A 56,517-nucleotide genomic window follows, 5' to 3' on the forward strand; every position below is an offset into this window, starting at 1 on the left:
AATAGGTATGAGTATTAATGATTGCTTCAGAAGAGATATTGGAGTTTTAAAAATTTTCTGAGCATTTAATACGCAATTTTCAGAGAAGCAAAGATGTAAATCTCTTGTCCTAACTATATCTACGCAGACAATTATCGCAGCGGTAATCATTGAGATGAAACACAATGTTACAATTATGATGATGGTATAGGAAATTATATCAGTTAAAGGCTTTTTAATTCTCATTCTTAGTTGGACCTATTTGTCTTAACCGTGCTCTAAACTCATTTGCTTCAACTGGATATAGTTTTTTTAATATATCTAAACGAAAAACAACTTGAAAATACCTACTTTTGTATCTTTCCGTATGACCAATGCTAACATGATCTTTCGACAAGTTTGATATAACACGATTAATTCTTTTTATTTCTTTATGCTCAGGAAGAGGATCGCAATGTTTTTTTAGAAGATTTTTAAGAACTGGATAATCAGGGCAATCTACACGCTTAAGTTTCGTTATTTTACCTTTCACAGAGAAATATTTCTTGTGATAACTTGGTTGCATTCGGATTTGATCTCGCCCATAACCGGTCCTTACAACTTGATGTACTTGCGTTTTTATGTTAGTTCTTTCAGTTTTAGTAAATCGTGGCGCATCATCCTCAATACATAATCCGTGAACTTTAAATGATTGTGGCGATTTAGCAGATAGAAGTTTTGTTTTCTCATTATTTACAGTCAATTCTTTTTGTTTAATAAAGTTAGAAATAACAGACTCAACAAACTTCCAATCTTCCTCTTTATTTAAACGGGATATTGTTATGTCATCAATCAAACGAGTATATCTGAATCCAAGTTTACGAAGATAACTGACTTTGCTTGGCTCACAATCATAAAAATATAAGTTGGCTAAATAAGTACTCGTTGGTGCGCCTTGAGGAACGAAACCCTCATATGTTGTTAAAGTTGTTAATATATTGGAAACTTCATCTGAAAATCTGAATAATTCTTTAAAAATTTGATAAACAAATTTTGACTTCATCGTTGGGAAAAAATTTTCTATATCCATTTTCACAAGGATTTTAGATTTGCAATGCTGTTGGGCACACAAGATATAATCGCGAGGATTTTCTTTGTCAGGAATGGAGCCATAAAGGTAATCTGGAAAATTAATTTGGCTGAAAATTTTATTGTTTATTTTTCTTAGAATCGATTTCAGCATTCGGTTTGGTGCGTAGACAATTCTATGACCACCGTTCTTTTTTTCAATTGGTGGCTTTATGTAGTAAGCTTTTTCTACACCATCGGAAATCAGCTTTTCAAATTTATCGATATCACTTATACCCAACAAGGCAAGTAAGCTTTCTTTCTTCTGAATGGGGGTGAAAGTGTTTTTGAAAGAGAAATCCTTTGCCATGTGATCCTTCTTAGATAAAAGTTAGCGTCCTCACGGCCAGGAAGGGCAGTTGAATCCGAGGGAAGCAACGCAAGAGTATAAAGTCCACCCCACCTTCACTAACTTTTTCCAACTGTGTACTGTACTCCGTGGTCTAGCTTTCGCATGGCTCGCCAGAGTGCACCCAGAAAGACCTCTCGGTCGTCCTAGACTTAAGGACAGATCTTCTTGCTTTAACGCTTCCATTTTCATCAAGTGAGGTATTCGTCCCACAGCTAATTTTTACCAGAAATCGGAATGATCTTAAAGTACTTTTTTACACATTATAAAATGTATGCCATATGTATGCTGAATTTTAATTAATTTTAAAATTAACATAAAATACAATGACTTAATTATTTAATTGCATACTGCTGCATCATCGTCGTGTGGGCGTCGAGATTGTCAATTGTGCTCATGGGGTGTTATCCAGATCCCTGATTTGAAATGGCTGCGATTTTGTTGTTTTCGTCGTTATCACATGGATGAGACATGATAACGGAGATGGGCAGGCGAGGGAAACTGACGAACGCGCGCGGCGCGATCCGGATTCCAGTTGCGCCGCGCGGGAGTTACGGCGCCAGATAGACCTGGGGGGCCGCGTTGTCCGGATGCTGGCCGAGACGGACATCCGCCCCGTACCAGCGATGGATAACCGACTGCTGGATCACCTCCTGCGGCGTCCCCTGGGCGACCAGGCGGCCCTGGTGAAGCAGCAGGATGCGGTCGGCCCACAGGGCGGCGAGGTTAAGGTCATGCAGCACCACGCACACGTGCAGTTGCCCGCCGGCGGTGAGCCGTTTGAGCAAGCGCAGCAGATGCTGTTGATAGTAAAGGTCCAGCGCCGAGGTGGGCTCATCGAGAAACAGCCAGCCCTGCGGCGCGCCGTCGCGCCACAGCTGCGCCAGACAGCGGGCGAGCTGCACCCGCTGCTGCTCGCCGCCGGAAAGGGCGGGATAGCGGCGGCCGGCAAGGTCATCGCAGCCGGTGACGGCCATTACCGCCGCCAGCTCCGCCGGGTCCGCGGTCGGGCCCCACGGCGAGCGCCCCATGGCGATGACCGTTTCCACCGTCCAGTCGGCCTGCAGGGCCGTGCGCTGTAGCATGACCGCCCGCCGGCGCGCCAGCGCCTCGGGTGACCACGCCTCCAGCGGCGTGCCCGCCAGATGGCGGGTGCCGCTATCCGGGGTCAGGTACCCGGTCAGCAGCCGCAGCAGGGTGGATTTGCCCGCGCCGTTCGGCCCGATAAGCGCCGTCATCTCGCCGCCGCGCAGCGCGACGGAGATGTTGTCGATAATCTGCCGCTGGCCGAGGCGAAGCGCCAGCCCCTGCGCGCAATATTCATTAGCCATGTTTGGGGTTCTCCCGACGAAAGACCAGCCACAGAAACCAGGGGGCGCCCAGCAGGCTGGTGAGCAGACCGACCGGCATCTCCGCCGGCGCCGCCACGGTGCGGGCCAGGGTGTCGGCCAGCAGAAGCAGGATCGCGCCGGCCAGCAGCGAGCCGGGGATCAGCCCGCGATGGTCCGGCCCCAGCCACAGGCGCATCAGGTGCGGCACCACCAGGCCAATAAAGCCGATGACGCCGCTGATGGCCACCGCCGCGGCCACCAGCACCGCGCTGCACAGCAGCAGCCAGCGCTGCAGCGCCCGCACGTTGACCCCAAGATAGTGCGCTTCTTCATCGCCGAGCTGCAGCAAATTCAGGCGGGAGGCCATCCACCACACCGCCAGCGCCGCCGGGATGATCAGGGTCGCAGCCACCAACAGGGTCGGCCACTCGGCCTGGCCCAGACTGCCCATGCCCCACAGCGACAGCTGTCGCAGCTGGGCGTCGTTACTCAGCCAGGCCAGCACGCCGACCAGCGCCCCGCACAGCGCGTTGATGGCGATCCCCACCAGCAGCAGGCGCGACAGCGACCCCTCCTCCGCCCGGCTGAGGATAAAAATCACCACCATCACCGCCAGGCTGCCGATAAACGCCGCCAGCATCGGCATATACAGAGCGATCAGCCCCGTTGCGGAGAGCGGGAGCACCAGCCAGCTGGCCACCGCCAGCGCGGCGCCGCTGCTGATGCCCAGCAGGCCCGGGTCGGCAAGCGGGTTGCGAAACACCCCCTGCATTACGCAGCCGGAGAGGGCCAGCGCCGCGCCTACCAGCAGGGCCAGCAGCACCCGCGGCAGACGGATGGTCAGCCAGATGTGGCGCAGCATCTCATCCCCGGCGGGCAGCAGGCTGGCCAGCGGCAAACGCATCGCGCCAAGGGTGGTGGCGAACAGCGTCAGCAGGATCAGCAGCAGCGTCATCAACAGCAAACGGCGGGCGAGGGCAGGGCGCATCAGGGCAGATGCTCCGCTTTTTCACGCAGCGCGATTATCGCCTGCGGGGTGCGCGGCCCGAAGCCGAGCAGGGCCATATCGTCGATCGTCAGCAGCTGTTTATGACGCCCCGCCGGGGTCTGCGCCAGGCCGGGCAGTTTCCACAGCCCGGCTTCGCCGCCCATCCCTTTGAGACCATCGGCGGAGATCACCACCAGATCCGCCTGGCTGGCGGCCACCCCCTCCTGCGACATCGCCCGATAGTGGTCGAAGCCCTGCATCGCGTTCTGCAGCCCGGCGGCGCGAATGGCGCCATCGGCCGCGGTGCGTTGCCCGGCTACCAGGGTATTCATTCCGCCGTGGCTGAGAATAAACAGCACCCGCTTAGCAACCGGCTGCGTTGGAATGGCGGCGATCTGTTGCTGAAGCTGCTGGCGCAGCGCGTCGCCCGCCGGGGTTTTGCCTAACGCTTCGGCAATGACGGCCACTTTGCTATCGATCGCGGCCAGGCTTTCGCCGCCCGGCACGTTAACCACCTTCACGCCGCTCGCCTGCACCTTGTGTAAAACCAGCGAGGGCTGTGCCTGGGCGCTCGCTAATACCAGCTGCGGGCGTAACGCGAGGATCCCCTCGGCGTTCAGCTGCCGCAGGTAGCCGACATCCGGCAGCTTTTGCGCCGCCGGGGGCCAGCTGCTGGTGCTGTCCCGGGCGACCAGGCTCTGTTGCGCGCCAAGGGCATAGACGATCTCAGTGACATCGCCGCCGAGGGTGACGAGCCGCTCCACGGCGGCGTGGCTCAGCAACGGGAAGGCGATGAGAAGCAGTAACCAGCGCATCATGCGGGCAGTCCTTCGCGGGTCAGACGATCCACCTGCTGGCGCCATTGCGCCTGCTCGGGGTGGCCCTCGCTGCGCTGGCCATAGAGCTGGGCGATCTGGGTGCCGTCTTTGGCGAACAGCTCGACGCTGGTGACGTGTCCGTCTGAGGTCGGCTTGCGGGTCACCCACACTTCATCGAGGCTCTCTTCACGCAGATGCAGAGTAAAGGTGGGATTGAAGATATTCAGCCAGCCGCGCATCGGCGCCAGCTTTTCCAGGGCGCCGGTGAAGATCTGCACGCAGCCGCGATTGCCGACGAAGATCATGATTTCATTGCCTTCCTGGCGCACCGTCTCCAGTAGCGCTGGCAGCGCATGGCGATCAACGCGGCAGGCGAGGTCGTCGCTCACCAGGCGGAAGGCCTGCTGGCGGGAAAGCTGATATTTACGCAGCAGACCGAAGAACTGGTGTACGTCGGTCATCGCGCGCCAGTCGTTCTCCAGGGCGGCGCCGTCGGCGCTCTCGGCATATTTCACCGGCTCCAGCGGGCGCAGGGCCAGCGGCGCCGGGGCCGCCACCCGATGTTCTGCGATCAGGGTATCCCAGGCCGCCATGTCGGTCTGCGTGGTCGCATAGACTTTCAGCAGCGCATCGCCGTGGTGGTCGAAAAACTGAATGCTCTGGCGACCGTTATCGTTCAGATGGAAGGCGCTGGCCCACTGGCTGAGGAACAGACGCAGGTCGAGCGCGCGCGGGTTGAGCACCAGCCCGGCGTGGCCGCTGAGGTGCTGGTGCGTGAACTGGCCGACCTGCTCATGCACGGCATACTCGTTGCGACAGATGCATTTGGTTTCACCGACGCGCTCAAGGGCGGCAATCAGCGCCCGGGCGTCATCGATCAGGCGCACGGCATCGTGACCGAGGCGGGCGGCGGTCAGCTCGGCTTCGCTGATCCCCATTTCCGCGGCGATATCGCGGGCATATTTCGCGGTGCTGGACGCTTTAGTGGCCTGGTAGCGCTGCCACAGATCGGGGTGGGCATTGGGCATAATCATATCCTTCTCAATGTTCAATATCCCCGGCCGGCGGGCCGGGGCAGGTGAGTTGTTCTTCGGGCAATCAGAAGTCGACGTTGACCCCAAGCTGCCAGGTGCGGCCCGGCATCACCGCCAGCGCTTTATCATTGGCGTCCTGGTTGGTGCCGGTCTCGATATTGCGGCTGCTCAGGTAATCCCAGTATTTACGATCGGTGAGGTTGTAGACCCCGCCATTGAGGCGCACGTTTTTCGCCACCTGCCAGTACGCGGTCCAGTCCAGCATGCCGTAGCCCGGCACGCGCATATAGTCGTTGCTGGCATCGGCGATGGCGGACCCGCTATTGCTGTAGCTTTCGCGGTTGGTGGCGGTCGCCTGTTTCCCCTTGACGAAGGTCGCCGTCAGGGCGGTGCCGTAGCGTTTCGCCGGATCGTCCCACGCCACGCCGACGATAGCTTTCATCGGCGCTACGCTGTCGAGGTCGACGTATTTATCGCCGCTGTAGCTGGATTTCGATTTCCCTTCGCTATAGCCGAAGGCGAGGGTGGCGCTCAGGCCGTTCACCTGCTCAAACCAGGTGCCAAAGTTAAATTTGGTGCTGATCTCACCGCCGTAGATATAGGCCTTATCGCGGTTTTCCGCCTGATAAATGGTGTAGATGTTCGACGGCACATTCGTGAACTGGCCCGGATTATTCGCCCGGGTATAGCGGGTATAGGCGATAAAGTTCTTATAGCTGTTGTAGAACAGCGCTGTGCGCAGGGTGATGCCTTCGGTAACTTCCCCCTTCAGCCCCCACTCGAGATTATCGCTGGTTTCCGTCTTCAGATCGGTATTGCCGATCAGGGCATACTGCTGGCTGCCGGCGTAGCTGGACCCAAGGTTCCAGGATCCATACAGCTGGCTGGCGTTGGGGAACTGCGCGCCGCGCTGGTACTGCAGGTAGGTCATCAGGCGCGGGGTGAGGTCGTACTGGAAGGTCAACGACGGCAGAACCTGGGTATCGCTGTTTTTACCGTACAGATTCGCCACCGACGATTCGGTCAGCGCGCTGCTGTTGGCGGCAAGGTCGGACAGATTTTCCGGCTTCGTCGATTGATGCACCACGCGCACGCCGGGAATGATGGCGAAGTTGTGGCTATCAAGGTCGAAGTTGATCTTATCCTGGACAAAGCCGCCGAGAGTGTAGCTGCGGCTGTCCGCCTCCGGCTGCATGATCTCGCTGTAAACGCTGGGGATCGGCGACTGGCTGAACGGCCGCTGGGTTTTGCTGGTGCTGGCGTTGAAACCGGCGCTCAGATCGTGGCGGCCCAGGGTTTTCGCCAGCGCGGTCTGCAGGCCCCAGGTGTCGGTGTCGTAGTTGGAGTTCACCGTCTGCATCCTGCGGGTGACGCTGTCCGGCATATACGTCCAGTCATGGGCTTCGGTATGCTGGTAATAGATTTTACTGGAGACGCTGTCGAGGTAGTCATTCATCGGCGTCCAGTCATCCTTCAGGCTCAGGCCCCAGCGTCGGGTCTGGCTGGTCTGGTTGGCGGTGCCGATGGTGCTGTTGCCGCTGGAATCCCAGGTATCGTAGTGGGTGTGGTTGGTTTTGTGGTAATAGTCGAAGGTGCTGGTTAGCTTGTGCTCGTCGTTGGGCTGCCAGATCCCGGAGGCCAGAAAGGCATCGGAGTGCCAGTTCGCCGGGTAGGCGTCGACGATGTCGCTGTTATTTTCGGTTTCCTGGCCGTCGCGGCGGCTGTAGACCAAAATGCCGCGCAGGAACTCATCGCCGCCGGCGACGGTCACCCCGTTGTGCCAGCTGCGATCCGCGGAGTCGTAGCCGCTGCGATAGCCGAAGGCGCTGGTTTTGCCCGGGCGCAGGTAATCATCCGCCGATTTCGGGCGGAAGGAGACATTCCCTCCGATGGCGCTGTTGGCCGTTTCCGTCGAGGTGGCGCCGGACTGGATATCCACGCTGCCGTACATATACGGGTCGATATAATCGCGGCCGATGCCGAAGGTATTGAGCCCCGAGCGGCCGACGTAGCCGCGGCCGGTGGCGTTGGGCTGGGCGATACCGTCCACGTCGATACCGACGCGGTTGCTCTCCATGCCGCGAATGTTGTAGCCGGTGTAGCCCCCGCGGTCGAAGCCGCTTTTGCCGTTGCCGGAGCCGCCGCTGGCCCCGGTGGCGCTGATGAGCGGTTCATAGCGCATGATCGAGCCGAAATCGTTAGCGCCTTTGTCCTCCAGCTCCCGGGCGCTGATGCTGTGCTCGTTACCGGCTTTTTGCGCCGGCGCGGGAGCGGTGACGGTCATTTGTTCCGAGGTGTCATCCACCGCCTCGCCGCCGATGGCGGAAGTGCCTGCTGCGACGGCAGAAGTTTGATAAATTGCTGCAAGCAAAGAGGTCACCAGCAGGCGTTTTTTACACCCTGCTGCTGACGGAGTCGATTTGTACATAGTCGCCACGCCTTGATCGTTATTAGTATCGGCTCACGCGTTACTTCCAGAGTTGCAGGTTGCTCCGTCTTTTCCGTTGCGGATAGGGTCTTACTCCATTTGTTGATTGCGAATGGTAATGATAGGTATTATCGTTTGCAACAAAATATTCATGTATTCCTCATTTAAACTGCACTTTGTTTACACTGTGCCCTTTCAGCCTGAGCGAGATGACGATGAATTCAAAAGCGGCTATCACCATCACCTATTGTTCCCAGTGCAACTGGATGCTGCGCGCCAGCTGGATGGCGCAGGAGCTGTTACACACCTTCAGCACCGATATCGCCTCGGTGACGCTGGTGCCGGGCACCGGCGGGATCTTCACTATCGATATCGACGGCCAGCAGATCTGGGAGCGCAAGCAGGATGGCGGCTTTCCGGATGCGGCAGAGCTGAAACGCCGGGTGCGCGATGTCTGCTTCCCGGAAAAAGCATTGGGGCATGTTGATAAACCCGCTAACCCGACCTAATCGTTAGGAAAGCGGCTGCGTGGCCCGTTTAAAAGGTGTATTATTCATGCATCTTTGTGTGGGGAGGAAAGTTGACGGTGGGCAAACGCATCGAACGTGAAAAGCAGACGATCGGTCGGATGATTGGGCTTTATCAGCGCCGCTGTCCGGATGCCCGCGACGACGGCGAACACTATCAGGCGCTGAACGCCTACGCCGACAAGCGGCTTGATAAGTGCGTGTTTGGCGACAATAAACCGGCCTGCAAGCAGTGTCCGGTACACTGCTATCAGCCGGCGAAGCGCGAAGAGATGAAGCAGATTATGCGCTGGGCCGGGCCACGAATGCTCTGGCGCCACCCGATCCTGACCCTTCGCCATCTGCTGGATGACAGGCGGCCAGTGCCGCCGCTGCCGGAAAAATATCGACCGAAAAAATAGCGGCCTTTCCCCGGCCTGGGCTGCGCGCAGCCGGGGGGCAAGCGTAGCCCCGGTAAGGCGTTAACCGCCACCGGGGATGGGTGATGAAGCCTTCTGTTTCTGACTATCCCGGATCGTGCTTGTCACAAAGGCGACCACAAACAGCGCGGTGAACAGCACCACGATAGTCGGCGCCGGCGCGCTATCGAGATAAAACGCCAGCCACACCCCTCCCGCCGAGCAGCAGACCGCTACCGCCACCGCCAGCAGCAGGGCGTGGATAAAGCGCCGTACCAGCAGGAGCGCAATCGCCCCGGGGGCAATCAGCAGCGAAATCGACAGAATAATCCCTACCGACTGCAGCGTCGCGACGATGGTCAGGGCGATCATGCACAGCATGCCGTAGTGCAGCAGTCCGCCGCGCAGGCCGCTGGCTTTGGCCTGCGTCGGATCGAAGGCGTGCAGCAAAAAATCCCGCCATTTCAGCCCGATAATCAGCGCAATCACCAGCGCGATAGCCGCCGTTTGTCCAATATCGCTGAGGGAGATCCCCAGCATGTCGCCGAACAGAATATGGTCGAGATGGACGTCGGACTGGATCGCTACGTACAGCACCAGCCCGGCGCCAAACATGCCGGAGAAGACGATTCCCATGATGGTATCGCGTTTGAGGCGGCTGTTGTCGTCGAGAAAACCGGTCGTCACGGCGCAGAGCAGCCCGGCGATAAACGCGCCGATGGCGAAGGGGATGCCGATAATGTAGGCCAGCACCACGCCGGGAAAGACCGCGTGGCTCATCGCGTCGCCCATCAGCGCCCAGCCTTTGAGCACCAGAAAGACTGACAGCAGCGCGCAGGGCACGGCAACGACCATCGATACTGTTATCGCGTTGACCATAAAAGGAAACTGGAACGGGGCCAGGATCAGATTCAGCATGCGGCCTCCCCGGCGCGGCGGCGGTTGGCCAACAGGCCATGCTTCGGCGCGAAGATAAAGGTGATGAGGAACAGCAGCGTTTGCGCCACCACGATAATGCCGCCGGTGGCGCCGTCGAGGTAGTAACTGAGCCAGGCGCCGAAGAAGCTGGTCAGGCTGCCGATGGCGACGGCGATGGCCAGCAGGCGCGGGAAGCGGTCGGTTAACAGCCAGGCGGTGGCGCCGGGGGTGACCACCAGGCAGATAACCAGAAAGGCGCCGACGGTCTGCAGCGCCGCTACGGTGCAGGCCGCCAGCAGGGTAAAGAACAGCAGCTTCAGGCCGCGGGTGTTCAGACCAATCGAGCGGGCGTGGTGCTCATCGAAGAAGGTCACCATCAGATCTTTCCACTTCAACAGCAGGATCGCCATCGAGATAAAGCCGATCGCCGCCAGCTGGATAATATCCTCCGGGGCGATGGCCAGAATATTGCCGAGGATAATAGTCTGGATATTCACCGACGTCGGGTTCAGCGACACCATAAACAGCCCGATCCCGAAGAAGGAGGAGAAGATCAGGCCGATAATCGCATCCTCTTTCAGCCGCGACCGCTGCTGCAAAAACAGCATACTGCCCGCCGCCAGGCCGCCGGAGAGAAACGCGCCGAGGGCAAACGGCAGACCGAGCATATAGGCCCCGGCGACGCCGGGCACAATCGAGTGGGAAAGGGCGTCGCCAATCAGCGACCAGCCCTTCAGCATCAGGTAGCAGGAGAGAAAGGCGCAGACGCCGCCCACCAGCGCCGCCACCCACATCGCATTGAGCATATAGTGATAGCCAAACGGCTCCAGCAGCCAGCTCATCGTGGGTCTCCCGCCGCGCGCCGGCTGATAAACGGCCGCTCGTCATCGGTGATAATCTGCGTTTCCGCACCGGTGAGCGAGACGTGGCGCAGTACGCCGCTGAAAGCCCGCTCCAGATTCTCGGCGGTGAAGGTGGTTTCTGTCGGGCCGCTGGCCAGCACGGTGCCTTTTACCATCACCGTGTAATCGCAAAATTCACTTACGGACCCGAGATTATGGGTGGAGACCAGCATGGTACAGCCCTCATCGCGGAGCTCGCGCAGCAGGCTGATGATCCGCGCTTCGGTTTGCACATCGACGCCGGTAAAAGGCTCATCCAGCAGGATCACCTGGCCCTGCTGAGCGATGGCGCGGGCAAGGAAGACGCGCTTTTTCTGCCCGCCGGAGAGCTCGCCAATTTGCCGATGGCGGTACTCGCTCATGCCCACGCGGGCCAGCGCGGCATCGACAATCTCGCGATCGCGCGGCTTTGCCCGCCGCAGCCAGCCCATATGGCCGTAGCGGCCCATCATCACCACATCCTCCACCAGCACCGGGAAGGACCAGTCCACCTCTTCCGACTGCGGGACATAGGCGACCAGGTTCTGGCGCAGCGCGCGGTTGACCGGCTGGCCGAGGATGGCGATCTCGCCGTGACCGACGCGCACAAAGCCCATCAGTGCTTTAAACAGTGTGGATTTACCCGAGCCGTTAACCCCCACCAGCGCGGCAATGGAGCCGCGCGGTACGCTGAACGAGGCGTCGCGCAGGGCGGTGTGGCCGTTGCGCCAGGTGACGGTGAGCTGGTCGACATACAGACCCGCTTGCGCAGTATTCATGGCTGTTTCCTCATCCCGTCCTGGATACCGTTGACGATGGTTTCGGTGGTGACGCGCAGCAGGTCGAGCCAGGTCGGCACCGGGCCGTCGGCGGCGCTCAGCGAATCGACATACAGCACGCCGCCGTAGTGGGCGCCGGCTTCGCGCGCCACCTGACGCGCCGGTTTATCGGAGATGGTGCTTTCGCTGAAGATGGTCGGGATCTGTTCTTTCTTCATGGTGTCGATAACCTTGCGCACCTGTTGCGGAGTGCCCTGCTGGTCGGCGTTAATCGGCCACAGATACAGTTCGCGCAGGCCATAGTCGCGGGCCAGATAGGAGAAGGCTCCCTCGCTGGTGACCAGCCAGCGCTTATCCGCCGGCAGCTGCGCCAGTCTGGCCTGCAGCGGCGCCATCGTCTGGCGGATCTTCTCTTTATAGGCCTCGGCGTTGCGGCGATAGGTGTCGGCGTGAGGCGGATCGTATTTCACCAGCGCATCGCGAATATTATCGACATAGATCAGGGCGTTATCTGCCGACATCCAGGCATGGGGATTGGGCTTTCCGCTATAGGGGCCTGCGCTGATGCCCATCGGCTGGATCCCCTCGCTGACCACCACCTCCGGGACGCCCTGCAGGTGCTGATAAAAGCGGGCAAACCACCGTTCGAGATTGAGACCGTTGCTGAGGATCAGCTGCGCCCCCTGCGCGCGTTTGATATCGCCGGGGGTAGGCTGGTAGTCGTGGATCTCCGCGCCCGGTTTGGTGATGGAGCTGACGACGGCGGCATCGCCGGCCACGTTCTGCGCCATATCGGCGATAACCGTGAAGGTGGTGATAACCCTGAATTTCTCCTGCGCCGAGGCCGGCGCCGCGGCCAGCAGGGCCAGCGCGCTGGCCAGCAGCAATGATTTCAGCGGTGTCAGGTGCAGCATAGGATCCCTCGCAATGATGTGGTTAATTTCCCAGCGTTTATAGCCAATGCTATGTTATATAGCACAAGCTATTTACAAATGAAAATAATTCTTATTTGCATGAGTGGGTAATAATGAGCCGGGAAACGAAAGCGATAAGAAAGTGGAGAGATAAGGCTGGCCCGGCGCGAACCGGGCGAAGATCAAGAGATATCGGCGACCGACTGGCGCGGGATCAGGCGGCCAGCCAGCGAGCGGCCCTCGGCGGTGAAGGTTGGCCGGTCGTCAATCAGGCTGCGGATACGCTGAATACAGTTATCCAGCAGCGCCTCCAGTGGCCAGGAGATGCAGGTCAGCGGTGGGTAGAGCAGCGAGGCGAGCGGGGAATCCTCAAGGCTCAGCAGGGAGACCTCCTGCGGGACGGCGATGGTGAATTCGCGCAGCAGGCGCATTGCCTCAGCCGCGTAGCGGTCACGTTTAACGATAATGACTGAGTATTTACTGAAGCTGTTAATTAAGGTCAGCAGCGCCTGTTCGACATCATCGTTGGCCGTCAGCACCAGCTGGCGGTTAAAAGGAATGGAGTAGTTCTGCAGAACGTTGCGGTAGCCTTCCATCATCTGGCGGCTGGCATCGTCGCTATCGCTGTCCACCAGCAGGGCGATGTTGCGGTGTCCCTTGCCAATCACATAGCGGCAGGCGCTTTCAGTGGCGAAGGCGAAGTCATAGCCCTGGCTGTTGCTCCCGGCGACGCCGAAACGGTCAAAGGCGATAACGTTGCGCGGCGCGTCGGCAGCAACGGCGCCCAGCACCACCACCGCCACGCACTGGCGCTGCAGATCGTCGATCGCCGCCGCCTGCTCTACCGGATCGCTGACATACTGGACCAGCAGGCTTTTATTCAGCCCTTTCAGCGCCTGCGAGAGGAGCGGCAGCAGACGCGCGCCGTTGCTCTCGTCCTGCGCGGAAATCACCAGACCAACGTGGCTGGATGTCTGACTGGCGAGGTTTTGCGCGGCAAAGCTCGGGCGATAGTTGAGTTCTTCAACGGCCCGCAGCACAGCTTCCCGGCTCTCTTCGCGCACGCCCCGGGTGCCGGTCAGCACGCGGGAAACCGTCGCTCTTGAGACATTCGCTAATCTTGAAACATCATCAATCGTTGGCATGGCTTTTTCTGTCTGGACATTTTCGCCTAGCTTAACATACCTGCTGAAAAAAGTGTCTACCGTGGCCCGTCCACGGCGCCGGGCAGACGGGGCAGCCAGGCCGCGCCGCGTACGCCGCTGGCGTCGCCGAAGCGGGCCGGTTTGATCTGCGTGCGGCAGCTGTCGGAGAAGATCCACGGCACGATGGCGGCAGGCAGATCGCGATAGATCTGGCTGACGTTGGACAGACCGCCGCCCAGCACAATCACCTGCGGGTCGAGAATATTGATCACCGACGCCAGGCTACGGGCAAAAGCATCGATAAAGTGTCGCCAGTGGGCCAGCGCGCGCGGATCGCCGTTTTGCGCCGCGGCGACAATGGCCTCCGCACGCGCTTGTTCCCCGTAGCGGCGGGCGAAGCCGGTGCCGGAGAGAAAGCTTTCGATGCAGTTCGTTTTGCCGCAGTAGCAGGGCTGCGGCGGGCCATCCCGCTCAGAAGTATAGCCCGGCAGCGGATTATGCCCCCACTCCCCGGCGATAGCGTTGGGACCGCTAAGCAGCTGTTGATGAACGGCGATCCCCCCGCCGCAGCCGGTACCGATAATCACCCCGAAGACGGTGGCGGCCCCGGCGCCGGCGCCATCCACCGCCTCCGAAAGGGTGAAGCAGTCGGCATCGTTTGCCATCCACACCGGCTGGCCAAGCTGCTGCATGATATCCCGGCGCAGATCGTGGCCGTTGAGCACCAGGCAGTTGCAGTTTTTAATGCGTCCGCTTTGCGGATCGATTGCCCCGGGCAGGCCGATCCCCAGAGTGAATGGCTGGGGGCTGACCGCGCGAATATCGGCAATCAGGGTCAGCAACTGACGCATAAAGGCGTCATAGCTATCTTTGTGGGTCGGCCGACGCAGGCGCTGGACGCATTCGCCTGCCGGGTCCAGCAGTACGGCTTCCATTTTGGTGCCGCCAATATCTATTCCAAGATGTAACATAGTGACCTCGGGGATTCAGACCCGGCCAGCACGTCTGGCCGGGCAAGGCGCTAGGCGTGAAGCGGTTGCGCGCGGTAAATCGCAATCAGTTCGGCAATCAGCTCTTTCGCCAGAATGGAGGTCATCAGGTGATCCTGAGCATGGACCATCACCAGCGTCATTTTGGTTTTTCCCTCGCCTTCGTCAGCTTCGATAAGCTGGGTCTGTACAAGGTGAGCTTCGCGGGAATAATGGGCCGCTTCCTGCATTTTGGCGTCGGCGGTGGCGAAATCACCCGCTTTAGCGGCGTGCAGCGCTTCGTAGCACAGGCTACGTGACTGGCCGGCGTTGATGATGATCCCCATCACCTGTTCTTCTAATTCCATGATTATCCTCTGAATCGTTAGCGTTAAGCGGTTTGCGCCGCGTTATCAGCCTGGCCGACGGCGTTTTCACGCTCCTGGGCCAGCAGCTGTTTTTCGTAAGCTTTGAGAAATGGCAGGTACATCACCATGGCGGTGGCCATACAAATGAGGCACAGGATCACTGGGCTAAAGCTCCAGTTCGCCGCCCACGAGGCGCCGATGGGCGCCGGCGTTGTCCACGGCGTCATCGATACTACGCGGCTGACCAGGTCCAGCTTCAGCGCAAAGTACGCCAGGGTCGCGTTGACCATCGGTACCAGCACGAACGGCAGGAAAAACAGCGGATTCATGATGATCGGTGCGCCGAAGAGGATCGGTTCGTTAATATTGAATACCCCCGGCACGACCCCCATCCGGCCAATCGTCCGCAGATGTACGGCCTTGCTGCGCAGCAGCATCAGCGCCAGCGGCAGGGTTGAGCCGACGCCGCCGATCAGCAGATAGTGATCCCAGAAGCCCTGGACATAGATGTGCGGGATAGCGGTGCCAGCGGCCATCGCCGCCTGATTGACCGACAGGTTGGCCATCCAGAAGGGGTTCATGATCCCGGTGACGATCAGCGCGCCGTGGATCCCGGCGAACCACAGCACCTGACAGACCAGCACTGACAACAGAATGGCCGGCAGCGTATCGGAAGCCGCGACCAGCGGTTTGACCAGCGACATGATCGCTTCCGGAATGATCATCCCCAGCTGAGCCTCGATAAACAGGTTCAGCGGATGCAGCGTCAGAATGATCGCCAGCACCGGGATCAGGATCTCGAACGAGCGCGCCACCCCGGCAGGCACTTCCGGCGGCAGACGAATGGTGATGTTATGCCGCTTGAGGAAGGCGTACAGCTCGGTGGAATAGATGGCCACCAGAATGGCGGTGAATATCCCCTGACCGGAGAAGTAGGCAGTAGAGATCTGGCCATCTTTCAGCGGCGCGGCTACCAGCAGAAACGACATCAGCGACAGCATCCCGGCGGTCAGCGAGTCCAGGTGATGGTGCTTGGCGAGGCTGGCGGCGATCCCGACGGCAATGAACAGGGTCATCACCCCCATGCTGAAGTTGAACGGCAGCATCAGCGCATCGCGATGATCGAGCGAAAATTGCAGCCAGGCGCGGGCAAAGCCCCACGTCGTATCCGGAGAAAACGGCGGAAAGATAAATACCAGCAAAAACGAGCCTACGATCATAAAGGGCAGGGCGGTAATAAAACCGTCGCGGATCGAGGTGACGTATTTTTGCTGGCCGATCGCCCCCGCCATAGGCGTGATCTGCCGTTCGATCACATCGATCAGTTTAGCGTACAGAGAGCTCATGTTCTTTCCTTAGTTCTTGTTTTCAATGAGGGAAAGGGCGAAATCGAGGACCGCGGCGCCTTTTTGCATGCCGTAGTCCATCATATTGATGGGTTCGACGCGGATACCGTATTTATCCGCCTGTTTTTGCAGATCCTGCTGCATGTATTTCACCTGCGGCCCCAGCAGCACCACCTGATAATGGCCAACCTGTTCGGCGAACTCCGCTACGCCATAGGCATTGATCTCTACCGGCAGGCCCCGCTGTTCGGCTTCGGCAATCATTTTTTTCATCAGCAGGCTGGTGGACATGCCTGCCGAACAACACAACATAATTTTTTTCATAAGTACCGCTCCTGATGAGATTGGATGTGCGGACTATAGTCAAAATGGATGCATTACGGAAAGCGCTTTCCATTTGTGGATTTATTAATTGTGACCATGATCACCTATGGCAGGCTTTCACTTTCCGGTGTTGTGGGCGATCATCCCGGCGAGACAACCATTCGCAAAGGTAGGAGTATGAACATTCAGTTAATGAATGTGGCCGTGGATATCATCGAGCAGCGGCTGGCGCCGCTGGCGAATGTTCTGACGCGCAACAACCACATTACGGCGATGCGCGATAGCTTTGCGCTGGCAATGCCCTTTGTGATTGTTGGCAGCCTGTTGGTGCCCATTTTGTTTCCGCCCGTTTCCATCGACGGCGCCTCGCGTTTCGGCCAGGTCTATTTGCTGCTGCGGCCTATCCTGCTGCCGACCTTTCAGCTAACCATTGGCCTGGTGGCGCTGATTGTCGCCTTCGGCGCCAGCGCCAGTCTCGCCAAGCAGTACCGTCTGCCGGAACGGCTCTGCGGTTTAACCGGGTGTCTGGCTTTTCTGCTGTTTATCGGCTTTCGCGAGACTGCGGTGAGCAACGTTTATCTCGGCGGTATGGGGATATTTACCGCCCTGATATCCAGTACCTATTCCATTGAGATAATTCGTTTTTTCTACAAAAAAGGCTGGTGTATCCGCCTGCCTGATGAAGTGCCGCTGATGACTCGCAATGGCTTTCAACTGCTGATCCCGCTGCTGGTGGTGATGCTGTCGATAAGCGTGATGAATGCCATACTGCTGCAGACCACCGGACGCATCGTACCGGAGTTAATCAGCGAAGCGGTGCGGCCGCTGGTGCTGGCGTCCGACACGCTGATGGCGGTACTGATCTCTTTATTTATCTGTAACTTACTCTGGTTTATCGGTATCCACGGCGCGCTGATCATCACCGGGATTATGAACCCCTTCTGGATGACCTATCTGTTTGAAAATCAGCAGGCGCTGGCGGCGGGTTCGCCAACGCTGCCGCATATTTATCTGCAGGGGTTCTGGGATTTTTACCTGCTGATCGGCGGTATCGGCTCCACTTTGCCGCTGGTGCTGATGGCGATGCGCAGCCGCTCGCGGCAGCTGAAAAGCGTGGCAAAAATTGGCCTGCTGCCGTCGCTGTTTAATATCAACGAGCCAATACTGTTTGGTTTTCCGGTAATCATGAACCCGGTTTTTTTACTGCCGTTTCTCTTTGTTCCGCTGATAAATGCCTGTATCGCATGGTATTTAACTCAGCTGGGTATCCTCGACCGCGCGGTGGCGATGCTGCCATGGTCGATGCCTTCCCCGCTGGGGGCGGCATGGTCGGCGAACGGCAGCTGGAAAAATTTGTGCATGAGCCTGTTCGCGATGTTTAACGCCTGGATGCTCTATCGCCCCTTCTTTAAAGTGTACGAACGCCAGCTCGCGGAAACCGAGCGCTGACCCCCTCACCGTCGGGGGCTTATCCTCCGACGGCACCTGTTCACTTTCTCTTTCTTCCGCTCTGCTGCCGGCTTCCGGCGGCATTCTTGTTATTTTATGTGATCAGTCTCACGAATATATTCGTCGCAGAGCGAATTTTGTGAACCAGATAGGCAATTATGGAAAGCGCTTTCCAATATAGGATGTACATTTCCATTTTTGATCCGTAAATTTCCCCTCCGTTATCGGTTCGTGTTAACAAACATAACGTGGGAAAAAAATAATGATAAAGCTGAAACATTCAATACCTCTGGCTCTCCTCGCGCTGGCAGGGGCCAGCAGCCTGGCCTGCGCCGATCCGAAGTATGATTTTGCGCTGCATGGCTATATCCGCTCCGGGATCCTGGCGAACTCCGATGGCAACCGCGCGGACTCCGTCGGCCTGATGCCGGACGGTAAGTGGCGACTGGGCAACGAAGAAGACACCAAGATCGAACTGATCCCCACCGTGACGCTGACGGCGGACAGCGGCGTGGTGGCGAAAGTGCAGGCCAACCTCACTCACCAGTCGAAATGCACCTCCGACTGGAACTGTCAGGATGACGATGGCCATGACGTACAGTTTCGTGAAGGGTTCGCCGAGCTGAGCAATCTGGATTTTGCGCCGGAGATGACCTTCTGGGCCGGTAAGCGCTACAGCAGCTCCAACACCTCCAGCCATCAGTTCGACTGGGAGTACATTCAGTACAACGGCACCGGCGGCGGCTTCGACAACATGGATCTCGGCTTCGCCCGCTTCGACGCCGGGGTCTACGCCTTTTCACCCACCGATGAAACCAAAGCCTACCCGGTGGATAAGGGAGATCAGGGCTACCCGGATGACTACTCTCTCAACCTGTGGCTGAAAAAGATCGCCGGGACAGGCTTCGATCTGGAGCTGATCGGCCACCACATGAACCGTAATGAAAAGCATCCGACTTCCGCCGAGAAAGGCTATGGCGTGACCGGTATTTATAACTTTGACGGTTTCTATGGCCTCACTGGAGGCTATTCCCGCCTCGCGTTGCAGTACGGCAAAGGGCTGGCGGCGGGCGACTCGCTGGGTAAAAACGGCTGGGGCTGGGCCAATCTGGAAAACACCCAGTCCTGGCGGGTGGTGCTGGATAGCGTGGCCTCGATGGGCGATCTGGAGATCTCCACCTTCGCTTTCTGGCAGAAGGATAAAAACTACCGCTGGTGGACGGAAGACGACAATGGCTGGGGACGCTCGATGTGGGTCGCCGGTATCCGCCCTTATCATCAGATCACCCGCAACTTTGCCATGCAGTACGAGCTGGGCTACGAATACCTGGATGATAAAAACTACAAAGGGGTCAATGGCAAAGGCAAAGGCGGCCTGACCAAAGTCACCGTTGCGCCAACCCTGACCTTTGACTCCGGCTTCTGGGCGCGCCCGCAGCTGCGCTTCTTCGTCACCTACGCGAAGTGGGATAAAGGCGTCTCCGATGCGCTGGACGGCAACTACGACTGGGATACCAATACCATCACCGCCGGCGGGTATTCCCGCAGTGGCTCTACCGACACCGTTAACTTCGGCGTACAGGCCGAGGTCTGGTTCTAAGGAGAGACAACGATGAAGCCGATGAAAAACCTGCTGCTGATGGGGCTGCTGTCCGCGCTGGGGGCCGGCGGGGCGCTGGCCGCCGAGCGCTCGAACTTTACGCACTTTATCACTCGCGACGGCGCCACCCTCAAGGACGGCGACAAGGTGTTTCGTTTCGCCGGGATCCACGCGCCGGAGCTGCACCGCATTGAAGACGACGCCCGCGGCCCCTGCAGAGCAGACCCGCGCGGCTGGGGACAATACTTTAAATGGCCAACGGCGCAGGAGCAGCAAAACTGGATCCAGGCGATGGTGCAAACCGGGGCGAAAGCCCAGCGCGTCTACGTGCTGTCGGTGCAGCAGGAATTTGATAAAGCCTGCCGGCGCGAGACCCATATTCTGGCGCCGGAAACGGCGGACGGCATGCCGCAGCTGAATGAGAAAGCCATGCGGGTGTATGACAACATGATTGCCGAAGCGGATAAACAGGGATTGCGACTGATCCTGCCGTTTATTGACCACTGGTGGTGGTGGGGCGGGCGTGAGCAGCTGGCGGCGTTCTACCACGAAAAAGCAGAAGACTTTTATCGGACCGATAGCAAGACCTTCAAAGCCTATCTGGATGTGATCCGCCAGGTTATCACCCGGACAAATACCGTCACCGGCCGCGCCTATTATGATGAAAAGGCGATCATGGCCTGGGAAACCGGTAACGAGCTGGAGGATACCAACGCCGATTTCCTGCATCAGACCGCGGCGTGGATTAAAAAATGGGCCCCTCATCAGCTGGTGGTGGATGGCACCTATAAGAAAATCAATTCCTTTGCGCTGACCGACCCCAATGTGGATATCGTCAGCAATCACTATTACACCAATGCCGATAATAACCATCCCGGGCAGGTGACGCAGGATCTGCGCGCCGTCGGCGGGCAAAAAGTCTATCTCGTCGGCGAGTTTGGCCTGCTGCCGGCGGATCAACTGAACGCCATTATGCAGTCGATCGTTCACAGCGACGTCAACGGGGCGCAAGCCGCCGGCGGGCTTATCTGGGGCTTCCGCGGCCATCGTCACGACGGCGGCTTCTACTGGCATAAGGAGTCGACCGGGCACTACAGTTACCACCTGCCGGGGTTTGCCAAAGAAGGCGAAGCGAACCAGGAGCAGGCGGTGGTCGATCTGGTGCGCACGGCCGCGGCGCAGATGGCCGGACAGCAGACGATGGCGCCGCTGCCGAAGCCGGACGCGCCTTTGCTGCGCGAGACCACCTCGCCCTTCGCGATCAACTGGATGGGAGCCGCGGTGGGACGCAGCTACGATGTCGAACGCGCTGGCTCGCCGACCGGGCCGTGGACGGTGGTGGGCCGGGATATCTCCGATGGCGTTAACGAATGGAATCCGGAAACCATGGTTCTGTTCCGCGACGATTATCGTCAGCTCCAGCTCGGGCATACGTACTACTACCGGGTGACGGCGAAAAACGAGAGCGGTCGTTCGGCCCCTTCCAATGTGATTAGCGTGCAGCATAGCGAGGAGAATCAGCCGCCGTTTATCGCGCTGGAACCCGCCTTAACCACCACTCAGGACCAGGGCGTCGAGCTTACGGCCAGCTGGCAGGATGATGGCCTGCCGTCGCGAGAGGTTAAGGTGGGCTGGCAGCACGCCGGTGAGGGACAGGTGCATTTCTGTCATGCCGATCGGGCTCAAACCCGGGCCTGGTTTACGACGCCAGGTACCTATGCGCTGACGTTCACTGCCGACGATGGGCTGCTGAAAAGCAGCAAAACCGTGACCGTGACGGTGGGCGAAGCGACGGGGAAAGCGCCAGCGGATTTTTGTCGTTATTACGGCGAAGTTTATGGCGTGGCTGAGGGTCGGCTGACGGTGATGAAGAGTGATAAAGACGCGCTGACAGTTGGCGAGGACGGCTTCCTCGGCCCATTTGCCAACGAGGGGGATAAGATCAGCTGGCAGGTGCAGGCGCCGTGGAGCGGTCAGTTCCTGCTCAATGTAACCTTCAACGGCAAATGGGGCGGTAAGCAGAACTCCTTTGTCGTCAACGGGGGCGCTCCGCAGGCCGTGGCCTTCCCGCAGACGGATGAGCAGGGCCAGCAGCTGCGGATACCGGTGACGCTTAACGCGGGGACTAATCAGATTGACTTCGGCCGCTTCGCCGGCGACTGGGGCTATATGTTCATTAAATCGATCGAAGTGGTCGCTGAGTAGTACGTTCAGGCTGCGCCAGACGGGCGCAGCCTTTTTTCGAAGGAGAGGTTATGCAGCAATATCAGTTTCCGCAAGGGTTTCTATGGGGGGCGGCGGCGTCCGGCCCGCAAACGGAAGGGGTCACCAATAAGCGCCATCGTTCCATCTGGGACAGTTGGTTTGCCGAACAGCCGGAGCGATTTTATCAGCAGGTAGGGCCGCAAACCGTATGTGATACTTATCATCAGTATCCGCAGGACGTGGCGCTAATGAAACAGACCGGCTTCAACTCGTTTCGCACCTCAATTCAGTGGTCACGACTGATCGCGGATTTGGAAACCGGCGCGCCGGACCCGGACGCGGTGCGTTTTTATCACGCCTATCTCGATGAGATGATCGCCAACGGCATTGAGCCGATGATCAATCTCTACCACTTTGATATGCCGGAAGCGCTGCAGAAACAGTACGGCGGCTTTGAATCGGCGCACGTGGCCGAGCTGTTTGCCCGCTTTGCCCGCACCGCCTTTAGCCTGTTTGGCCATAAGGTTAAATACTGGATAACCTTCAACGAGCCGATTGTGCCGGTTGAGGGGGGCTACCTGTACGACTTCCACTATCCGTGTAAGAAAGATGGCCGGCTGGCGGCGCAGGTGGCGTTTAACATTATGCTGGCGCACGCCAAAGCGGTAACGGCTTATCGTGAACTGGCGCTGGCGGGCGAGATCGGCGTGGTGCTCAACCTGACCCCGAGCTATACCCTCACCGACAGCGACGCGGATAAAAAAGCCGCCGGGTATGCCGACCTGTTTTTTAACCGCAGCTTCCTTGACCCGCTGGTAAAACATGAATTCCCCAAAGCGCTGTGCGAGATCCTCGCCGCCCACGACTGCCTGCCGACGACCAGCAAAGACGACGTGGCGTTGATCCTCAGCGCGGATATCGATTTTCTTGGGGTGAACTATTACGTGCCGCGGCGGGTAAAAGCGCGTGAGGGCGAATATGATCTCGATTATTTCACCCCGGAATACTATTTCGAAAACGCGGTGAACCCGCAGGGCCGCTTTAACCCCTATCGTGATAACAACGAGATCCTGCCGCAGGCTATTTATGACATTGCCGCCAATATTCGCGAAAACTACGGCAATATTAAGTGGTATCTCGCGGAAATCGGCATCGCGATGGATCGAGAATCAGAGGGAGAGCCCGGGGCGGACGGGGTGATAGACGATAATTTTCGCATACAGCTGATGGAGGAGCATCTGGTGCAACTGCACCGCGCCATTGCCGACGGCGCGAACTGCTTTGGCGTACACCAGTGGACGTTTATCGACAACTGGTCGTGGATCAATGCCTTCAAACGGCGCTACGGCTTCTGGCGACTGGATCTGGAGACCGGCGAGCGACATATAAAACGCAATGCGCTGTGGTTTGCCGAACTGGCGACCAGCAACGGTTTTACCAGCGACAAATAGCGCGCTTCGCCAGCGCTCCCTCTTACCGGCGCGCAAAGAGGGAGCGCGCGAGGCTACACCAGCTCGTCTTTATTAATGCCCAGCCGCTTCATGCGCGACAGGAGCGTGGTGCGCTTCAGCCCCAGCCGCTGGGCGGCGCCCTTCGGCCCGGCCACCACGCCGTTGCTCTCCTTCAGCACCCGGACGATCAGCTGATATTCATCTTCGCCTTCCTCAGGCAGGACCTCTGGCGACCGCGGAGGCTCGACGATATCCCGCTCCGGCAGGGAGAGCTGCAGTACGTTGCCGCGGGTGAGTAACACCGCCCGTTCGATGACGTTTTCCAGCTCGCGCACGTTGCCCGGCCACTCCATGCGCGTCAGGGTGCGCAGGGTCTCCGCCGGAATGCTGTCGATATTGCGTCCCATGCGGCGGGCGATTTTGAAGGTAAAGGCCTTCACCAGCAGCGGGATATCGTCGGGACGCTCGCGCAGCGGCGGCAGGTGGATCGGGAACACGTTGAGCCGGTAGTAGAGGTCGCTGCGAAATTCCCTGTCGATAACCATCTGCTTGAGATCGCGGTTGGTGGCGGCGATCAGTCGGACGTCGGTCTGGATCAGCTTGTTGCTCCCCAGGCGCTCGAACTCCTGCTCCTGGAGAACGCGCAGCAGCTTGGGCTGCAGCTCCAACGGCATATCGCCCACTTCATCAAGGAACAGGGAGCTTTTGTCCGCCAGTTCGAAGCGGCCGATACGCTGGGCGCTGGCCCCGGTGAAGGCTCCGCGTTCGTGGCCGAACAGATCGCTCTCCAGCAGTCCGGCGGGCATCGCGGCGCAGTTCATCTTCACCATCCGCCGACTGTTTCGTCCGCTGAGGTTATGAATGGCGCGGGCGATAAGCTCTTTGCCGGTGCCGGTTTCGCCGAGGATCAGCACGGTGCTGTCGCTGTGGGCCACCATCTCGACCTGCTTGAGCACATTGTTCATCGCCTCGCTGCGGCCGATGATCTCCCCGAATTCGCTCTCGACATTGTTGAGCTGCTCGGTGAGGGCGAGGTTCTCATCCACCAGTCGCTCTTTCAGGCGCTGAATTTCACGGTAGGCGAGGGCGTTATCGATAGCGATCGACACCCGCTCGGCGATCTGGCGCAGCAGCTTGAGATTGGTAGTGGTAAACACCTGTTCGTCGCATTGCGCCAGCTTCAGCACCCCGAGGAGGGTGTTGCCGGACATCAGCGGCAGCAGGCACAGGGTCTGGATCTTGTTGCCCCACATTTCGAAGAGCATCTTCTCGTACGGCGCGAGGGTGTCATGCTCGTGCAGATTAAGCAGCAGCATCTCTTTGCTTTTGAACACGCGCTCGGTGAGGGTGCCCGCTTCATCTACCTCGCTCTGGTCGTGAACCGGATGGCTGGCATCGAGATAGTGTGTGGAATAGATGTTGAGCTTCCCTTTGCGGTTGCTGCGCAGCACCACGCTGATGGCGTCGATCCGGAAGTAGCGATGGATCTCTTTCGCCACCTCGCTGACCAGCTCGTCGATATCCAGACGTGAGAGGACCGCGTTGGTGATCGCCACCAGAATGCGGAAGTTGTCGCGCTCGTGGCACAGCAGATCGTAATCGACGTTATTGCTGACCCGGTTCTGAATCTGCTCGCTGACGACGGCGACGATCTGCGCGAAGGTATGCAGCCGCTGGAACTCTTTCTCGCTCCATGGCCGGTTGTCACGGCGCAGAAATTCGCAACCGCCGAAGATCCGCCCGTCGGCCGCCAGCGGCAGCAGCGAGTAGTACCCGAACGGGCGATAGATCCCGCTGCGGATAAGCTGCGGCCAGGTGTCGGCAAAGGTCTCATGATCGCAATGCAGAGCATCCGGCCGGGAGAGTAAGCGGCGCACCGGTCCGTGGGCGAGCACGGTTTCATCTTCATAGCTCACCGGCTGGCCTGCCTCATCGCAGGCGTATCTGGCCGCACGGTGGTTGCCTGCATTCCACAGGATAATGGCCGCTTCGTCGGCCAGTGCGGACTGTTGCACCAGGCGGGTCAGGGTTTCGCTCAGCGCAGCCAGATCGGGCTGCTGTAATAAAAGCCGGGTGATATCAAACAGACCCTGCTGGCCGAGATCGCTCATCGGTGTATACGACATGGCTTACATCCAAAACGCGCCGGCAACGCGGCGCATAAGAAAATGATGGTACAAATAATAGTATGTTAATAAAGCGGTTATTGCCGCTTTAACCCATCCGTGGGCGCCCGCTGGTTTGGGCGGGATAATCATGCTGGCTTTTCCCGGCTCGCGCTGCGCTTAGCCAGGCTACATGTGCGCGCCGTGTTGTAGCCTGGATAAGGCGCCAGCCGCTATCCGGGACCCGACGCCGTGGTTAACAAATTCTCGGCAGCGGCTCGGCGTGGGGAAGATCGAGCGTCCGCTTCACGCCGTACAGCCCGACGGAACGCACGCCCGGGCGGGCGACCACCTCGCCGATTATCGCCGCCTCGCGTCCCAGGGCGTGAGACCGTATATGCGCCAGCACGTTTTTCGCTTCTTCGCGGGCGACGGCGATCACCAGCTTGCCTTCATTGGCGAAGTTCAGGGCGTCCAGCCCGAGCAGCTCGCAGACTCCGCGCACGGTGTCGTTGACCGGCAGCTTCGCCTCGTGCAGTTCAATGCCGCAGCCGCTGGCGGCGGCGAACTCATGGGCGACGGCGTTGACGCCGCCGCGGGTGGCGTCGCGCAGGGCTTTGACGCCGCGCAGCGGCCGCAGGGTTTGGATCAGCGGCGTCAGCACCGCGCAGTCGCTGGACAGCGCGCCGTCGAGCCCCATCTGCTCGCGCAGATTAAGGATGGTGGCGCCATGATCCCCCAGCGTGCCGCTGACCAGCAGCACATCGCCGGCGCTGATCTGCTGCGTCCCCCAGCGAACGTCTGCCGGGATGGCGCCGATGCCGGCGGTGTTAATAAACAGCTTATCCGCCGCGCCGCGCGGTACCACTTTGGTGTCGCCGGTGACGATGGCGATCCCTGCCGCCCGGGCGGTATCGGCCATGCTGGCGACCACCGCTTCCAGGGTAGCCATCTCCAGCCCCTCTTCGAGAATAAACCCGCAGGAAAGATAGCGGGGGATGGCGCCGCTGACCGCCACATCGTTGGCGGTACCGCAGACGGCCAGCTTGCCGATATTGCCGCCGGGAAAGAACAGCGGGTCAATCACATAGCTGTCGGTGGAGAAGGCGAGACGATCCCCCTGGGCGGCAAGCGCCGCCAGATCGAGACGCGCCTGATCTTCCTGCTCCGCCAGCCAGGGGTTGGCGAAAGCCTGCATAAACAGGTCGCCGATCAGCTGCTGCATTGCCTGACCGCCGCTACCGTGGGCTAACTGGACGCTTTTCATGCTTCATATTCCTGACTGCGATATTGATACCAGGCGGCGCAGGCCCCTTCCGAGGAGACCATCAGCGCGCCAAAGGCGCTTTGCGGATTGCAGGTGCTGGCGAAGAGCGGGCACTGGTGCGGTTTACAGCGGCCGGTCAACACCTCGCCGCAGCGGGCGCGCGGGTCGTCGCACACGCGCTGCGGCGCCGGGCGGAAATGGGCCTCGGCATCGAAGCGCTGATAGGCCGGCGTGAGGTGCACGCCGGAGTCGCTGATGACCCCCAGACCGCGCCATTCGCTGTCGCCATCAAGGCAAAACACGTCGGCCATCGCCGCCTGCGCCAGCGGGTTGCCGGCATCCGGCACTACGCGGCGGTACTGATTTTCCACCTCGCTACGCTGCGCTATTGTCTGCTCAACCAGCATCACCGCGCCTTGCAGTAGATCAAGAGGTTCGAAACCGGCGACCACTAACGGGCGATGATAGTCGCTGGCGATAAAGCTGTAGGCTTCGGTGCCGATCACCATACTGACGTGGCCGGGGGCGAGAAAGGCGTCGATACCGTTGTCAGGCTGATCCAGCAGACTGCGCAGGGTCGGCAGCAGGGTGATGTGCTGGCAGAAAAAGAAGAAGTTATCGACGTTGCGCTCCCGCGCCTGACGCAGGGTGAGGGCGGTGGCGGGCATGGTGGTTTCGAAACCGAGACCGAAAAAGACCACTTCACGCTGCGGGTTTTGCTGCGCCAGCCGCAGGGCGTCCATCGGCGAATAAACGATGCGGACATCGGCGCCGCGGGCTTTCGCCTGCAGCAGTGAGCCGTTTTTGCCCGGTACGCGCATGGCGTCGCCGAAGGTACAGAAGATAACCCCCGGACGACTGGCAATCTCAATGCAGGCGTCGATGCGCCCCATCGGCAGGACGCACACCGGGCAGCCGGGCCCATGAATAAATTCGATATTCTCCGGCAACAGCTGGTCGAGACCGAACTTAAAAATGGCATGGGTATGACCGCCGCAGACCTCCATGATGCGCAGCGGTCGCGCGGCGGTGTGCGGCAGCAGATGGGCACGCTGCTGAAGATGGGCCACCAACTGCATGACCTGCTCAGGGGCGCGGTATTCGTCAACGTAACGCATTATCGCTCCTCGCCGTACAGCAGGGCGCCGACGTCCGGCTCTACGTCAAACATATTTTGCAGCGCTTCGAGAGTGTCGCGGGCTTCGGCTTCATTAATCACGCTCATGGCGAACCCGACGTGCACCAGCACCCACTGGCCGAGACGCGGCTGGCCCTGCTCGTCAACGGCGCCCACCAGCGTCAAGTCGACGTCGCGCTGAATGCCGCAGACTTCCACCTTCGCCAGCACGCCGTCGATGGCGCAAATTTGTCCCGGAATGCCTATGCACATTGCTGCGTCTCCAGCCAGGTGAGCCACTGATCCATGCCTTCGCCGCTGGTGGCGGAGAGGAGGATAATGTCAATATGCGGATTGACCTCGCGGGCGCAGGCCAGGCACTTCTCGACGTCGAAATTGAGATACGGCAGCAGGTCGACCTTGTTGAGCAGCATCAGGCTGGCGGCGGCGAACATATGCGGATACTTCAGCGGCTTGTCTTCGCCTTCCGTGACCGACAGCACCGCCACCTTATGGCGTTCGCCGAGATCAAAGCTCGCCGGGCAGACCAGGTTACCGACGTTTTCAATAAACAGAATACCGTGGTCAGCCAGCGGCAGGCGCGGGGCGGCGTCGGCGATCATCTGGGCGTCGAGATGGCAGCCTTTCCCTGTGTTGACCTGAATCGCCGGGGTGCCGGTGGCGCGAATGCGGGCGGCGTCATTGACCGTTTGCTGGTCGCCTTCAATCACCGCGCAGTCGGCACGCCCTTTCAGCCGGGTGAGGGTTTCGGTGAGCAGGGTGGTTTTGCCGGAGCCGGGGCTGGAAACCAGATTCAGCACCAGCTGCTGCTTCGCCGCAAAGCGCGCGCGGTTGCGCGCCGCCAGACGGTTGTTTTTATCCAGCACGTCGATTTCCACTTCCAGCATGCGCCGCTGGCTCTGGCCCGGGGCGTGAGTCCCCGCTTCGCCATGGCCGTAATGCAGATCGCCCTCCGTCGTGCGGGTGGGGGCGAAGTGGTCGGTTTTTACGCCGGTGATGGTCATCGTCTGGCGTGGGGCGGGCGCGAAGGGGGCGCTGCGGAACGCGGAATGCGGGTTTCGTTCGTCTCCTTCAATATAGAGGTTGCCTTCTCCACAGCCGCATGTTGTACACATAATTTACTCCAATTCTAAACGCTGAATCTGTAAGCCGTCATCCGCCACGATCTGTAGCTGGTCGTTATTGCAGTGCGGGCAGCGGCGGACGTGCTGCGAGACAAGATGGACGTATTGCTGACAGCGTTCGCACCAGCATTCAGCCTGTTGTTCGGCGATATGCAGTTCGCACCCCTCCGCCAGCGTGCCGCGGCAGACCAGCTCAAAGCAGAAGGTCAGGGCGCTGGCTTCCACGCAGGAAAATGCTCCCACCTTAAGCCACACGCCGGTCACCCGCCGCGCGCCGGCCTGCTGCGCCTGTTGTTCAATAATTTCCAGCGCCCGCTGGCTGAGGGTGATTTCGTGCATAGTCGCCTCCGTATCGCGATGCGCCTTTTATGCAATAACGGTGCCAGAAGGGACTCGTGGCGGCAGGAAATGTCGATGACGACGCGCCCGGGCTGTCATCGACATGTCGCGTCGGCAGGGAATAAATATAAAAACATAATTAAATCAAATAAATAAAATGTGGCACGGAAAATGCTTAGACGGTGCATCTCATGCTACGGAGAAACCGATATGACTATTTGGGAAATAAGTGAAAAGGCGGATTACATCGCCGACCGTCACCGGCAGCAGCAGGAGCAGTGGCATATCTACTGTAACTCGCTGGTTCAGGGGATCACCCTGTCGAAAGCCCGCCTGCATCACGCGATGAGCTGCGCGCCGGACAAAGAGCTGTGCTTCGTGCTGTTCGGCCATTTTCAGGTGTTCGTCGCCCTGGCGGAAGGCTTCAACAGCCACACCATCGAATACTACGTCGAAAACAAAGGCGGCGGTGATAAGTATCTGATTGCTCAGGCCACGCTCGCCGCGGATGGCACGGTGGACGGGCGGATCAGCAACCGCTCCCGCGACCAGGTGCTGGAGCATTATCTGGCGATTATCGCCACCGTCTATGACCGTCTGTACGACGCCATGGAGCAAGACCAACCGGTGGACTTAAGCCATCTGGCCCTGACCCACTGATCGCAAGGTGTCGACACGTGTCGAAAATGACACCTGCGCAACCTGATTTCGTCAAAAGTGACTTTCACCCGAGGATGACCCGGTGAACCGTTTTGTAATTGCTGACTCCACTGTCTGTATCGGCTGCCGCACCTGCGAAGCCGCCTGCTCTGAGACGCATCGCCAGCACGGCCTGCAGGCTATGCCGCGGCTGCAGGTGATGCGTAATGAAAAAGAATCGGCACCGCAGATGTGCCACCACTGCGAAGACGCCCCCTGCGCCGCTGTCTGCCCGGTAAACGCCATCCAGCGCGTCGATGGCGCCGTCCAGCTCAACGAGAGCCTGTGCGTAAGCTGCAAACTGTGCGGCATCGCCTGCCCGTTTGGCGCGATCGAATTTTCCGGCAGCCGTCCGCTGGATATTCCGGCCAATGCCAATACCCGGCTGGCGCCCCCCGCGCCGCCGGCGCCAGCCCGCGTCAGCTCGCTGCTCGACTGGGTGCCGGGCGTGCGCGCCATTGCCGTGAAATGCGACCTCTGCCACTTCGATGACCAGGGCCCGGCCTGCGTGCGGACCTGTCCGACCAAAGCGCTGATGCTGGTGGATAGCCGTGATATCGCCCAGGCCAGCAAGCGTAAACGCCAGCTGACCTTTAATACCGACCTTGGCGACTTGTCGCTGTTCCAGGCGCAACAGGGGGAGAGGGAATGAGTGTAATTGGATTAGTCAATCAGGCGGTGACGTGGTACGCCGCCAGCGCCGTGCTGGCCTTTGTGTTTGCCATGCGTAAACCGCTCAGCGGCGCCATTGCCGGGATTGGCGGCGCGGTGGCCAGCGCTATGCTGGTGGTTGCCGGCGGCGCCGCGCTGCTGATGCCGGATCGGATCCACGGCGGCATGCTGCAGTTTCTCCATCTGACAATGCGGGTGGGCGGCGTCAATGCCCTGTGGCTGCTGGCCATCGGCCTGTCGGCGCTGCCGGTGTCGCTGTTTAACATTAGCTGGCATCGCCACCCGCAGGTGAAGGCCAACGGCCTGCTGGTCAACCTGCTGCTGGCCGCCGCCACCTGCGCGGTGGTGGTGACCAACATCGGTTCGCTGGTGGTGATGGCGGAGATCATGGCGCTCTGCGCGGCGTTTCTCACCGGCTGCGCCGCCTCCGGTAAGCTGTGGTTTGCGCTGGGTCGTCTCGGCACGCTGTTGATGGCATGGACCTGCTGGCTGGTGTGGTCGACCTACGGCACCCTCGAGCTGGCGCAGATCAATCTCCAGGCGGTGGATATGATGCAGAACCCGCTGCTGTGGCTGCCGGGGCTGGCGGGATTCGCCCTGCTGGCGGGGGCGATCCCGCTGCACGGCTGGGCGCCGCAGGCTCACGCCGGGGCCAGCGCGCCGGCCGCCGCGCTGTTTTCCTCTGTGGTCATGAAGGTCGGTCTGTACGGCATGTTAACCGTTTCGCTGGCCGGCGGCGTGCCGCCGCTGTGGTGGGGCGTGATGCTGCTGGTGCTGGGGATGATCACCGCCTTCATCGGTGGGCTGTATGCGTTGATGGAGCATAACATTCAGCGCCTGCTGGCCTATCACACCCTGGAGAATATCGGCATCATCCTGCTGGGGCTGGGCGCCTTCGTCACCGGCGTAGCCACCCGCAACAGCACGCTGATGGTGCTGGGATTCATCGGCGGCATGTATCACCTGATTAACCACAGCCTGTTCAAAACTACGCTGTTCCTCGGCGCCGGGGCGGTGTGGTTCCGCACCGGCCATCGCGATATCGAGAAGCTGGGCGGCATCGGTAAAAAAATGCCGCTGATCTCCCTCGCCATGCTGGTGGGGCTGATGGCGATGGCGGCCTTGCCGCCGCTGAACGGCTTCGCCGGCGAGTGGGTCATCTACCAGTCCTTCTTCAAAATGAGTACCAGCGACCTGTTTATTGGCCGTCTGCTGGGGCCGCTGCTGGCGGTGGGCCTGGCGATCACCGGCGCGCTGGCGGTGATGTGTATGGCCAAAGTCTATGGTGTCACCTTCCTCGGCGCGCCGCGGAGCAAAGAGGCGGAAAACGCCACCTGCGCCCCCTGGCTGATGACCCTGAGCGTGGTCATGGCGGCGGTCTTCTGCCTCGTTGGCGGCATTGCCGCGCCGTGGCTGCTGCCGCTGGTGAGCGGCGCCTTCCCGCTGCAGGCCCAGGTGTCGAGCGTGGTGTCGCAGCCGATGATCGCGCTGCTGCTTATCGCCTGCCCGCTGCTGCCGTTCCTGCTGATGATCTTCTTTAAAGGCGATCGCCTGGCGGCGCGCTCGCGCGGCGCGGCCTGGGTCTGCGGCTACGATCACGAACAGTCGATGGTGGTTACCGCCCACGGTTTCGCCATGCCGGTGAAAGAGGCCTTTGCGCCGCTGCTGAAGCTGCGTCACTGGCTGAACCCGGTGCGTCTGGTGCCGGGCTGGCAATCGGCCTCGGCGCCGGCGCTGCTGCGCGCAATGGCGCTGGTTGAGCTGGCGGTGCTGGTGGTGATTGTCATTTCCCGAGGAGCCTGAGAATGAGTCTGTTAATTGCATTGCTACAGGCGCTGGCGCTGTTTGCCGTCGCGCCGCTGTTATCCGGGATCGTCCGCGTCGCCCGCGCGCGGCTGCATAACCGCCGCGGACCGGGCGTGCTGCAGGAGTATCGGGATATCCTGAAATTGCTGGGCCGCCAGAGCGTCGGTCCCGACGCCTCGGGCTGGGTGTTCCGCCTGACGCCGTACGTCATGGTGGGCGTGATGCTGACCATCGCCACCGCCTTGCCGGTGGTGACGGTGGACTCTCCGCTGCCGGTGCTTGGGGATCTCATCACCCTGATCTACCTGTTCGCCATCGCCCGTTTCTTCTTCGCGATTTCCGGTCTGGACACCGGCAGCCCGTTTACCGCGCTGGGTAGCAGCCGCGAAGCGATGCTCGGCGTGCTGGTGGAGCCGATCCTGCTGCTGGGCCTGTGGGTCGCCGCGCAGGTGGCGGGCTCCACCCATATCAGCAGTATCACCGACACCCTTTATCACTGGCCGGCAGCGCGCAGCATTCCACTGATTCTGGCGCTGTGCGCCTGCGCCTTCGCCACCTTTATCGAGATGGGCAAATTGCCGTTCGATCTGGCGGAAGCGGAGCAGGAGCTGCAGGAGGGGCCGCTTTCCGAGTACAGCGGCAGCGGCTTTGGCATCCTGAAGTGGGGCATCAGCCTCAAACAGCTGGTGGTGCTGCAGATGTTTGTCGGGGTCTTTTTCCCGTGGGGCCAGATGACCAGCTTCAGCGTCGGCGGCCTGCTGCTGGCGCTGGTGGTGGCCGTCGTCAAGCTGGTGGTTGGGGTGTTGATCATCGCGCTGTTTGAAAACAGCATGGCGCGTCTGCGCTTCTGTGCCACCTCCCGCGTCACCTGGGCCGGGTTTGGTTTCGCCTTTTTAGCTTTCGTCTCCTTGCTGGTGGCGTGATTAAGAGAGTTTGAGCATGTCTGAAGAAAAAATCGGTCAACACTATCTTGCGGCGCTGCACCAGGCCTTTCCGGGCGTGGTGCTGGACGAAGCCTGGCAGACCAAAGATCAGTTAACCATCACCGTGAAGGTCAATTACCTGCCGGAAGTCGTGGAGTTTCTCTACTACCAGCAGGGCGGCTGGCTGTCGGTGCTGTTCGGCAACGATGAACGTAAGCTGAACGGCCACTACGCGGTCTATTATGTGCTGTCGATGGAGCAGGGCACCAAATGCTGGATCACCGTGCGTGTGGAAGTGGATGCCAACAAACCGGAATACCCATCGGTGACGCCGCGCGTGCCGGCGGCGGTGTGGGGCGAGCGCGAAGTGCGCGATATGTACGGCCTCGTGCCGGTTGGCCTGCCGGACGAACGCCGTCTGGTGCTGCCGGACGACTGGCCGGACGAACTCTATCCGCTGCGTAAAGACAGCATGGACTATCGCCAGCGTCCGGCGCCGACCACCGACGCCGAAACCTACGAGTTCATCAACGAGCTGGGCAGCAAGAAAAACAACGTGGTGCCGATCGGCCCGCTGCACGTCACTTCCGATGAGCCCGGCCACTTCCGCCTGTTCGTTGACGGCGAGAACATTATCGATGCCGATTACCGTCTGTTCTATGTCCATCGCGGGATGGAGAAGCTGGCGGAAACCCGCATGGGTTATAACGAAGTCACCTTCCTGTCGGACCGGGTGTGCGGCATCTGCGGCTTCGCCCACAGCACCGCTTATACCACTTCGGTGGAGAATGCGATGGGCATCGTGGTGCCGGAGCGGGCGCAGATGATCCGCGCCATTCTGCTGGAGGTGGAACGCCTGCACTCGCACCTCCTGAACCTCGGTCTGGCCTGCCACTTCACCGGCTTCGACTCCGGCTTTATGCAGTTCTTCCGCGTGCGCGAAACCTCGATGAAGATGGCCGAGATCCTCACCGGCGCGCGGAAAACCTACGGTCTGAACCTGATCGGCGGGATCCGCCGCGACCTGCTGAAAGAGGACATGATCCAGACCCGCCAGCTGGCGCAGCAGATGCGTCGCGACGTGCAGGAGCTGGTGGATATGCTGCTCAGCACCCCGAACATGGAGCAGCGTACTGTCGGCATTGGCCGTCTGGACCCGGAAATCGCCCGCGACTTCAGCAACGTTGGCCCGATGGTGCGCGCCAGCGGCCACGCTCGCGATACCCGCGCCGACCATCCGTTCGTCGGCTACGGCCTGCTGCCGATGGAAGTCCACAGCGAACAGGGCTGCGACGTCATCTCCCGCCTCAAGGTGCGGATCAACGAGGTTTATACCGCGCTGAACATGATTGATTACGGTCTCGATAACCTGCCGGGCGGTCCGCTGATGGTGGAGGGTTTCACCTATATTCCGCACCGCTTCGCGCTGGGCTTCTCAGAAGCGCCGCGCGGGGATGATATCCACTGGAGCATGACCGGCGACAACCAGAAGCTGTACCGCTGGCGCTGCCGGGCGGCGACCTACGCCAACTGGCCGACATTGCGCTATATGCTGCGCGGCAATACCGTTTCCGATGCGCCGCTGATCATCGGCAGCCTTGACCCGTGCTACTCCTGTACCGACCGCATGACCGTGGTCGATGTCCGCAAGAAGAAGAGCAAAGTGGTGCCGTACAAAGAGCTGGAGCGCTATAGCATCGAGCGTAAAAACTCGCCGCTGAAATAAGGAATCGCCATGTTTACCTTTATTAAAAAAGTGATTAAGACCGGCACCGCGACGCACGCCTATCCGCTGGAGCCGATGCCGGTAGATAAAAACTTCCGCGGCAAGCCGGAGCATAACCCGCAGCAGTGTATCGGCTGCGCGGCCTGCGTGAACGCCTGCCCGTCGAACGCCCTGACGGTAGAGACCGATCTGGCCACTAACCAGCTGGCGTGGCAGTTCAACCTCGGGCGCTGCATCTTCTGCGGCCGCTGTGAAGAGGTCTGCCCGACGGCGGCGATTAAGCTGTCGCCGGAGTATGAGCTGGCGGTGTGGAAGAAAGAGGATTTCCTCCAGCAGTCGCGCTTCGCTATCTGCCACTGCCGGGAGTGCCAGCGGCCGTTCGCGGTGCAGAAGGAGATCGACTACGCCATCGCGCTGCTCAAGCATAACGGCGACACCCGCGCCGAGCTGCACCGCGAAAGCTTCGAAACCTGCCCGGAATGCAAGCGCCAGAAATGCCTGGTGCCGTCCGATCGTATTGAACTGACCCGCCACATGAGGGAGGCCAGCTGATGAGCACTTTACTTGGCCCACGCGATGAAAACGGCATTCCGGTGCCGATGACGGTGGATGAATCCATCGCCAGCATGAAGGCCTCGCTGCTGAAGAAAATCAAACGTTCCGCCTACGTTTATCGCGTCGACTGCGGCGGCTGTAACGGCTGTGAAATCGAAATTTTCGCTACCCTTTCACCGCTGTTCGACGCTGAACGCTTCGGGATTAAGGTGGTGCCTTCGCCGCGCCATGCCGATATCCTGCTGTTTACCGGGGCGGTGACCCGGGCGATGCGCTCCCCGGCGCTGCGCGCCTGGCAGTCGGCGCCAGATCCAAAGATTTGCATCTCCTACGGCGCCTGCGGCAACAGCGGCGGCATCTTCCACGACCTGTACTGCGTCTGGGGCGGTACCGATAAAATCGTACCGGTCGATGTCTATATCCCGGGCTGCCCGCCGACGCCCGCCGCCACCCTGTACGGCTTCGCCATGGCCCTCGGCCTGCTGGAGCAGAAAATTCACGCCCGCCTGCCGGGCGAGCTTGACGAACAGCCGACCGAGCTGCTGCACGCCGATATGGTGCAACCCCTGAGGGTGCGCATCGATCGCGAAGCGCGCCGTCTGGCGGGCTATCGCTATGGTCGGCAGATTGCCGACGACTATATGCGTCTGCTCGGCCAGGGCGACAGCCAGGTGCTGCGCTGGCTGGAGGCGGAGAAAGATCCGCGTCTGACCGAGATCGTCACCCATCTCAACCAGGTGGTCGAGGGGGCGCGTATCCGATGAGCGAGACGGTGGTGTTCAGTCAGCTGAGCCGTAAATTTATTGATGAGAACGACGCCACGCCGGATCAGGCGCAGCAGGTGGTCTATTACAGCCTGGCGATTGGCCACCACCTCGGCGTTATCGACTGTCTCGAGGCGGCGCTGAGCTGCCCGTGGGACGCGTATCTGGCATGGATCGCCACCCTTGAGGCCGGCAGCGTCGCGCGGCGCAAAATGGAGGGGGTGCCGAAGTATGGCGAAATCGTCATCGACAGCAGCCATGTGGCAATGCTGGCCAACGCCTTTGATAAAGCGCAGTCCGCGCAGACCCCGCAGCAGCAGGCGTGGAGCAAAACAATGCTCAGCATGCTGCATGATATTCACCAGGAAAGCGCCATCTACCTGATGGTAAGGAGATTACGTGACTGACGTTTTACTCTGTGTCGGCAACAGTATGATGGGCGACGACGGCGCCGGCCCGCTGCTGGCGGAGATGTGCGCGGCGAACCCGGCCGGCCAGTGGGTGGTCATCGACGGCGGCAGCGCGCCGGAAAACGACATCGTGGCGATCCGCGAATTACGCCCCGAACGCCTGCTGATCGTCGATGCCACCGATATGGGCCTAAACCCCGGCGACATTCGCGTCATCGACCCCGACGACATCGCCGAGATGTTTATGATGACCACCCATAACATGCCGCTCAACTATCTGGTCGATCAGCTGAAAGAGGACGTCGGCGAAGTGATCTTCCTCGGCATTCAGCCGGATATTGTCGGTTTTTATTATCCGATGACCCAGCCGGTGAAAGCCGCCGTTGCCCGGGTGTACCAGCAGCTGGCAGGCTGGCAGGGCCACGGCGGCTTTGCCCGGCTGGAAGCCGCAGACGATTAACCCTGCGGTGCTCAGGGCTCCCCGACGGCGAGCGACTGACCGGCCGGGAGCCCCGTTACCGGCGGCGCCAGCTCAAGATTCTCTATCACTAATTTACCGGGCGACACCGAGACTCTGACCTGCGTGCCGACCGGGAATCCCGCCTGCTCCAGCCAGTCGCCGTTCAGGCTCAGCGCCGCATGGCGGGTGTAGCGCCGCGTCTCCCGCGTTTTGCGGTTCTCATGGCGTTTTCTGACATACCCCACGGTTAACTGGCGAATGGCCCTGGCGATCCCTCCGGCTGCGGTGGTGTGCTGTGCGTTCATGATGTGCTCCTTGCTGAAAATACCCCTGAAAACATACTGGATAAAATACCAGTTGTTGTGAACGGGAGGCAAACCAGAAACTGGAATCAGGCTCGAGAAAAAAACATGTAATAGATGCAACAGAAAGCAGCGCCCGTCCCCCGGTTAGCGCGGAGAGACGGGCGAGCGCGGGAGACGCGCTTAGTCGAGGTCGGCGCCGTTGCTGGCTATCACCTTCTGGTACCAGAAGAACGACTTTTTACGCTTGCGCGCCAGCGTGCCGTTGCCGGCGTCGTCGCGATCGACATAGACAAAGCCGTAGCGCTTGCTCATCTCGCCGGTTGACGCCGAGACCAGATCGATGCAGCCCCAGCTGGTGTAGCCCAGCACCGGAATACCGTCGCCGATGGCGTCGCGCATCGCCTTGATGTGCTCGCGCAGGTAGCTGATGCGATAGTCGTCATTGATCTCCCCCCTGGCGTCAATCTCGTCCCGGGCGCCGAGCCCGTTTTCCACCAGGAACAGCGGTTTCTGATAGCGGTCGTACATCATGTTCATGGTGATGCGCAGGCCCAGCGGGTCGATGCCCCAGCCCCATTCGCTGGCCGGAATGTGCGGGTTCTTCAGCGACTTGACGATGTTGGCGGCATTGGTGTTGCTGGCGTTCATCTCCGCCGAGGCGCAGCGCGAGGCGTAGTAGCTAAAGGAGACGAAATCGACGGTGTTTTTGAGGATCTCATCATCGCCCGGCAGCTTCGCAATGGTGACCCCCTTTTCCCGGAATACCCGCGCGGCCCATACCGGGTAGGCGCCGCGCGCCTGGACGTCAATAAAGAACAGGTTTTCGCGGTCCTTCTCCAGCGCCATCCATACATCTTCCGGCTTGCAGGAGTAAGGGTAGAAATTACCGCCCGCCAGCATGCAGCCGACCTGATTCTGCGGGTTTATCTCGTGGGCGATTTTTGTCGCCAGCGCGCTGGCCACCAGCTCGTGATGCGCCGCCTGGTACTTCACCTGCTCCTGATTTTCTCCCTCTTCAAACACCAGCCCGGCGCCGGAGTAGGGGCTGTGCAGCATAATGTTGATTTCATTGAAGGTGAGCCAGTATTTCACCAGACCGTCAAAAGCTTCAAAGCAGGTGCGGGCGTAGTGGCTGAAGAAATCGACCATTTTGCGGTTGCGCCAGGAGCCGTACTCCATCACCAGATGCATCGGCACGTCAAAATGGCACAACGTCACCAGCGGCTCGATACCGTGCTTTTTGCACTCCTCGAACAGCGAACGATAGAAGGCGATACCCTGCGGATTCGGCTGCTGCTCGTCGCCGCGCGGGAACAGGCGGCTCCAGGCGATGGAGGTGCGAAAGACGCTGAACCCCATCTCCGCCATCAGGGCGATATCTTCCTTGTAGCGGTGGTAGAAATCGATCGCCTCGTGGCTGGGGTAGAATTCGTCTTCGCGAAGCGTGAAGCGCTTCTCCAGACCTAATTTTACCGGCAGACGGTGGGCGCCGTGGGGGAGGGTATCCACGGTGGCCATCCCTTTCCCCCCTTCGCGCCATGCGCCTTCTGACTGGTTGGCGGCCAGTGCGCCGCCCCATAAAAATCCCTGTGGGAAACTCGCCATGCGTTACCTCGTTATTAATGGTGTGTTCAGGCGTGGGTTGCCTGGGCCTGGGCCTGGCGCGCTCGGGCGTCGGCGGCGGCCTGTTCAACGGGAATATCTTCAAAGCCGAGGATCAGCGTCAGGGCAAACGACAGCACTACCGACAGCGCCATCACGCCAAACACCCAGACGATGGTCATTGGATTGGCTGGATCGAAAAACTGCACGCTGGTGAACAGCCCCGGCGCCGCCATCGAGTGGCTGGCCAGTCCGGCGATGCCCGCCACCGCGCCGCAGATAAAGCCGCTGATTAAGCTGGCGATCAGCGGGCGTTTCAGGCGCACCGCCACGCCGTACAGCGCCGGTTCGGAAATACCGGCCAGAATCGCCGATGCCGCGGCGGCCAGCGCCGTCTGGCGCAATTCCGGGTTTTTCGTTTTCCACGCCACCGCCAGCGAAGAGCCGCCGAGCGACAGGTTGGCGCCGATCTCCGACGGCATTACCATGCCCTCTTTGCCGGTTTCGGCGATGGTCTGAATGATGGTCGGCGTAAAGACCCGGTGCATGCCGGTCATCACCAGCAGCGGCCACAGCCCGCCCATGATCGCCACCGACAGCCAGCCGAGATAGCTGTGGATCGTATAGACCAGTGCGGAAATGGCGCTGCCGATCCAGATGCCGAGCGGGCCAATCAGCAGGATCGCCAGCGGGGCGGCGATCAGCACGATCAGCATCGGCTTAAGGAAGTTTTTCGTCACCGCCGGGGTAATGCGATCCACCCAGCGTTCGATATACGACAGACACCAGGTCATCACCAGCGCCGGGATCACCGTGTAGGTGTATTTCACCGCGGTCACCGGAATAAGGGCAAATTCGACGTGTTCGCCCTGGGCGGCTTTGGCCATTAATTCGATAAACCCGGGATGCACCAGCACCCCGGCGATAGCGATGGCCAGCGACATATTGGTTTTGAATTTCACCGCCGCGGAGGCGGCCACCATCAGCGGCAGGAAGAAAAACGCGCCGTCGCCGATAAGCGTCAGGAGGGTCAGCGTCGGCGAGCCTTTCGGCAACGCGCCGCTCATCTCAAGGATCATCGCCAGCAGCTTGACCATCGATCCGCCGATAATCGCCGGGATCAGCGGCGACATGGTGCCGATCAGCGCGTCGAGGATCCCGGCGCCGATGCGTTTCAGGGTGACCGGCGCTTTGCCCTGCGGCTCGACCGGGCGCAGGTCGCCAGGCAGCAGATTCACTACCTCGCGATAGGCCTGAGAGACCGTGTTGCCGATGATCACCTGGCACTGATTATCGCTGCGCACGACGCCGAGCACCCCGGTCAGGCCTTTCAGGGTAGGGCTATCGACCTGTTCGTTGTCTTTGACCACGAAGCGCAGACGCGTCATGCAGTGGGTCACGGCGACGACGTTATCGACTCCGCCTAATGCCGCGACTATCTGTTGCGCCAGGGCTGCATAATTTTTCGACATCGGATTTTATCCTGTTTATCAATAGGGTACTGATCTGTTACCGCGCCGCATCGTCGGGCGATACCATGCTTTATAGGAAACCGGTTCCACAAAATCATGGTGAGTTTCATTTGATTGCACAAGAAATAAAAAAAGATAATCTCATTTTTGTGATTTTGATCGCGAAGCGTCGCGGCGAGCAGGATCGCGGTGGTGAGCAGGGGGTGCTGTAAAAGCCAGAAACGTGCAGTACACTGCCTGCAACTTTTGCAACAGGAAGAATCACATGGCAACGATGCTGGAGGTCGCAAAGCGCGCGGGGGTATCGAAGGCGACCGTGTCGCGGGTGCTGTCGGGCAACGGCTATGTCAGCCAGGAGACCAAAGACCGGGTGTTTAAGGCGGTGGCGGAGAGCGGCTACCGACCGAATCTGCTGGCGCGCAACCTGGCGACCAAAACCACGCAAACCCTTGGCCTGGTGGTGACCAACACCCTCTACCACGGCGTCTATTTCAGCGAGCTGCTGTACCACGTGGCGCGGATGACGGAGGATAAAGGGCGGCAGCTGATCCTCGCCGATGGCAAGCACAGCGCGCAAGAGGAGCGGGAAGCGATCCAGTATCTGCTGGATCTGCGCTGCGATGCGATCATCATCTACCCGCGCTTTCTCACCGTCGACGAGATGGACGAGATCGTTGAGAACCACTCGCAGCCGATCATGGTGCTGAACCGCCGGCTGCGCCGCCACGCCAGCCATTGCGTCTGGTCCGATCAAAAAGCGTCGGCGATGCGGGTGGTGGAGCGGCTGATTGCCCTGGGTCACCGCGATATCGCCTTTATTACCGGCTCCCTTGACTCGCCCACCGGCGTCGAGCGCCTTGCCGGCTACAAAGACGCGCTGGCTGGCCACGGCATTCCCCTCAACGAGGCGCTCATCGCCGAAGGACGCTGGACGCCGGAAACCGGCGCGGCGGCGGTGGAGAGCCTGCGTCAGCGCGGGGTGACCTACAGCGCGCTGGTGGCGAGCAATGACGATATGGCCATCGGGGCGATGAAGCAGCTTCACCAGCTGGGCGTTAAGGTGCCGGAGCAGGTCTCGGTGGTGGGGTTTGACGATATTGTGCTGGCGCCGTACATGGTGCCGTCGCTCGCCAGCGTCCGGGTGCCGGTGACGGAGATGATTAAAGAGAGCATTAATCGCCTGATATTTATGCTCGATGGCGGGGAATTCAATGTTCAGCAGAGTTTCCCCGGGGTGCTGATCGAGCGTGAGTCGCTGGTGTCAGGTCCCTGCGCCTGACGTCGTCAGCTGTCATCGTCACTACTGACGATGACAGCGCGCTAACCATTAAATTTTACTTATTATCAATAAGATAAAAACTGGAACGTATTATGCATACTCCGGCGCCTAACCCTCTTACAGCTGGAGAAATGGATGAACCGTTTCATTATTGCCGATGCGAGCAAATGCATCGGCTGTCGCACTTGCGAAGTAGCCTGCGTGGTCTCCCATCAGGAACATCAGGACTGCGCCTCCCTGACGCCGCACACCTTTCAGCCGCGTATTCACGTCATCAAAGGGGTCAATGTCTCCACGGCCACCGCCTGCCGTCAGTGTGAGGACGCCCCGTGCGCCAACGTCTGCCCGAACGGCGCCATCAGCCGCGATAAAGGCTTTGTTCATGTGATGCAGGAGCGCTGCATCGGCTGCAAAACCTGCGTCGTCGCCTGCCCGTACGGGGCGATGGAGGTAGTGGTGCGGCCGGTGATCCGCCATAGCGGCGCCGGACTGAACGTCGTGGCGGAAAAAGCCGAAGCCAACAAGTGCGATCTCTGCTTCCACCGCGACAGCGGCCCGGCCTGCATGGAGGTCTGCCCGACGCACGCCCTGGTCTGCGTAGACCGCAACAAGCTGGAGCAGATGAATCAAGAGAAACGTCGCCGCACGGCGCTGGCCTGGTAAGCTCAGGCATGAACGGGGTGCAAATCCGCATTCGCGGTAAAGTGCAGGGGGTGGGGTTCCGCCCCTTTGTCTGGCAGCTGGCTCAGGGGCAGGCGCGCTGCGGCGATGTCTGTAACGACGGCGACGGCGTGCTGGTGCGGCTGGCCGGGGACGATGATGGTTTTACTGCCGCCCTCGCTGCCCACTGCCCGCCGCTGGCGCGGATCGACAGCCTCGTCTGCGCCCCTTATCGCTGGGCGGCTCCGCCGCAGGATTTCACCATCCGCGAGAGCGGGGCGGGACGGATGCGCACCCAGATCGTGCCCGATGCCGCGACCTGCCCGGCGTGCCTCGCGGAGATGAATGATCCCCGGGCGCACCGCTACCGCTACCCCTTTATCAACTGTACCCACTGCGGGCCGCGGTTAACCATTATTCGCGCGATGCCTTACGACCGGCCATTTACCGCGATGGCGCCGTTTCCGCTCTGCCCGCCCTGCGAGGCGGAATACCGCGATCCTGCCGATCGCCGGTTTCACGCCCAGCCGGTGGCCTGCCCCGACTGCGGGCCGCGACTGGAATGGCGGGCGCAAGGGGAAACGCTGGACGGCGAGGCGGCGCTGCAGTCGGCTATCGCCCGGCTGGCGGCGGGCGACATCGTGGCGATAAAAGGCGTCGGCGGCTTTCATCTGGCCTGCGACGCCGGCAACCCTGCTGCCGTTGCCACACTGCGGGCGAGGAAACACCGTCCGGCGAAACCGCTGGCGGTGATGCTGCCCTCTGCGGCGGGGTTACCTGCCGACGCCGCGGCGCTGATGGGCTCCCCGGCGGCGCCCATCGTACTGATTAGCAAAGCGCAGGTCTCCGGCCTGTGCGACGAGATTGCGCCAGGGCTTGCGGAAGTTGGGGTGATGCTGCCGTCTAATCCGCTGCAGCATTTGCTTCTGCAGGCGCTGGCGCGCCCTATCGTGATGACCTCCGGCAACCTTAGCGGCCGCCCGCCGGCGTTAAGTAATACTCAGGCGCTCAACGACTTAGTCGACATCGCCGACGGCTTTTTGCTCCATAACCGCGACATCGTGCAGCGGATGGATGATACGCTGGTGCGCTCGAGCGGAGAAATGCTGCGCCGCGCCCGGGGCTATGTCCCGGATGCGCTGCCGCTGCCGCCGGGTCTGGAGAAGGTTCCGCCGCTGCTGGCGCTGGGCGCGGACATGAAAAACACCTTCTGCCTGGCGCGCGGGGGCGAAGCGGTTCTCAGCCAGCACTTTGGCGATCTTGGCGAGGAGGGCGTCGAGCAGCAGTGGCGCAGCGCGCTACAGCTGATGCAGAACATCTACGCCTTTATGCCGCAGCGGGTAGTGGTTGACGCCCATCCCGGCTATCGCTCGACGCAGTGGGCGGCGACTCTGCCGCTGCCGGTAGAGACAGTGCTACATCACCATGCTCACGCTGCGGCGTGCCTGGCGGAGCACCGCTGGCCGCTCGACGGCGGAGACGTCATCGCCCTGATCCTCGACGGAATCGGCATGGGGGAGAACGGCGCGCTATGGGGCGGGGAGTGCCTGCGGGTTAACTATCGCCAGTGCGAACATCTCGGCGGGTTGCCGGCCGTCGCGCTGCCGGGAGGCGACCTGGCGGCGCGTCAGCCGTGGCGTAATCTGCTGGCTCAGTGCCTGGCCTTTATCCCTGACTGGCAGGATTACCCGCAGACCGGTACGCTGCGCCAGCGCAACTGGCCGCTGCTGGCGCAGGCCATCGATCGCGGTATTAACGCGCCGCGCGCCTCGTCCTGCGGACGGCTGTTTGATGCCGTCGCCTGCGCGCTGGACTGCGCCCCGGAGAGCCTGAGCTATGAGGGCGAGGCGGCCTGTAGGCTGGAGGCGCTGGCCGCCAGCTGCTCCGGCGTCTGCCATCCGGTCACGCTGCCGTGGCGCGGCAATGCGCTGGACTTAGCCACCTTCTGGCGACAGTGGCTGCGCTGGCAGGCGACCCCGGCGCAAAAAGCCTGGGCATTCCATGACGCCCTGGCCAGCGGACTGGCGGCGATGGCCCGCGACTGCGCCATCGCCCGCGGCATCGACACGATGGTCTGCAGCGGCGGAGTGCTGCATAACCGCCTGCTGGCGGCGCGATTGACCTTTTATCTGGCGGATTTTACTCTGCTGTTTGCGCAGCAGTTGCCGGCCGGCGACGGCGCAATCGCCTATGGTCAGGCGGTGATCGCCGCCGCCCGCGGACAGGCTCAAGGAACACAACAATGATAATGACAGTTTTACGCCAGCAGCCGCGCGCTGCGGGACTGGTGCTGGGGTTGATCGCGGCGAACCTACTGGCCTGGTGCTGGGCGCTGCAGGCCTTTGGCGACAGCGGCGCGCTGATGGCCGCCAGCCTGCTGGCCTGGGGCTACGGTCTGCGCCACGCGGTGGACGCCGACCATATCGCGGCGATTGATAACGTCACCCGCAAGATGATGCAACAGGGGCGGCGGCCTTTCGCCGTCGGGGCCTGGTTCTCGCTGGGCCACTCGTCGATTGTGGTGCTGGCCTCGGCGGCGATTGCCGCGACCGCCACGGCCTTCAGCGCGCAGATGAGCTGGCTGCACGACACCGGCAGCGTCATCGGCACCGCGGTGTCGGCGCTGTTTCTGCTGGCGATGGCCTTTATCAACCTGGTGATATTGCGCAGCGTCTGGCGCAGCTTTCGGGCGTGGAAGCGCGGTGAGCCGGTGAGCGACGAGATCGTCAGCGGCGGCGGGGTGATGAGCTGGCTGTTTGGCAAAACCTTTCGTCTGGTCAGCCGCAGCTGGCAGATGTACCTGGTCGGTTTCCTGTTCGGCCTCGGGTTTGATACCGCCACCGAAATCGGCGTGCTGGGCATCTCCGCCGCCGGCGCGTCGAGCGGGATTTCCGTCTGGTCGATTATGGTCTTCCCGGCGCTGTTCGCCAGCGGCATGGCGCTGGTGGACACCCTCGATAACGTGCTGATGGTCGGCGCCTACGGCTGGGCGTTCAGCAAGCCGCAGCGCAAGCTTTACTACAACATGACCATCACCGGCACTTCGGTGGTGGTGGCGCTGTTTATCGGCGGCCTGGAAGCGCTGGGTCTGCTGATGGATAAGTTTGCGCTCAGCGGCGGAATATGGCGCTGGGTCGGGGTGTTAAACGACAACCTCGGCGACGCCGGGTTTGTGGTGGTCGGGCTGTTTGTCGCCTGTTGGGCGCTGTCGGTGCTCAACTATCGCTGGCGCGGCTACGATAATCTGGCGCGTTAGATTCAGCATTTTCCCGGCTTGCGCTGCGCTAAGCCGGGCGACAACAACTGTCCGGCGGCGCTACGTGGGCCTGCGTGGCGTATGCTGCCCGCACTGTTTTACGCAGGAGCCTGCTGCTCGTGGTGAGGCATTGTATCGGTGTCACTCAGGCTGATTTTTAACTTATTGAAAACATATTAATTTCTGTTAGCCCCTCCCTTCCCCCGCTTTTAACGACCTTATACATCTGTGATTCACCTCTTATTTACATCATTTAAACCAATCGTTAACTGGATAAAAACACGGCAGCCTCGTTATAGTAGTTTTGTAAAATAAAACACTGTTGTACAGGGTAAAACAAAACGAGGTGTTCATGGAGATCGTTACCGCGCCGCACCTTGCGGTCAGAAACGAGTGGCTTGCGTTACATCGTGAAGCGCCATTACAACCCGAGCTGCCCATCATTGATGCGCATCATCATCTTTGGGATCGGCAAACCGGCCGCTATCTCACCCATGAGTTCAGCGACGATATCCAGACCTCAGGGCATCGCGTTGTCTCATCGGTCTATGTGCAATGCCGCTCTATGTTGCGTCGCGACGGGCCGGAGACGCTTAAACCGCTTGGTGAAATCGAGTTTGCCAGCGGTATCGCCGCGATGTTCGCCAGCGGTCATTATGCAAACGCGCTCGGATGCGAAGCCATCATCGGCGGGCTCAGTTTACTGGCGGGGGACGCGATGCAGCCTGCCATTGAGCGCGCGATAGCGTTATCCGGCGGGCGGCTGCGAGGGATGCGCAATCCGTTGGCTTGGCATCTCGATCCGCGGGTAACCTCCAGCCCGGTTACGCCACCGGCAGGCCTGGCGCAGAGCGCTCCGTTCCGCCGGGGCGCTGCCTGTCTCGCGAGGCATGCATTGTCGCTCGATGTATGGGTTTACCACACGCAGCTGGAGGAGATTGCCGATCTGGCGCGGGAAATACCAACGTTACAGATTGTGATCGATCACTGCGGCGGGCCGGTCGGCGTTGGACCCTGTTCAGAACGGGATCCGGACATGTTTCAGCAGTGGCGAAACGGTATGCGACGTCTGGCGGAACTGCCGAACGTATGCGTAAAAATTAGCGGCTTTGGGATGACGGTCAGGGGGTTTCACTTCGCAGCGGCAGAGACGCCGCCGGATTCGCAAATGCTGGCACAGGCATGGATGCCGTGGTTTGAGACCATTGTTTCTCTTTTCGGTGCCGAACGCTGCATGTTCGCCAGCAACTTTCCCGTCGATAAAGGCATGTTCAGCTACGGCGTTTTCTGGAACGCCTGCAAACGCCTGGCGCAACAGGCGTCCCCTGACGAACAGGCGCAGTTGTTCTGGCGTACCGCCGCAACCTGTTATCGGTTAACCTCTGTGGAGAATATCAATGACCAGTAAAAGCGAGCTAAATCAATTTACTGCGACTAAAGCGACGCCTGACGCATTGCCACAACGCGTCGCTGAGAGGCGGACGCTGGCGCTGGGCGGCCTTGGCTGGACATTTGAAAGCTACGACTCCTTTCTGCTTTCATTGCTGTTGCCAGTGCTGGGCGTGGTGTTCGGTATTAATAAAACCGAGCTTGGGCTGTTTATCAGCGTCACGGCCGGGGGGCAGATTATTGGCGGGATCCTGTTTGGTTTTATCGCCGACAAAATTGGGCGTGTGAAAACGGCGCTGATCTGTATCGCCATCTATTCACTCTTTTCCGGCCTGTTAGCCTTTACGCACGATCAACAACATTTCGCGCTTTTACGTTTTTGCGGCGCGCTGGGTATGGGCGGAATGTGGACCTCGGGCGCGGCGCTGATAGCTGAAACCTGGCGACCTGAACGGCGCGCGCGCGGCGGCGCGTTGATGCAAATGGGCTTACCTGTTGGCGCTATTCTGGCTATCAGCCTGACGGCAATCGTCAGCTCGGTCAACGGCGGCCTGGAGCAGGGTGCATGGCGCTATCTGTTTATGATCGGCGCGCTGCCGGTATTCATTATGAGTGTGGTCGCCTGGTTCACACCGGAATCGCAGGTTTGGCTTGCTCGTCAACAGGCGAAGGCGACGAGTCGTCAACCTGCCGTCAAGCTGGGTAAACAGAATCTGCGAGGTCTGCTGTTGGCCTTTGTCTTTATCTTTTTTATTCAGTATCTGTTCTGGGGCGTATTTACCTGGACACCCACCTATCTGCGGGAAGTCAAACATCTGGATTTTTTGCACAGCCTGAAGTTTGTACTTGCGCTGCAGGCTGGGGCCATCGCGGGTTTTCTGGTGTTTTCGGTGCTGGCGGATAAGTGGGGACGCCGTCCGATGTTCCTGATTTATCTGTTAACCGGCGCCATTGCCGTCGCGCTGTACCTTGTGACCACGCAACCCTTCATTCTGATGGTGGCGATTTTCATGGCCGGTTTCGGGGTTAACGGTATTTTTGCGGGCTCGGGACCCTTCCTGGCGGAAATCATCGGGGACACCTCATCCCGGGGCTTCCTGATGGGGCTCGCCTATAACGGAGGCCGTCTGGGCGGATTTATTGCGCCGCTACTGATTGGCGCTGTCGCCAACGCTGGCGGTTTCACCGCGGGACTGGCGACGACCGTGGTTGCTTTCCTTGCGGCGATGCTGGTGGTGTGGCGAGCGCCGGAAACCAGAGGCATCAAGCTGAAGTAACTTATTTCATCTCTACATCGTTTTCCTGATAAACATAATGAAACCCTGCGAGGAAACCATGACCGATCAATTACCGCACCGCGCGAGCGATAACGACGCGCTGGAAAAAGAAACCATGCGACGGGTTATCTGGCGCATCCTGCCTTTCCTGGTGGTGAGCTACCTGGTATCGATTATTGACCGCGGCAACATAGGCATGGCGGCGCTGCAGATGAATCAGGATCTGGGCCTGAGTAAGGCGGCTTTCGGCTTCGCCAGCAGCTTGTATTTTGTGGCCTACTTTATCTTTGAAGTACCCAGCAACCTGGCGATGCAGAAGGTGGGGGCACGATTGTGGATCCCGCGCATTATGATCAGCTGGGGAGTGGTATCGATGTGTATGGCGCTGGTGCAAAATACCACCTCCCTTTACATCGTACGCTTTTTGCTGGGGGCTGCCGAAGCGGGCTTTTTCCCGGGCGTGGTGCTCTATCTGACCTGGTGGATCCCGTCGCGCTACCGGGCGCGGATCATCGCCTCGTTTATGGTGGCCATTCCGCTGGCTAACTTTATCGGTTCCCCGCTTTCCGGGTTGATACTGATGATGGATGGGTGGTTAGGCCTGCGCGGCTGGCATCTGTTATTCATTATTGAAGGGCTGCCGGCGGTCCTGCTGGGGATAGCCGCGTTTTTCATCTTGCGGGACCGTCCACACCAGGCTGGCTGGTTAAACGATCGTCAGAAAGCATGGCTGGAAAACACGCTTCAGGCGGAGCGCCAACAGCAGAAACAGATCGGCCACACCTCCACCTGGCAACTGTTGAAGCATCGTCAAATCTGGCTCATGGCGCTGATTTACGCCGGCGCCTCTTCTGCCGGCACGACCCTTAGCGTCTGGTCTCCCCAGCTGCTGAAGTCGTTCCATCTGGATAACCTGACCACCGGGCTGCTTAATGCCATCCCCTATGGTCTGGCCTCGGTGCTGATGATTGTCTGGGGGCGCAGTTCGGATCGAAGTAATGAACGCCGCTGGCACACGGCGCTCACCCTCTTTATGATCGCGGGCGGTGTGTTTGCGGCGTTTATCAATCTGTCGCTGCCGGCCACCATTGCGATCCTCAGCACCATTCTGATTGGCGCTTATGCGATGAAGGGGCCCTTCTGGGCGCTGGCGTCGGGCTGGATGAGCAGCACCTCAGCCGCCGCCGGGCTGGCGGCCATCGGGGCGATCGCCAACCTGATTGGCGGCGCGGTGATGGTGAATGCCTACGGCATGATTAGCGAACGGACAGGAAGCCATACGCTGGCGATGCTCCCGCTAGCAGGCTTGTGTCTGGCAGGCGGCATTGCGGTGCTGGCCATGGGGCGCCGTTACTCGCAGACGGCCAGGCAGGAAAAACAGATGACCCATTAATAAGCAAAGGCGGGATTTTTCCCGCCTTCTCAGCAAAGCTTACTCTTTCACACCGTAAAACGTTTCGCAGAATGTCTTACTGGCGCCTAGCTTGAGCGACAGGCGGTTGGCCGTCTCCTGCATGAGCTGGCTGATGCCGCTCGCTTTACGATCTTCCGTCAGACGCGATGCCGGCCCGGTCAGGGCCAGCGCCGCGATCAGTTTATCGTGGACGCCAAACACTGGCATGGCGAAGGCCGCGGTGTGCGGGTCGCGCGCGCCGGAGGTATAGAACGGCAGCGTCGGTTCGTCTTCCGGCAACGATTCACCCAATCCCCAGCGGCGTAAAACCTTACTGATAGCGGAACCATCCAGCGGGAACTGGCTGCCAGGCAGGTTGCTGTGGCGCAATCCCTGGGAGGCTTCGGCGCGGAACAGGCACAGGCGTTGCCCCCCCTCAATCACATACCAGCTTGCGCTTTCGCTGGAGGCCTGTGACAGCGCCTGCAATTCCGGCTGTACCACTCTGGCAAGTTCAAATGATTGCTCATAGAGCTTGCCAAGATAGAGCAGACGGTGGCCGAGCGTATAGGTGCCATCGTCGTGCCGGATGATGTAGTTCATTCGCTCAAGCGAATTCATCAGGCGATAAACGGTTGTTTTGTGATATCCCGAAAGCTGGGCCAGCTCCGTTAACGTCAGACTGTCATTACCGGGACGGAAGCAATCAAGTAAAGCCAGCGCCTTTTCAACGGCAATTACGCCTTCATTCCCCATCATGTTCTCCTTTTTGCCGAACAAAATTGTACCTGAATTTTGTGAGTAACTTCGTGTTTACATCACAAACAACTTCGCAACACTGGCGAAAAGCGAAGCAATGCACGTATAGTTGTTTTATATAGTACACATGAGTTGTATCTAGTAAAACAAATGGAGAGTTACCATGCCTGCTTCGCAACAGAAACTCATCAATTTTGCTATTGCGCGTGTTACCGCGGAAGAAGTCCGTCAGGCCGCCGAATTTCAGGCCGCCATTCTGGCTGACGTGGCCGGACGCCGTGGCACATTACATGGCCGCATCAAGCCGCTGGCGCCGCATATGGCGGTCGCCGGGCCGGCGATTACCGTCGAGGTCCGCCCGGGGGATAACCTGGCTATTCACGCCGCGATGGCTGTCGCTAAACCTGGCGATATATTAGTGATCGACGGGAAAGGCGATCTCTCCTGCGCGCTGCTGGGGGAGATCATGGCCACGCAGGCGCAGGCCAGCGGTATCGCCGGGATCGTTATCGATGGCGCCGTTCGCGATGCGGAGACCTTAAGCAAACAACGCTTCCCGGTGTTCGCTGCCGGCCTGAACCCGTGCGGCCCGACCAAGTTCATTCCAGGCCGGGTCAATCATGCCATTTCGGTCGGCGGCGCCGCGGTGCAGGCGGGGGACTTAGTGGTCGGGGATATTGACGGCGTGGTCGTTATCCCACGCGAGGAAGTCCGCACCATCATCGAACTGGCGAAAGGCAAACTGGAGATGGAAGCAAAACGTCTGGTTGCTATCCGCGATGGCGATCTACGTCCGCACTGGCTGGAGGGCGCCCTGCGTCAGGCGGGGATGCTGAGCGAAGGGGAGACGCTGCCATGAGTGCTAAAAACGTGGTACTGATTACCGGCAGCGATTTGGCTGACGCGGCGCTGGGGATGCTGGAAGATTACGAACTTGTCTTTGCCGGCCGCCAGCCTACAGAGGCCCAGCTGATCGCTCTGTGCCAGCAGCACAATCCCGTCGCGATCCTGGTGCGCTATGGCCACATCACTGCCGCCGTTATGGATGCGGCCCCGGCATTGAAGGTGATTGCCAAACATGGCAGCGGCATTGATGTCATTGACGCCGAGGCGGCTGCCGCGCGCGGCATTCTGGTTCGCGCAGCGATCGGGGCGAATGCCGCCGCGGTGTCCGAACATACCTGGGCATTAATTTTGGCCTGTGCTAAGTCGGTCATTCCGCTCGACCGCCGCCTGCGTGAAGGGCACTGGGATAAATCCACGCATAAATCGCTTGAGCTTGAGGGCAGAACGCTGGGACTCATCGGCCTGGGCGCCATTGGCAGCCGGGTGGCGAAGATTGCCTGTGCCTTTGGTATGAAGGTTCTGGCTTACGATCCCTATGCGAAAGCGGTCCCGCCGGGATGTGAACGTGTTGCTGAACTTAACGATCTGCTCAGGCAGGCCGATGTGCTGTCCCTTCATTGCCCCTTGACGCAACAAAACAGGGGAATGATCAATGCCGCCACGCTGGCGCAGTGTAAGCCGGGCGCCATCCTGGTCAATACCGCGCGCGGCGGGTTGATTGACGATGCGGCGCTGGCCGCGGCATTAAAAGCGGGGACCTTGCGCTGGGCGGCGCTCGACAGCTTTAACAGTGAACCATTAACCACGCCCCACATCTGGCAGGCGATCGATAATGTGATTCTGTCTCCGCATGTGGGCGGCGTAAGCGATGCCTCTTACGTGAAAATGGGGACCGCTGCCGCGGCCAATATTCTGCAGGCGCTGCAGGAGTCGGCTCAGACAGAAACAACGTATTAAGTGTTAATCGAACCTGCGCTTCCGGTTAATTATTTTGCCCTGATGAGCTTACGGGCGGCATCCGCAGGCCGGGTAAGGCGCAGCGCCACCCGGCAAACTAACCGTGCAACAGGATCGCCTGGGAGGTGAGCTATGCTCGCCCGGCGGCGCTGCGCTTGCGCGGGCCTACCGTATCTGAGCTTACGGGCTACATCCGTAGGCCGGGTAAGCGTAGCGCCACCCGGCAAAATGGCGGCGCAACAGGGATGCGTGTATTGCAGATACGGTTATTGGATTGCCATTTTCTCACTCCGGCAAAAAGCGTCTGTCGCGTGTGATTTCAGCGTACATTGCGCTCCCGGTTAATCTTCTGCGTTATGCATGGCATGGCGCAGGGAGCGCACAGGGGGCGGCCAGTCGCCGCCGCCCCCTGTACCCCCGGGCTCCGGCCAGCAAAATCGCCGCTACGCGGTCCCTTCGACTTATCCCGGCAGGCTTCGGGTCGGGCCGAGGCAGCGTCCGTGCAAAACACGGCCCTCAGCCCGCATCCATGCGGGCTGCCCCGGCCTTCCGGGAACGTCTCAGCGATTTTGAGGCCGTCAGCACCGGCAGTTTCAGCAACCATGGTGAATATATTAACGACAGGTTGGACGATCCGTAGGCCGGGTAAGCGTAGCGCCACCCGGCAAAATGGCGGCGTAACAGGGATGCGTGGGAGGTAATGAACACGTGCCCGGCGGCGCTGCGCTTGCGCGGGCCTACCGTATCTGAGCTTACGGGTTACATCCGTAGGCCGGGTAAGCGTAGCGCCACCCGGCAAACTAACGGCAAAACAGGGCTGCCTGGAAGGTCATTCACTCACCAGCTGTTTGAGCAGCGCGAAGGCGTCTTTCATCTTGTCTTCGCTGACCACAAAGGCGCGCAGTTGATTCGCCGCATCCAGCCCTTTCGCCACCAGCCCCTCTTTGGCGGCCACGATGTTCCACGTCAGATCCTCGCGGCGGGTGTCGCCGGCCAGATGCAGCGGCAGATCCGGGGTCTTCACCTTCACCAGCATTGGCGGCAGCTTGAGTTCGCCTGCCTGCGCCAGCAGGTTTTTACTCAGGCACATGGCGCTGAGCAAAATCGGCTGCAGGAACGGCAGTACCGTACCGTTGATTTCCGCACAGTCGCCGAGGGCGTAAATCGCCGGGTCGCTGGTTTGCAGCTGGCTATTGACCACCACGCCGCGGTTAATCTGCAGTCCGGCGTGGCGCGCCAGCGAGGTTTCCGGGCGCAGGCCGGCGGCGGCCACCACCGCATCGACGGTTATCGCGCGCTGGCGGTCGAGACTGACGCGGATGCCGTCGGCGGTGTGTTCAAGCCCTTCCAGCTGCGTTTTTAACATCAGATGGACGCCCATCCCGGTGAGGCGATGCTGCAGACGGCTGCTGACCTCCGGCGGCATCAGCGCCGCCAGCACGCTGGCGGCATTATCGACCACCGTTACCGCTTTACCGGCGCGACAGAAATCCATCGCCAGCTCGCAGCCAATCAGGCCGCCGCCGACGATCAGCACCCGCCTGGCGTCGCGGAGCTGGCTCTGCGCCGCGCCATATTCGCGCTGGCTGTTCAGCGTTAGCATCAGCTCGCGGCCCGGCACCGGGGGGATAAACGGCGTGGCGCCGGTGGCCAGCACCAGTTTGTCGTAGCGCCACTGCTTATCCAGGCTTTTCACCCGATGGTTTTCAGCGTCGATATCGCTCACCCAGGTATGGGGAAACAAGCGCAGGTGGTACTGTTCGGCGAACTCGCCGGCGCTTTGCAGAGTCAGATCGTCGGCGTGCTGTCCGCGGCTGATGACGTGGCTGAGCTCGGGCTTGTTATACTCATCCATGCTGTCGGCGGCGATGAGGGTCAGCGGGATCTCGGCATCCTGCTTACGAATATTTTTCACCAGCTGGCGGGCCGCGAAGCCCGAGCCGATGATGACGATGCCATCACTCATTTTGCCTCCGTTGCCAGAACATCAAACACATCTTTACCCAGCGAACATTCAGGGCAGAGGAAGTTATCCGGCACGTCGCTCCACGGCGTACCCGGCTGCACATCCTGGTTAGGTTCGCCCTTCGCCGGGTCATACACCCACTGGCAGACGCTGCACTGCATCATGGGACCGAGATCGGCGGCCGCGGCGGCGGCACAGGCGCACTCCTGTTGTTCCGGCGTGACTGTCGCTTCAGCAACCGGCAATGGAGCGAGCGCCCACTGGCGGGCGATGTCGCGCCCGTGTTGGCGGCACAGTTCGAGCGCGTCGATATCCGGGCGCCATTTGGCCTTCAGACTCAGGGACATTTCAAACCCGGCATCCTGCAGGCGGGTGGACAGGCGGTCTACCGCGCCGCCGCTCCAGCCGTGGGAGCCAAAGGCGCTGGCGCGTTTGTTGCGAAAACGCAGCCCGGTCATCTCTTCCACCAGCCCGGCAATTTTCGGCATCATGACGTTGTTCATGGTGGAGGTGCCCACCAGCACGCCTTTTGAGCGGAAAACGTTGGTCAGAATGTCGTTTTTGTCGCTGCGGGCGACGTTAAAGATTTTCACCGCCACCCGTGGGTCGACCTCGGTGATCCCCTGGGCAATGGCGTCCGCCATCATGCGGGTGTTGTTGGACATGGTGTCGTAGAAAATCGTGATGCGATCTTCCTGATAATCCGCCGCCCATTCGAGGTATTTCTCGACGATTTGCGTCGGGTTATCGCGCCAGACCACGCCGTGGGAGGTGGCAATCATCGCTACCGGCAGGTTGAAGCCGAGAATTTCGTTAATTTTCGGCGTCACCAGGCGGCTGAAGGGCGTCAGGATGTTGGCGTAGTAGCGCTGGCACTGTTCGTACAGTTCAGTCTGGTCCACTTCATCGTTGAACAGATGTTCGTCGCAGTAGTGCTGGCCGAAGGCGTCATTGCTGAACAGCACCGCGTCGCCGGTCAGGTAAGTCATCATGCTGTCCGGCCAGTGCAGCATTGGCGTTTCGACGAAGATCAACTGCTTACCATTGCCGATATCGAGGGTGTCGCCCGTTTTCACCACGTGGAAGTTCCACTCCGGATGGTGGTGATGGCCGTTGATGGAGTCGATGGCGTTGGCGGTGCAGTAGATCGGCGTATCCGGGATCTGCATCATCAGCTCAGTCAACGCGCCGGCGTGGTCCTCTTCGGCGTGGTTAATAACGATGTAGTCGAGGTCGGCGAGGTCGATTTCGCGGCGCAGATTCTGCACGAACTCGCGGCTGAATTTATGATCGACGGTATCGATCAGCACGTTTTTCTCTTCGCGGATGAGATAGCTGTTATAGCTGCTGCCGCGCAGCGTTTTATATTCGGTGCCGTGGAAATCACGCACTTCCCAGTCACGTTGGCCAACCCAAAGAATGTTATTTTTCACCACAATAGACATAGCAACCTCAATTAATACAGTGTGTTCAAAGTGAGTTGATTGATGTATTACAAGTTGCGTGCCAGTTTTTTAAATTATTGAATAAAATGAATTTTTAAATTTTCATGATTTTAGTTGCTGTCAAAATGACAATGATTAAAATAGTCGATATGACTATATAAACTGTCAAAATGACAATGGAGCGATGATGAGTTTTTCCGTCGAGGCGCTGGCGAGAATCGCCATTGATTTACAAAGTGATATCGGCCACGTCGACCGCTTTTCGCGCCTGATCGCCACCCTGCGGCAGATCCTTGGCTGCGACGCCTCGGCGCTGCTGCGCTATGAGGCCCATCAGTTTGTGCCGCTGGCGATCGATGGTCTGGCGCAGGATGTGCTTGGCCGGCGCTTTGCACTGGATGGGCATCCGCGGCTGGAGGCTATCGCCCGCGCCGGCGATGTGGTGCGCTTCCCGGCGGACAGCGACCTGCCGGACCCCTATGACGGCCTGATCCCCGGCCAGGAGAGCCTCAAGGTTCACGCCTGCGTGGGGTTGCCGCTGTTTGCCGGGCAAACGCTGATCGGCGCGCTAACTCTTGACGGCATGGATGCCGACCGCTTCGACAGCTTCAGCGAT

The 56,517-nt window shown here is 59.9% G+C and carries 54 protein-coding genes (2 of these 54 cut by a window edge); 26 read left to right on the top strand and 28 right to left on the bottom strand.

Features of this window, described 5'->3' with window-relative positions; translation table 11 throughout:
• The 7 genes from MKR05_RS10600 to MKR05_RS10630 all read right to left on the bottom strand — a co-directional run.
• A protein-coding gene (locus MKR05_RS10600) for a retron Ec48 family effector membrane protein (RefSeq protein ID WP_048298122.1) crosses the window boundary here: on the bottom strand, positions 1-225 show its beginning. It extends 438 nt beyond the left edge of the window; only the first 225 of its 663 coding nucleotides appear in the window; it begins with the start codon at positions 223-225; its stop codon lies beyond the left edge, outside the window.
• Complete coding sequence (locus MKR05_RS10605; RefSeq protein ID WP_077263846.1) at positions 215-1,396, bottom strand: reverse transcriptase family protein; 1,182 nt, start codon at positions 1,394-1,396, stop codon at positions 215-217. Before MKR05_RS10605 ends, MKR05_RS10600 begins: the two co-directional genes overlap by 11 nt.
• A gap of 590 nt (positions 1,397-1,986) precedes the next feature.
• Complete coding sequence (locus MKR05_RS10610; RefSeq protein ID WP_048298121.1) at positions 1,987-2,766, bottom strand: heme ABC transporter ATP-binding protein; 780 nt, start codon at positions 2,764-2,766, stop codon at positions 1,987-1,989.
• The gene (locus MKR05_RS10615) at positions 2,759-3,754 is read right to left on the bottom strand and encodes an iron ABC transporter permease (RefSeq protein WP_048298120.1); all 996 of its coding nucleotides are present in this window, start codon (positions 3,752-3,754) and stop codon (positions 2,759-2,761) included. Before MKR05_RS10615 ends, MKR05_RS10610 begins: the two co-directional genes overlap by 8 nt.
• Positions 3,754-4,572 (bottom strand): hemin ABC transporter substrate-binding protein, encoded by an 819-nt coding sequence (locus MKR05_RS10620; protein WP_048298119.1) that lies wholly within the window; start codon positions 4,570-4,572, stop codon positions 3,754-3,756. Before MKR05_RS10620 ends, MKR05_RS10615 begins: the two co-directional genes overlap by 1 nt.
• The gene (locus tag MKR05_RS10625) at positions 4,569-5,600 is read right to left on the bottom strand and encodes a hemin-degrading factor (RefSeq protein ID WP_023290808.1); all 1,032 of its coding nucleotides are present in this window, start codon (positions 5,598-5,600) and stop codon (positions 4,569-4,571) included. The genes MKR05_RS10620 and MKR05_RS10625 overlap by 4 nt, the downstream gene beginning before the upstream one ends.
• Before the next feature lie 70 nt (positions 5,601-5,670).
• A complete protein-coding gene (locus MKR05_RS10630) occupies positions 5,671-8,034 on the bottom strand; it encodes a TonB-dependent receptor domain-containing protein (protein WP_048298118.1) in 2,364 nt (787 codons plus the stop codon).
• A 215-nt stretch (positions 8,035-8,249) separates the two neighbouring features.
• On the opposite strand from MKR05_RS10630, the gene MKR05_RS10635 reads away from it, so the two are divergent.
• Positions 8,250-8,543 (top strand): SelT/SelW/SelH family protein, encoded by a 294-nt coding sequence (locus MKR05_RS10635; protein WP_004205627.1) that lies wholly within the window; start codon positions 8,250-8,252, stop codon positions 8,541-8,543.
• A 77-nt stretch (positions 8,544-8,620) separates the two neighbouring features.
• Positions 8,621-8,962 (top strand): nitrous oxide-stimulated promoter family protein, encoded by a 342-nt coding sequence (locus MKR05_RS10640; protein WP_023290806.1) that lies wholly within the window; start codon positions 8,621-8,623, stop codon positions 8,960-8,962.
• A 60-nt stretch (positions 8,963-9,022) separates the two neighbouring features.
• On the opposite strand, the gene MKR05_RS10645 is transcribed toward MKR05_RS10640, so the two are convergent.
• From MKR05_RS10645 to MKR05_RS10685, 9 genes are all read right to left on the bottom strand, one after another.
• On the bottom strand, positions 9,023-9,877 hold the full coding sequence (locus MKR05_RS10645; protein WP_048298117.1) for a metal ABC transporter permease: 855 nt from the start codon (positions 9,875-9,877) through the stop codon (positions 9,023-9,025).
• Positions 9,871-10,719, bottom strand: coding sequence for an iron/manganese ABC transporter permease subunit SitC (sitC, locus tag MKR05_RS10650; RefSeq protein ID WP_023290804.1), 849 nt, complete (start codon positions 10,717-10,719; stop codon positions 9,871-9,873). Before sitC ends, MKR05_RS10645 begins: the two co-directional genes overlap by 7 nt.
• Positions 10,716-11,537, bottom strand: coding sequence for a manganese/iron ABC transporter ATP-binding protein (locus MKR05_RS10655; RefSeq protein ID WP_048298116.1), 822 nt, complete (start codon positions 11,535-11,537; stop codon positions 10,716-10,718). Before MKR05_RS10655 ends, sitC begins: the two co-directional genes overlap by 4 nt.
• Positions 11,534-12,451: a metal ABC transporter substrate-binding protein gene (locus MKR05_RS10660; RefSeq protein WP_044524511.1), complete on the bottom strand. Its 918-nt coding sequence runs from the start codon at positions 12,449-12,451 to the stop codon at positions 11,534-11,536. The genes MKR05_RS10655 and MKR05_RS10660 overlap by 4 nt, the downstream gene beginning before the upstream one ends.
• A 182-nt stretch (positions 12,452-12,633) precedes the next feature.
• Positions 12,634-13,596 (bottom strand): LacI family DNA-binding transcriptional regulator, encoded by a 963-nt coding sequence (locus MKR05_RS10665; protein WP_048298115.1) that lies wholly within the window; start codon positions 13,594-13,596, stop codon positions 12,634-12,636.
• A 56-nt stretch (positions 13,597-13,652) separates the two neighbouring features.
• The gene (locus MKR05_RS10670; RefSeq protein ID WP_048298114.1) at positions 13,653-14,567 is read right to left on the bottom strand and encodes an ROK family protein; all 915 of its coding nucleotides are present in this window, start codon (positions 14,565-14,567) and stop codon (positions 13,653-13,655) included.
• Between the two features lie 50 nt (positions 14,568-14,617).
• Positions 14,618-14,932, bottom strand: a complete 315-nt coding sequence (locus tag MKR05_RS10675; protein ID WP_002914983.1) for a PTS lactose/cellobiose transporter subunit IIA — start codon at positions 14,930-14,932, stop codon at positions 14,618-14,620.
• Between the two features lie 23 nt (positions 14,933-14,955).
• Positions 14,956-16,278, bottom strand: coding sequence for a PTS cellobiose transporter subunit IIC (locus tag MKR05_RS10680; RefSeq protein WP_002914981.1), 1,323 nt, complete (start codon positions 16,276-16,278; stop codon positions 14,956-14,958).
• A gap of 9 nt (positions 16,279-16,287) precedes the next feature.
• Positions 16,288-16,602 carry a PTS sugar transporter subunit IIB gene (locus tag MKR05_RS10685; protein WP_002914979.1) on the bottom strand — a complete coding sequence of 105 codons (315 nt, stop codon included), beginning with the start codon at positions 16,600-16,602 and terminating at the stop codon, positions 16,288-16,290.
• Positions 16,603-16,779: 177 nt separating this feature from the next.
• Here MKR05_RS10685 and MKR05_RS10690 point away from each other — a divergent pair, with 177 nt between their 5' ends.
• The 4 genes from MKR05_RS10690 (at position 16,780) to MKR05_RS10705 (ending at position 23,307) form a co-directional block, all read left to right on the top strand.
• The gene (locus MKR05_RS10690; protein WP_004151052.1) at positions 16,780-18,051 is read left to right on the top strand and encodes a PTS sugar transporter subunit IIC; all 1,272 of its coding nucleotides are present in this window, start codon (positions 16,780-16,782) and stop codon (positions 18,049-18,051) included.
• A 262-nt stretch (positions 18,052-18,313) separates the two neighbouring features.
• Positions 18,314-19,651 (top strand): carbohydrate porin, encoded by a 1,338-nt coding sequence (locus tag MKR05_RS10695; RefSeq protein ID WP_080820212.1) that lies wholly within the window; start codon positions 18,314-18,316, stop codon positions 19,649-19,651.
• A gap of 12 nt (positions 19,652-19,663) precedes the next feature.
• Positions 19,664-21,856 carry a CBM35 domain-containing protein gene (locus MKR05_RS10700; protein WP_284118222.1) on the top strand — a complete coding sequence of 731 codons (2,193 nt, stop codon included), beginning with the start codon at positions 19,664-19,666 and terminating at the stop codon, positions 21,854-21,856.
• 50 nt (positions 21,857-21,906) lie between these two features.
• On the top strand, positions 21,907-23,307 hold the full coding sequence (locus MKR05_RS10705; RefSeq protein WP_048298111.1) for a glycoside hydrolase family 1 protein: 1,401 nt from the start codon (positions 21,907-21,909) through the stop codon (positions 23,305-23,307).
• Positions 23,308-23,360: 53 nt separating this feature from the next.
• On the opposite strand, the gene flhA is transcribed toward MKR05_RS10705, so the two are convergent.
• From flhA to hypA, 6 genes are all read right to left on the bottom strand, one after another.
• On the bottom strand, positions 23,361-25,433 hold the full coding sequence (flhA, locus tag MKR05_RS10710; protein ID WP_023290801.1) for a formate hydrogenlyase transcriptional activator FlhA: 2,073 nt from the start codon (positions 25,431-25,433) through the stop codon (positions 23,361-23,363).
• Positions 25,434-25,668: 235 nt separating this feature from the next.
• Positions 25,669-26,679, bottom strand: a complete 1,011-nt coding sequence (hypE, locus tag MKR05_RS10715; RefSeq protein WP_044524509.1) for a hydrogenase expression/formation protein HypE — start codon at positions 26,677-26,679, stop codon at positions 25,669-25,671.
• Entirely contained in the window at positions 26,676-27,797 is a 1,122-nt protein-coding gene (gene hypD / locus MKR05_RS10720) for a hydrogenase formation protein HypD (RefSeq protein WP_048298110.1), read from the bottom strand. Before hypD ends, hypE begins: the two co-directional genes overlap by 4 nt.
• A complete protein-coding gene (locus tag MKR05_RS10725; protein ID WP_002914934.1) occupies positions 27,797-28,069 on the bottom strand; it encodes a HypC/HybG/HupF family hydrogenase formation chaperone in 273 nt (90 codons plus the stop codon). Before MKR05_RS10725 ends, hypD begins: the two co-directional genes overlap by 1 nt.
• Positions 28,060-28,932, bottom strand: a complete 873-nt coding sequence (gene hypB, locus MKR05_RS10730) for a hydrogenase nickel incorporation protein HypB (RefSeq protein WP_048298109.1) — start codon at positions 28,930-28,932, stop codon at positions 28,060-28,062. The genes MKR05_RS10725 and hypB overlap by 10 nt, the downstream gene beginning before the upstream one ends.
• 3 nt (positions 28,933-28,935) lie before the next feature.
• Complete coding sequence (gene hypA / locus MKR05_RS10735; RefSeq protein ID WP_004205644.1) at positions 28,936-29,280, bottom strand: hydrogenase maturation nickel metallochaperone HypA; 345 nt, start codon at positions 29,278-29,280, stop codon at positions 28,936-28,938.
• 210 nt (positions 29,281-29,490) lie between these two features.
• Between hypA and hycA the strand changes: the two genes are divergently transcribed.
• From hycA to hycI, 9 genes are all read left to right on the top strand, one after another.
• The gene (gene hycA, locus MKR05_RS10740; protein WP_004205645.1) at positions 29,491-29,940 is read left to right on the top strand and encodes a formate hydrogenlyase regulator HycA; all 450 of its coding nucleotides are present in this window, start codon (positions 29,491-29,493) and stop codon (positions 29,938-29,940) included.
• Between the two features lie 82 nt (positions 29,941-30,022).
• Complete coding sequence (locus MKR05_RS10745; protein WP_023290796.1) at positions 30,023-30,631, top strand: 4Fe-4S dicluster domain-containing protein; 609 nt, start codon at positions 30,023-30,025, stop codon at positions 30,629-30,631.
• A complete protein-coding gene (hycC, locus tag MKR05_RS10750) occupies positions 30,628-32,454 on the top strand; it encodes a formate hydrogenlyase subunit 3 (RefSeq protein ID WP_048298108.1) in 1,827 nt (608 codons plus the stop codon). Before MKR05_RS10745 ends, hycC begins: the two co-directional genes overlap by 4 nt.
• Before the next feature lie 2 nt (positions 32,455-32,456).
• Positions 32,457-33,380 (top strand): respiratory chain complex I subunit 1 family protein, encoded by a 924-nt coding sequence (locus MKR05_RS10755; protein ID WP_023290794.1) that lies wholly within the window; start codon positions 32,457-32,459, stop codon positions 33,378-33,380.
• 16 nt (positions 33,381-33,396) lie between these two features.
• On the top strand, positions 33,397-35,106 hold the full coding sequence (gene hycE / locus MKR05_RS10760; protein ID WP_004205649.1) for a formate hydrogenlyase subunit HycE: 1,710 nt from the start codon (positions 33,397-33,399) through the stop codon (positions 35,104-35,106).
• Positions 35,107-35,115: 9 nt separating this feature from the next.
• On the top strand, positions 35,116-35,658 hold the full coding sequence (locus tag MKR05_RS10765) for a formate hydrogenlyase complex iron-sulfur subunit (RefSeq protein ID WP_023290793.1): 543 nt from the start codon (positions 35,116-35,118) through the stop codon (positions 35,656-35,658).
• Positions 35,658-36,425: an NADH-quinone oxidoreductase subunit B family protein gene (locus MKR05_RS10770; RefSeq protein WP_002914891.1), complete on the top strand. Its 768-nt coding sequence runs from the start codon at positions 35,658-35,660 to the stop codon at positions 36,423-36,425. The genes MKR05_RS10765 and MKR05_RS10770 overlap by 1 nt, the downstream gene beginning before the upstream one ends.
• Positions 36,422-36,832, top strand: a complete 411-nt coding sequence (locus MKR05_RS10775; RefSeq protein ID WP_023290792.1) for a formate hydrogenlyase maturation HycH family protein — start codon at positions 36,422-36,424, stop codon at positions 36,830-36,832. Before MKR05_RS10770 ends, MKR05_RS10775 begins: the two co-directional genes overlap by 4 nt.
• Positions 36,825-37,295 carry a hydrogenase maturation peptidase HycI gene (gene hycI / locus MKR05_RS10780; protein ID WP_023290791.1) on the top strand — a complete coding sequence of 157 codons (471 nt, stop codon included), beginning with the start codon at positions 36,825-36,827 and terminating at the stop codon, positions 37,293-37,295. Before MKR05_RS10775 ends, hycI begins: the two co-directional genes overlap by 8 nt.
• An 11-nt stretch (positions 37,296-37,306) precedes the next feature.
• Here the strand turns inward: hycI and MKR05_RS10785 are convergent, their stop codons facing one another.
• The 3 genes from MKR05_RS10785 to ascF form a co-directional block, all read right to left on the bottom strand.
• On the bottom strand, positions 37,307-37,600 hold the full coding sequence (locus MKR05_RS10785) for a SymE family type I addiction module toxin (protein ID WP_048298107.1): 294 nt from the start codon (positions 37,598-37,600) through the stop codon (positions 37,307-37,309).
• Between the two features lie 180 nt (positions 37,601-37,780).
• Complete coding sequence (locus MKR05_RS10790; RefSeq protein ID WP_048298106.1) at positions 37,781-39,205, bottom strand: 6-phospho-beta-glucosidase; 1,425 nt, start codon at positions 39,203-39,205, stop codon at positions 37,781-37,783.
• Between the two features lie 26 nt (positions 39,206-39,231).
• The gene (ascF, locus tag MKR05_RS10795) at positions 39,232-40,674 is read right to left on the bottom strand and encodes a PTS cellobiose/arbutin/salicin transporter subunit IIBC (RefSeq protein WP_044524499.1); all 1,443 of its coding nucleotides are present in this window, start codon (positions 40,672-40,674) and stop codon (positions 39,232-39,234) included.
• A 65-nt stretch (positions 40,675-40,739) separates the two neighbouring features.
• Here ascF and MKR05_RS10800 point away from each other — a divergent pair, with 65 nt between their 5' ends.
• The 8 genes from MKR05_RS10800 to MKR05_RS10835 all read left to right on the top strand — a co-directional run bounded on the left by MKR05_RS10800 (position 40,740) and on the right by MKR05_RS10835 (position 49,928).
• Positions 40,740-40,886, top strand: coding sequence for a hypothetical protein (locus tag MKR05_RS10800; protein WP_176694557.1), 147 nt, complete (start codon positions 40,740-40,742; stop codon positions 40,884-40,886).
• A gap of 53 nt (positions 40,887-40,939) precedes the next feature.
• The gene (locus tag MKR05_RS10805) at positions 40,940-41,953 is read left to right on the top strand and encodes a LacI family DNA-binding transcriptional regulator (protein ID WP_048298105.1); all 1,014 of its coding nucleotides are present in this window, start codon (positions 40,940-40,942) and stop codon (positions 41,951-41,953) included.
• A gap of 135 nt (positions 41,954-42,088) precedes the next feature.
• Positions 42,089-42,616, top strand: coding sequence for an electron transport protein HydN (gene hydN, locus MKR05_RS10810; protein ID WP_004205658.1), 528 nt, complete (start codon positions 42,089-42,091; stop codon positions 42,614-42,616).
• Positions 42,617-42,624: 8 nt separating this feature from the next.
• On the top strand, positions 42,625-44,859 hold the full coding sequence (hypF, locus tag MKR05_RS10815; protein ID WP_284118220.1) for a carbamoyltransferase HypF: 2,235 nt from the start codon (positions 42,625-42,627) through the stop codon (positions 44,857-44,859).
• Entirely contained in the window at positions 44,856-45,869 is a 1,014-nt protein-coding gene (locus tag MKR05_RS10820) for a HoxN/HupN/NixA family nickel/cobalt transporter (protein ID WP_048298103.1), read from the top strand. Before hypF ends, MKR05_RS10820 begins: the two co-directional genes overlap by 4 nt.
• 352 nt (positions 45,870-46,221) lie before the next feature.
• Positions 46,222-47,277 (top strand): amidohydrolase, encoded by a 1,056-nt coding sequence (locus MKR05_RS10825; protein ID WP_284118219.1) that lies wholly within the window; start codon positions 46,222-46,224, stop codon positions 47,275-47,277.
• Positions 47,267-48,535 carry an MFS transporter gene (locus MKR05_RS10830; RefSeq protein WP_023290783.1) on the top strand — a complete coding sequence of 423 codons (1,269 nt, stop codon included), beginning with the start codon at positions 47,267-47,269 and terminating at the stop codon, positions 48,533-48,535. The genes MKR05_RS10825 and MKR05_RS10830 overlap by 11 nt, the downstream gene beginning before the upstream one ends.
• Positions 48,536-48,593: 58 nt before the next feature.
• Positions 48,594-49,928, top strand: coding sequence for an MFS transporter (locus tag MKR05_RS10835; RefSeq protein ID WP_023290782.1), 1,335 nt, complete (start codon positions 48,594-48,596; stop codon positions 49,926-49,928).
• Between the two features lie 39 nt (positions 49,929-49,967).
• On the opposite strand, the gene MKR05_RS10840 is transcribed toward MKR05_RS10835, so the two are convergent.
• Positions 49,968-50,684, bottom strand: a complete 717-nt coding sequence (locus tag MKR05_RS10840; protein WP_023290781.1) for an IclR family transcriptional regulator — start codon at positions 50,682-50,684, stop codon at positions 49,968-49,970.
• Positions 50,685-50,850: 166 nt separating this feature from the next.
• Here MKR05_RS10840 and MKR05_RS10845 point away from each other — a divergent pair, with 166 nt between their 5' ends.
• Complete coding sequence (locus MKR05_RS10845) at positions 50,851-51,546, top strand: RraA family protein (RefSeq protein WP_238875215.1); 696 nt, start codon at positions 50,851-50,853, stop codon at positions 51,544-51,546.
• Positions 51,543-52,490 (top strand): hydroxyacid dehydrogenase, encoded by a 948-nt coding sequence (locus MKR05_RS10850; RefSeq protein ID WP_044524486.1) that lies wholly within the window; start codon positions 51,543-51,545, stop codon positions 52,488-52,490. Before MKR05_RS10845 ends, MKR05_RS10850 begins: the two co-directional genes overlap by 4 nt.
• An 829-nt stretch (positions 52,491-53,319) precedes the next feature.
• On the opposite strand, the gene norW is transcribed toward MKR05_RS10850, so the two are convergent.
• Together norW and norV are read right to left on the bottom strand one after the other, a co-directional pair.
• Positions 53,320-54,456: an NADH:flavorubredoxin reductase NorW gene (gene norW / locus MKR05_RS10855; RefSeq protein ID WP_238875214.1), complete on the bottom strand. Its 1,137-nt coding sequence runs from the start codon at positions 54,454-54,456 to the stop codon at positions 53,320-53,322.
• Positions 54,453-55,901, bottom strand: a complete 1,449-nt coding sequence (norV, locus tag MKR05_RS10860) for an anaerobic nitric oxide reductase flavorubredoxin (RefSeq protein WP_023290776.1) — start codon at positions 55,899-55,901, stop codon at positions 54,453-54,455. The genes norW and norV overlap by 4 nt, the downstream gene beginning before the upstream one ends.
• Positions 55,902-56,088: 187 nt before the next feature.
• Here norV and norR point away from each other — a divergent pair, with 187 nt between their 5' ends.
• Positions 56,089-56,517: the 5' portion of a nitric oxide reductase transcriptional regulator NorR gene (norR, locus tag MKR05_RS10865; protein ID WP_048335079.1), read on the top strand. The gene runs 1,122 nt beyond the window's last position; 429 of the gene's 1,551 nt are visible here — the first part of the coding sequence; the start codon lies at positions 56,089-56,091; the stop codon falls past the right edge of the window.

Origin of the sequence: Klebsiella sp. K5-204 (genome assembly GCF_030128585.1) — a bacterium.
Taxonomy (GTDB): domain Bacteria; phylum Pseudomonadota; class Gammaproteobacteria; order Enterobacterales; family Enterobacteriaceae; genus Klebsiella; species Klebsiella quasipneumoniae.

Bases quoted from the DNA above. Each gene is read 5' to 3' on its own strand.
- MKR05_RS10605 (WP_077263846.1), bottom strand. From the start codon at position 1,396: ATGGCAAAGGATTTCTCTTTCAAAAACACTTTCACCCCCATTCAGAAG.
- MKR05_RS10610 (WP_048298121.1), bottom strand. From the start codon at position 2,766: ATGGCTAATGAATATTGCGCGCAGGGGCTGGCGCTTCGCCTCGGCCAG.
- MKR05_RS10615 (WP_048298120.1), bottom strand. From the start codon at position 3,754: ATGCGCCCTGCCCTCGCCCGCCGTTTGCTGTTGATGACGCTGCTGCTG.
- MKR05_RS10620 (WP_048298119.1), bottom strand. From the start codon at position 4,572: ATGATGCGCTGGTTACTGCTTCTCATCGCCTTCCCGTTGCTGAGCCAC.
- MKR05_RS10625 (WP_023290808.1), bottom strand. From the start codon at position 5,600: ATGCCCAATGCCCACCCCGATCTGTGGCAGCGCTACCAGGCCACTAAA.
- MKR05_RS10630 (WP_048298118.1), bottom strand. From the start codon at position 8,034: ATGTACAAATCGACTCCGTCAGCAGCAGGGTGTAAAAAACGCCTGCTG.
- MKR05_RS10635 (WP_004205627.1), top strand. From the start codon at position 8,250: ATGAATTCAAAAGCGGCTATCACCATCACCTATTGTTCCCAGTGCAAC.
- MKR05_RS10645 (WP_048298117.1), bottom strand. From the start codon at position 9,877: ATGCTGAATCTGATCCTGGCCCCGTTCCAGTTTCCTTTTATGGTCAAC.
- sitC (WP_023290804.1), bottom strand. From the start codon at position 10,719: ATGAGCTGGCTGCTGGAGCCGTTTGGCTATCACTATATGCTCAATGCG.
- MKR05_RS10655 (WP_048298116.1), bottom strand. From the start codon at position 11,537: ATGAATACTGCGCAAGCGGGTCTGTATGTCGACCAGCTCACCGTCACC.
- MKR05_RS10660 (WP_044524511.1), bottom strand. From the start codon at position 12,451: ATGCTGCACCTGACACCGCTGAAATCATTGCTGCTGGCCAGCGCGCTG.
- MKR05_RS10665 (WP_048298115.1), bottom strand. From the start codon at position 13,596: ATGCCAACGATTGATGATGTTTCAAGATTAGCGAATGTCTCAAGAGCG.
- MKR05_RS10670 (WP_048298114.1), bottom strand. From the start codon at position 14,567: ATGTTACATCTTGGAATAGATATTGGCGGCACCAAAATGGAAGCCGTA.
- MKR05_RS10675 (WP_002914983.1), bottom strand. From the start codon at position 14,932: ATGGAATTAGAAGAACAGGTGATGGGGATCATCATCAACGCCGGCCAG.
- MKR05_RS10680 (WP_002914981.1), bottom strand. From the start codon at position 16,278: ATGAGCTCTCTGTACGCTAAACTGATCGATGTGATCGAACGGCAGATC.
- MKR05_RS10685 (WP_002914979.1), bottom strand. From the start codon at position 16,602: ATGAAAAAAATTATGTTGTGTTGTTCGGCAGGCATGTCCACCAGCCTG.
- MKR05_RS10690 (WP_004151052.1), top strand. From the start codon at position 16,780: ATGAACATTCAGTTAATGAATGTGGCCGTGGATATCATCGAGCAGCGG.
- MKR05_RS10695 (WP_080820212.1), top strand. From the start codon at position 18,314: ATGATAAAGCTGAAACATTCAATACCTCTGGCTCTCCTCGCGCTGGCA.
- MKR05_RS10700 (WP_284118222.1), top strand. From the start codon at position 19,664: ATGAAGCCGATGAAAAACCTGCTGCTGATGGGGCTGCTGTCCGCGCTG.
- MKR05_RS10705 (WP_048298111.1), top strand. From the start codon at position 21,907: ATGCAGCAATATCAGTTTCCGCAAGGGTTTCTATGGGGGGCGGCGGCG.
- flhA (WP_023290801.1), bottom strand. From the start codon at position 25,433: ATGTCGTATACACCGATGAGCGATCTCGGCCAGCAGGGTCTGTTTGAT.
- hypE (WP_044524509.1), bottom strand. From the start codon at position 26,679: ATGAAAAGCGTCCAGTTAGCCCACGGTAGCGGCGGTCAGGCAATGCAG.
- hypD (WP_048298110.1), bottom strand. From the start codon at position 27,797: ATGCGTTACGTTGACGAATACCGCGCCCCTGAGCAGGTCATGCAGTTG.
- MKR05_RS10725 (WP_002914934.1), bottom strand. From the start codon at position 28,069: ATGTGCATAGGCATTCCGGGACAAATTTGCGCCATCGACGGCGTGCTG.
- hypB (WP_048298109.1), bottom strand. From the start codon at position 28,932: ATGTGTACAACATGCGGCTGTGGAGAAGGCAACCTCTATATTGAAGGA.
- hypA (WP_004205644.1), bottom strand. From the start codon at position 29,280: ATGCACGAAATCACCCTCAGCCAGCGGGCGCTGGAAATTATTGAACAA.
- hycA (WP_004205645.1), top strand. From the start codon at position 29,491: ATGACTATTTGGGAAATAAGTGAAAAGGCGGATTACATCGCCGACCGT.
- hycC (WP_048298108.1), top strand. From the start codon at position 30,628: ATGAGTGTAATTGGATTAGTCAATCAGGCGGTGACGTGGTACGCCGCC.
- MKR05_RS10755 (WP_023290794.1), top strand. From the start codon at position 32,457: ATGAGTCTGTTAATTGCATTGCTACAGGCGCTGGCGCTGTTTGCCGTC.
- hycE (WP_004205649.1), top strand. From the start codon at position 33,397: ATGTCTGAAGAAAAAATCGGTCAACACTATCTTGCGGCGCTGCACCAG.
- MKR05_RS10765 (WP_023290793.1), top strand. From the start codon at position 35,116: ATGTTTACCTTTATTAAAAAAGTGATTAAGACCGGCACCGCGACGCAC.
- MKR05_RS10770 (WP_002914891.1), top strand. From the start codon at position 35,658: ATGAGCACTTTACTTGGCCCACGCGATGAAAACGGCATTCCGGTGCCG.
- MKR05_RS10775 (WP_023290792.1), top strand. From the start codon at position 36,422: ATGAGCGAGACGGTGGTGTTCAGTCAGCTGAGCCGTAAATTTATTGAT.
- MKR05_RS10785 (WP_048298107.1), bottom strand. From the start codon at position 37,600: ATGAACGCACAGCACACCACCGCAGCCGGAGGGATCGCCAGGGCCATT.
- MKR05_RS10790 (WP_048298106.1), bottom strand. From the start codon at position 39,205: ATGGCGAGTTTCCCACAGGGATTTTTATGGGGCGGCGCACTGGCCGCC.
- ascF (WP_044524499.1), bottom strand. From the start codon at position 40,674: ATGTCGAAAAATTATGCAGCCCTGGCGCAACAGATAGTCGCGGCATTA.
- MKR05_RS10800 (WP_176694557.1), top strand. From the start codon at position 40,740: ATGCTTTATAGGAAACCGGTTCCACAAAATCATGGTGAGTTTCATTTG.
- MKR05_RS10805 (WP_048298105.1), top strand. From the start codon at position 40,940: ATGGCAACGATGCTGGAGGTCGCAAAGCGCGCGGGGGTATCGAAGGCG.
- hydN (WP_004205658.1), top strand. From the start codon at position 42,089: ATGAACCGTTTCATTATTGCCGATGCGAGCAAATGCATCGGCTGTCGC.
- hypF (WP_284118220.1), top strand. From the start codon at position 42,625: ATGAACGGGGTGCAAATCCGCATTCGCGGTAAAGTGCAGGGGGTGGGG.
- MKR05_RS10820 (WP_048298103.1), top strand. From the start codon at position 44,856: ATGATAATGACAGTTTTACGCCAGCAGCCGCGCGCTGCGGGACTGGTG.
- MKR05_RS10825 (WP_284118219.1), top strand. From the start codon at position 46,222: ATGGAGATCGTTACCGCGCCGCACCTTGCGGTCAGAAACGAGTGGCTT.
- MKR05_RS10830 (WP_023290783.1), top strand. From the start codon at position 47,267: ATGACCAGTAAAAGCGAGCTAAATCAATTTACTGCGACTAAAGCGACG.
- MKR05_RS10835 (WP_023290782.1), top strand. From the start codon at position 48,594: ATGACCGATCAATTACCGCACCGCGCGAGCGATAACGACGCGCTGGAA.
- MKR05_RS10840 (WP_023290781.1), bottom strand. From the start codon at position 50,684: ATGGGGAATGAAGGCGTAATTGCCGTTGAAAAGGCGCTGGCTTTACTT.
- MKR05_RS10845 (WP_238875215.1), top strand. From the start codon at position 50,851: ATGCCTGCTTCGCAACAGAAACTCATCAATTTTGCTATTGCGCGTGTT.
- MKR05_RS10850 (WP_044524486.1), top strand. From the start codon at position 51,543: ATGAGTGCTAAAAACGTGGTACTGATTACCGGCAGCGATTTGGCTGAC.
- norW (WP_238875214.1), bottom strand. From the start codon at position 54,456: ATGAGTGATGGCATCGTCATCATCGGCTCGGGCTTCGCGGCCCGCCAG.
- norV (WP_023290776.1), bottom strand. From the start codon at position 55,901: ATGTCTATTGTGGTGAAAAATAACATTCTTTGGGTTGGCCAACGTGAC.